64 protein-coding genes (1 of these 64 running past the window's edge) are annotated in these 57,671 nt (G+C 37.0%); 25 read left to right on the top strand and 39 right to left on the bottom strand.

Annotation, left to right across the window (positions count from 1 at the left end; all coding sequences use genetic code 11):
• From D0T53_RS11160 to glyA, 4 genes are all read left to right on the top strand, one after another.
• Window positions 1-622, top strand: the 3' portion of a protein-coding gene (locus D0T53_RS11160; protein ID WP_163267892.1) for a YggS family pyridoxal phosphate-dependent enzyme. Its footprint begins 41 nt before the window's first position; the window shows 622 of its 663 coding nt (coding positions 42-663); its start codon lies off the left edge, out of view; its stop codon occupies window positions 620-622.
• A gap of 22 nt (window positions 623-644) precedes the next feature.
• A complete protein-coding gene (locus D0T53_RS11155; protein ID WP_163267890.1) occupies window positions 645-1,589 on the top strand; it encodes a hydrogen peroxide-inducible genes activator in 945 nt (314 codons plus the stop codon).
• A 17-nt stretch (window positions 1,590-1,606) separates the two neighbouring features.
• Window positions 1,607-2,017, top strand: a complete 411-nt coding sequence (locus tag D0T53_RS11150; RefSeq protein ID WP_163267888.1) for a secondary thiamine-phosphate synthase enzyme YjbQ — start codon at window positions 1,607-1,609, stop codon at window positions 2,015-2,017.
• Between the two features lie 206 nt (window positions 2,018-2,223).
• Window positions 2,224-3,504: a serine hydroxymethyltransferase gene (gene glyA / locus D0T53_RS11145; protein ID WP_163267886.1), complete on the top strand. Its 1,281-nt coding sequence runs from the start codon at window positions 2,224-2,226 to the stop codon at window positions 3,502-3,504.
• Between the two features lie 58 nt (window positions 3,505-3,562).
• Here the strand turns inward: glyA and D0T53_RS11140 are convergent, their stop codons facing one another.
• Entirely contained in the window at window positions 3,563-4,432 is an 870-nt protein-coding gene (locus tag D0T53_RS11140; RefSeq protein ID WP_163267884.1) for a helix-turn-helix transcriptional regulator, read from the bottom strand.
• A gap of 155 nt (window positions 4,433-4,587) precedes the next feature.
• Here D0T53_RS11140 and D0T53_RS11135 point away from each other — a divergent pair, with 155 nt between their 5' ends.
• Window positions 4,588-7,332: an alpha-L-fucosidase gene (locus D0T53_RS11135; protein ID WP_163267882.1), complete on the top strand. Its 2,745-nt coding sequence runs from the start codon at window positions 4,588-4,590 to the stop codon at window positions 7,330-7,332.
• Between the two features lie 610 nt (window positions 7,333-7,942).
• On the opposite strand, the gene D0T53_RS11130 is transcribed toward D0T53_RS11135, so the two are convergent.
• A complete protein-coding gene (locus D0T53_RS11130; protein ID WP_163267880.1) occupies window positions 7,943-9,040 on the bottom strand; it encodes an N-acetylmuramoyl-L-alanine amidase in 1,098 nt (365 codons plus the stop codon).
• Between the two features lie 347 nt (window positions 9,041-9,387).
• On the opposite strand from D0T53_RS11130, the gene D0T53_RS11125 reads away from it, so the two are divergent.
• From D0T53_RS11125 to D0T53_RS11105, 5 genes are all read left to right on the top strand, one after another.
• A complete protein-coding gene (locus tag D0T53_RS11125) occupies window positions 9,388-10,758 on the top strand; it encodes a site-specific integrase (protein ID WP_163267921.1) in 1,371 nt (456 codons plus the stop codon).
• 7 nt (window positions 10,759-10,765) lie between these two features.
• On the top strand, window positions 10,766-11,764 hold the full coding sequence (locus D0T53_RS11120; protein WP_163267878.1) for a hypothetical protein: 999 nt from the start codon (window positions 10,766-10,768) through the stop codon (window positions 11,762-11,764).
• A gap of 218 nt (window positions 11,765-11,982) precedes the next feature.
• On the top strand, window positions 11,983-12,174 hold the full coding sequence (locus D0T53_RS11115) for a DUF3853 family protein (RefSeq protein WP_163267876.1): 192 nt from the start codon (window positions 11,983-11,985) through the stop codon (window positions 12,172-12,174).
• Window positions 12,171-13,358 (top strand): RHS repeat domain-containing protein, encoded by a 1,188-nt coding sequence (locus tag D0T53_RS11110; protein WP_163267874.1) that lies wholly within the window; start codon window positions 12,171-12,173, stop codon window positions 13,356-13,358. Before D0T53_RS11115 ends, D0T53_RS11110 begins: the two co-directional genes overlap by 4 nt.
• Window positions 13,348-13,782, top strand: a complete 435-nt coding sequence (locus D0T53_RS11105) for a hypothetical protein (RefSeq protein ID WP_163267872.1) — start codon at window positions 13,348-13,350, stop codon at window positions 13,780-13,782. Before D0T53_RS11110 ends, D0T53_RS11105 begins: the two co-directional genes overlap by 11 nt.
• A 498-nt stretch (window positions 13,783-14,280) precedes the next feature.
• Here the strand turns inward: D0T53_RS11105 and D0T53_RS11100 are convergent, their stop codons facing one another.
• The 30 genes from D0T53_RS11100 to D0T53_RS10960 all read right to left on the bottom strand — a co-directional run bounded on the left by D0T53_RS11100 (window position 14,281) and on the right by D0T53_RS10960 (window position 31,621).
• Window positions 14,281-14,637, bottom strand: coding sequence for a hypothetical protein (locus D0T53_RS11100; protein WP_163267870.1), 357 nt, complete (start codon window positions 14,635-14,637; stop codon window positions 14,281-14,283).
• Window positions 14,638-14,722: 85 nt separating this feature from the next.
• Window positions 14,723-15,274 carry a hypothetical protein gene (locus tag D0T53_RS11095; RefSeq protein WP_163267868.1) on the bottom strand — a complete coding sequence of 184 codons (552 nt, stop codon included), beginning with the start codon at window positions 15,272-15,274 and terminating at the stop codon, window positions 14,723-14,725.
• 10 nt (window positions 15,275-15,284) lie between these two features.
• Entirely contained in the window at window positions 15,285-15,641 is a 357-nt protein-coding gene (locus D0T53_RS11090) for a hypothetical protein (RefSeq protein ID WP_163267866.1), read from the bottom strand.
• Window positions 15,642-15,673: 32 nt separating this feature from the next.
• Complete coding sequence (locus D0T53_RS13645) at window positions 15,674-15,805, bottom strand: hypothetical protein (protein ID WP_255489440.1); 132 nt, start codon at window positions 15,803-15,805, stop codon at window positions 15,674-15,676.
• Between the two features lie 93 nt (window positions 15,806-15,898).
• The gene (locus D0T53_RS11085) at window positions 15,899-16,333 is read right to left on the bottom strand and encodes a hypothetical protein (protein WP_163267864.1); all 435 of its coding nucleotides are present in this window, start codon (window positions 16,331-16,333) and stop codon (window positions 15,899-15,901) included.
• Window positions 16,321-16,794: a hypothetical protein gene (locus D0T53_RS11080; RefSeq protein WP_163267862.1), complete on the bottom strand. Its 474-nt coding sequence runs from the start codon at window positions 16,792-16,794 to the stop codon at window positions 16,321-16,323. The genes D0T53_RS11085 and D0T53_RS11080 overlap by 13 nt, the downstream gene beginning before the upstream one ends.
• Before the next feature lie 65 nt (window positions 16,795-16,859).
• Window positions 16,860-17,597, bottom strand: a complete 738-nt coding sequence (locus D0T53_RS11075) for a hypothetical protein (RefSeq protein ID WP_163267860.1) — start codon at window positions 17,595-17,597, stop codon at window positions 16,860-16,862.
• Window positions 17,594-18,229 (bottom strand): hypothetical protein, encoded by a 636-nt coding sequence (locus D0T53_RS11070; RefSeq protein ID WP_163267858.1) that lies wholly within the window; start codon window positions 18,227-18,229, stop codon window positions 17,594-17,596. Before D0T53_RS11070 ends, D0T53_RS11075 begins: the two co-directional genes overlap by 4 nt.
• Before the next feature lie 8 nt (window positions 18,230-18,237).
• Entirely contained in the window at window positions 18,238-19,071 is an 834-nt protein-coding gene (locus D0T53_RS11065) for a hypothetical protein (RefSeq protein ID WP_163267856.1), read from the bottom strand.
• Window positions 19,068-19,262: a hypothetical protein gene (locus D0T53_RS11060; protein WP_163267854.1), complete on the bottom strand. Its 195-nt coding sequence runs from the start codon at window positions 19,260-19,262 to the stop codon at window positions 19,068-19,070. Before D0T53_RS11060 ends, D0T53_RS11065 begins: the two co-directional genes overlap by 4 nt.
• Window positions 19,259-19,438: a hypothetical protein gene (locus D0T53_RS11055; protein WP_163267852.1), complete on the bottom strand. Its 180-nt coding sequence runs from the start codon at window positions 19,436-19,438 to the stop codon at window positions 19,259-19,261. Before D0T53_RS11055 ends, D0T53_RS11060 begins: the two co-directional genes overlap by 4 nt.
• 11 nt (window positions 19,439-19,449) lie before the next feature.
• Window positions 19,450-21,483 (bottom strand): DNA cytosine methyltransferase, encoded by a 2,034-nt coding sequence (locus tag D0T53_RS11050; protein ID WP_163267850.1) that lies wholly within the window; start codon window positions 21,481-21,483, stop codon window positions 19,450-19,452.
• Window positions 21,484-21,667: 184 nt separating this feature from the next.
• Complete coding sequence (locus tag D0T53_RS11045; protein ID WP_163267848.1) at window positions 21,668-22,147, bottom strand: DNA N-6-adenine-methyltransferase; 480 nt, start codon at window positions 22,145-22,147, stop codon at window positions 21,668-21,670.
• A 1-nt stretch (window position 22,148) separates the two neighbouring features.
• A complete protein-coding gene (locus tag D0T53_RS11040) occupies window positions 22,149-22,739 on the bottom strand; it encodes an ATP-binding protein (RefSeq protein WP_163267919.1) in 591 nt (196 codons plus the stop codon).
• Between the two features lie 70 nt (window positions 22,740-22,809).
• Complete coding sequence (locus D0T53_RS11035; protein WP_163267846.1) at window positions 22,810-23,763, bottom strand: hypothetical protein; 954 nt, start codon at window positions 23,761-23,763, stop codon at window positions 22,810-22,812.
• A gap of 69 nt (window positions 23,764-23,832) precedes the next feature.
• A complete protein-coding gene (locus D0T53_RS11030) occupies window positions 23,833-24,585 on the bottom strand; it encodes a hypothetical protein (RefSeq protein ID WP_163267844.1) in 753 nt (250 codons plus the stop codon).
• A gap of 60 nt (window positions 24,586-24,645) precedes the next feature.
• Complete coding sequence (locus D0T53_RS11025; protein ID WP_163267842.1) at window positions 24,646-25,077, bottom strand: hypothetical protein; 432 nt, start codon at window positions 25,075-25,077, stop codon at window positions 24,646-24,648.
• 95 nt (window positions 25,078-25,172) lie between these two features.
• Window positions 25,173-25,646: a VRR-NUC domain-containing protein gene (locus D0T53_RS11020; RefSeq protein WP_163267840.1), complete on the bottom strand. Its 474-nt coding sequence runs from the start codon at window positions 25,644-25,646 to the stop codon at window positions 25,173-25,175.
• Window positions 25,647-25,648: 2 nt separating this feature from the next.
• Window positions 25,649-26,083: a DUF1367 family protein gene (locus tag D0T53_RS11015; protein WP_163267838.1), complete on the bottom strand. Its 435-nt coding sequence runs from the start codon at window positions 26,081-26,083 to the stop codon at window positions 25,649-25,651.
• 2 nt (window positions 26,084-26,085) lie between these two features.
• Window positions 26,086-26,499, bottom strand: coding sequence for a single-stranded DNA-binding protein (locus tag D0T53_RS11010; RefSeq protein WP_163267836.1), 414 nt, complete (start codon window positions 26,497-26,499; stop codon window positions 26,086-26,088).
• Between the two features lie 5 nt (window positions 26,500-26,504).
• Window positions 26,505-27,272, bottom strand: coding sequence for a Rad52/Rad22 family DNA repair protein (locus D0T53_RS13455; protein ID WP_185152997.1), 768 nt, complete (start codon window positions 27,270-27,272; stop codon window positions 26,505-26,507).
• Window positions 27,259-28,209 carry a hypothetical protein gene (locus D0T53_RS11000; RefSeq protein WP_163267834.1) on the bottom strand — a complete coding sequence of 317 codons (951 nt, stop codon included), beginning with the start codon at window positions 28,207-28,209 and terminating at the stop codon, window positions 27,259-27,261. The genes D0T53_RS13455 and D0T53_RS11000 overlap by 14 nt, the downstream gene beginning before the upstream one ends.
• 1 nt (window position 28,210) lies before the next feature.
• Window positions 28,211-28,591, bottom strand: coding sequence for a hypothetical protein (locus tag D0T53_RS10995; protein ID WP_163267832.1), 381 nt, complete (start codon window positions 28,589-28,591; stop codon window positions 28,211-28,213).
• A gap of 526 nt (window positions 28,592-29,117) precedes the next feature.
• Window positions 29,118-29,600: a hypothetical protein gene (locus tag D0T53_RS10990; RefSeq protein WP_163267830.1), complete on the bottom strand. Its 483-nt coding sequence runs from the start codon at window positions 29,598-29,600 to the stop codon at window positions 29,118-29,120.
• Between the two features lie 20 nt (window positions 29,601-29,620).
• Window positions 29,621-30,094, bottom strand: coding sequence for a hypothetical protein (locus tag D0T53_RS10985; protein ID WP_163267828.1), 474 nt, complete (start codon window positions 30,092-30,094; stop codon window positions 29,621-29,623).
• 24 nt (window positions 30,095-30,118) lie between these two features.
• Complete coding sequence (locus tag D0T53_RS10980) at window positions 30,119-30,424, bottom strand: winged helix-turn-helix domain-containing protein (RefSeq protein WP_163267826.1); 306 nt, start codon at window positions 30,422-30,424, stop codon at window positions 30,119-30,121.
• Window positions 30,425-30,449: 25 nt separating this feature from the next.
• Window positions 30,450-30,701 (bottom strand): hypothetical protein, encoded by a 252-nt coding sequence (locus D0T53_RS10975; RefSeq protein ID WP_163267824.1) that lies wholly within the window; start codon window positions 30,699-30,701, stop codon window positions 30,450-30,452.
• Between the two features lie 181 nt (window positions 30,702-30,882).
• Window positions 30,883-31,167 (bottom strand): hypothetical protein, encoded by a 285-nt coding sequence (locus D0T53_RS10970; protein ID WP_163267822.1) that lies wholly within the window; start codon window positions 31,165-31,167, stop codon window positions 30,883-30,885.
• Window positions 31,168-31,178: 11 nt separating this feature from the next.
• Window positions 31,179-31,397: an AlpA family transcriptional regulator gene (locus D0T53_RS10965; protein WP_163267820.1), complete on the bottom strand. Its 219-nt coding sequence runs from the start codon at window positions 31,395-31,397 to the stop codon at window positions 31,179-31,181.
• A 5-nt stretch (window positions 31,398-31,402) separates the two neighbouring features.
• Window positions 31,403-31,621 carry a hypothetical protein gene (locus tag D0T53_RS10960; protein ID WP_163267818.1) on the bottom strand — a complete coding sequence of 73 codons (219 nt, stop codon included), beginning with the start codon at window positions 31,619-31,621 and terminating at the stop codon, window positions 31,403-31,405.
• 160 nt (window positions 31,622-31,781) lie between these two features.
• Between D0T53_RS10960 and D0T53_RS10955 the strand changes: the two genes are divergently transcribed.
• The 3 genes from D0T53_RS10955 (at window position 31,782) to D0T53_RS10945 (ending at window position 33,372) form a co-directional block, all read left to right on the top strand.
• Complete coding sequence (locus D0T53_RS10955) at window positions 31,782-32,423, top strand: LexA family transcriptional regulator (protein ID WP_163267816.1); 642 nt, start codon at window positions 31,782-31,784, stop codon at window positions 32,421-32,423.
• A 6-nt stretch (window positions 32,424-32,429) separates the two neighbouring features.
• Window positions 32,430-32,918 (top strand): hypothetical protein, encoded by a 489-nt coding sequence (locus D0T53_RS10950; protein ID WP_163267814.1) that lies wholly within the window; start codon window positions 32,430-32,432, stop codon window positions 32,916-32,918.
• 193 nt (window positions 32,919-33,111) lie between these two features.
• Window positions 33,112-33,372 carry a hypothetical protein gene (locus tag D0T53_RS10945; protein ID WP_163267813.1) on the top strand — a complete coding sequence of 87 codons (261 nt, stop codon included), beginning with the start codon at window positions 33,112-33,114 and terminating at the stop codon, window positions 33,370-33,372.
• Between the two features lie 621 nt (window positions 33,373-33,993).
• Here the strand turns inward: D0T53_RS10945 and D0T53_RS10940 are convergent.
• The 5 genes from D0T53_RS10940 to D0T53_RS10920 are packed head-to-tail and all read right to left on the bottom strand — an operon-like array spanning window position 33,994 to window position 35,789.
• Window positions 33,994-34,296: a hypothetical protein gene (locus tag D0T53_RS10940; RefSeq protein WP_163267812.1), complete on the bottom strand. Its 303-nt coding sequence runs from the start codon at window positions 34,294-34,296 to the stop codon at window positions 33,994-33,996.
• Window positions 34,297-34,305: 9 nt separating this feature from the next.
• Window positions 34,306-34,695 (bottom strand): hypothetical protein, encoded by a 390-nt coding sequence (locus tag D0T53_RS10935; RefSeq protein WP_163267810.1) that lies wholly within the window; start codon window positions 34,693-34,695, stop codon window positions 34,306-34,308.
• Window positions 34,696-34,701: 6 nt separating this feature from the next.
• Window positions 34,702-35,112, bottom strand: a complete 411-nt coding sequence (locus D0T53_RS10930) for a hypothetical protein (protein WP_163267808.1) — start codon at window positions 35,110-35,112, stop codon at window positions 34,702-34,704.
• Window positions 35,113-35,121: 9 nt separating this feature from the next.
• Window positions 35,122-35,451, bottom strand: coding sequence for a hypothetical protein (locus D0T53_RS10925; protein WP_163267806.1), 330 nt, complete (start codon window positions 35,449-35,451; stop codon window positions 35,122-35,124).
• A 26-nt stretch (window positions 35,452-35,477) separates the two neighbouring features.
• Entirely contained in the window at window positions 35,478-35,789 is a 312-nt protein-coding gene (locus D0T53_RS10920; protein ID WP_163267804.1) for a hypothetical protein, read from the bottom strand.
• 183 nt (window positions 35,790-35,972) lie between these two features.
• Between D0T53_RS10920 and D0T53_RS10915 the strand changes: the two genes are divergently transcribed.
• The 7 genes from D0T53_RS10915 (at window position 35,973) to D0T53_RS10885 (ending at window position 51,528) form a co-directional block, all read left to right on the top strand.
• Window positions 35,973-36,551 (top strand): hypothetical protein, encoded by a 579-nt coding sequence (locus D0T53_RS10915; protein WP_163267802.1) that lies wholly within the window; start codon window positions 35,973-35,975, stop codon window positions 36,549-36,551.
• A gap of 11 nt (window positions 36,552-36,562) precedes the next feature.
• The gene (locus tag D0T53_RS10910) at window positions 36,563-37,858 is read left to right on the top strand and encodes a hypothetical protein (RefSeq protein WP_163267800.1); all 1,296 of its coding nucleotides are present in this window, start codon (window positions 36,563-36,565) and stop codon (window positions 37,856-37,858) included.
• Between the two features lie 17 nt (window positions 37,859-37,875).
• Window positions 37,876-48,165: an LPD38 domain-containing protein gene (locus tag D0T53_RS10905; RefSeq protein WP_163267798.1), complete on the top strand. Its 10,290-nt coding sequence runs from the start codon at window positions 37,876-37,878 to the stop codon at window positions 48,163-48,165.
• Between the two features lie 80 nt (window positions 48,166-48,245).
• Entirely contained in the window at window positions 48,246-50,255 is a 2,010-nt protein-coding gene (locus D0T53_RS10900; protein ID WP_163267796.1) for a hypothetical protein, read from the top strand.
• A gap of 1 nt (window position 50,256) precedes the next feature.
• On the top strand, window positions 50,257-50,772 hold the full coding sequence (locus D0T53_RS10895) for a hypothetical protein (RefSeq protein WP_163267795.1): 516 nt from the start codon (window positions 50,257-50,259) through the stop codon (window positions 50,770-50,772).
• Window positions 50,773-50,811: 39 nt separating this feature from the next.
• Entirely contained in the window at window positions 50,812-51,090 is a 279-nt protein-coding gene (locus D0T53_RS10890; protein WP_163267793.1) for a hypothetical protein, read from the top strand.
• A 141-nt stretch (window positions 51,091-51,231) separates the two neighbouring features.
• Window positions 51,232-51,528: a hypothetical protein gene (locus D0T53_RS10885; protein ID WP_163267791.1), complete on the top strand. Its 297-nt coding sequence runs from the start codon at window positions 51,232-51,234 to the stop codon at window positions 51,526-51,528.
• Here D0T53_RS10885 and D0T53_RS10880 read toward each other — a convergent pair.
• Both D0T53_RS10880 and D0T53_RS10875 read right to left on the bottom strand, forming a co-directional pair.
• Window positions 51,521-52,027, bottom strand: a complete 507-nt coding sequence (locus D0T53_RS10880; RefSeq protein ID WP_163267789.1) for a rhomboid family intramembrane serine protease — start codon at window positions 52,025-52,027, stop codon at window positions 51,521-51,523. The two genes, D0T53_RS10885 and D0T53_RS10880, sit on opposite strands and share 8 nt — an antisense overlap.
• On the bottom strand, window positions 52,024-52,419 hold the full coding sequence (locus tag D0T53_RS10875; protein WP_163267788.1) for a hypothetical protein: 396 nt from the start codon (window positions 52,417-52,419) through the stop codon (window positions 52,024-52,026). Before D0T53_RS10875 ends, D0T53_RS10880 begins: the two co-directional genes overlap by 4 nt.
• Before the next feature lie 176 nt (window positions 52,420-52,595).
• Here D0T53_RS10875 and D0T53_RS10870 point away from each other — a divergent pair, with 176 nt between their 5' ends.
• From D0T53_RS10870 to D0T53_RS10850, 5 genes are all read left to right on the top strand, one after another.
• Window positions 52,596-53,396 (top strand): hypothetical protein, encoded by an 801-nt coding sequence (locus tag D0T53_RS10870; RefSeq protein ID WP_163267786.1) that lies wholly within the window; start codon window positions 52,596-52,598, stop codon window positions 53,394-53,396.
• Between the two features lie 27 nt (window positions 53,397-53,423).
• Entirely contained in the window at window positions 53,424-54,809 is a 1,386-nt protein-coding gene (locus tag D0T53_RS10865) for a DUF5309 family protein (RefSeq protein WP_163267784.1), read from the top strand.
• 64 nt (window positions 54,810-54,873) lie between these two features.
• On the top strand, window positions 54,874-55,416 hold the full coding sequence (locus D0T53_RS10860) for a hypothetical protein (protein ID WP_163267782.1): 543 nt from the start codon (window positions 54,874-54,876) through the stop codon (window positions 55,414-55,416).
• A 79-nt stretch (window positions 55,417-55,495) separates the two neighbouring features.
• Window positions 55,496-56,161, top strand: coding sequence for a hypothetical protein (locus D0T53_RS10855; RefSeq protein WP_163267780.1), 666 nt, complete (start codon window positions 55,496-55,498; stop codon window positions 56,159-56,161).
• A 2-nt stretch (window positions 56,162-56,163) separates the two neighbouring features.
• A partial coding sequence (locus D0T53_RS10850) for a hypothetical protein (RefSeq protein ID WP_163267778.1) occupies window positions 56,164-57,671 on the top strand: 1,508 nt, incomplete at its 3' end.

Raw genomic sequence — 57,671 nt, 5'->3', positions numbered from 1 at the left:
ACCTGATGAGGTTAAGTTGGTAGCCGTATCAAAATTTCATCCAGTTCAATCTGTAATGGAAGCATACAATGCAGGACAACGAATTTTCGGCGAAAGCCGTATGCAGGAGGTAAATGTAAAACAAGCTCAATTACCCGAAGATATCGAATGGCACTTTATCGGACATTTGCAAACCAATAAAGTAAAAGCTATAATTCCGTACATACATACAATTCAGAGTGTCGATAGCTGGAGGTTGTTGTCCGAAATAGGGAAGCAGGCTTCGGCGGTCAACAGGCATGTTAACTGTTTGCTGGAGATACATATTGCAGAAGAAGAAAGCAAATTTGGATTAACACTTGATACCTGTTCCGAGATGCTTGAACAAAACAATTGGCAGGCATTAACCCATGTGCACATAACTGGCGTAATGGGCATGGCAACATATACCGATGATTTTAATCGGGTACGTGATGAATTCAAAAAGCTGAAGTTTATTTTTAATGAGTTGAAAAATAGATATTTCAGCAAAAATGAGTACTTTTCGGAAATATCGATGGGTATGTCTCACGATTACCCGATAGCTATAGAAGAAGGTTCGACCATGGTGCGGGTAGGGTCTGCAATATTCGGAGAAAGGTAATACAATATAAAAATCTGATAAAATGAATATACAACAGCTGGAATATATAATAGCTGTCGATAATCATCGGCACTTCGCAAAGGCAGCGGAAGCCTCTTTTGTTACTCAGCCAACATTGAGCATGATGATACAGAAGCTGGAAGACGAACTGGGAGTGAAAATATTCGATCGCAGCCAGTTGCCTGTGCAACCTACACCTATAGGCATACAAGTGATAAATCAGGCTCGTGTTATTGTTTCGCAGGTAAAGCAGGTAAAAGAAATTATACAGGAAGAACGAGGAATAATTCAGGGAGTATTCCGTTTAGGTATAATACCAACCATAGCGCCTTATTTGTTGCCGGGCTTGATGAAGGTTCACGAAGAAAATGGTTTCGATATAGAATTGGCTATTGAAGAAACAACCACCGGGCAGATTATAGAACGTTTGGGTAATGGAACGCTTGACGGGGCTATACTTGCTACACCGCTAAAGAACGAAAAAATACAGGAATACCCCATATATTACGAAAAGTTTTATGCCTACGTGTCTCCTCGCGAAACATCGTTGTATGCCAAACGCGAATTGGAAGAAGACGATTTGGATATAAGCCGTCTGTGGTTGCTCGAAGAGGTGCATTGTTTCCGCAGCCAGATTCTGAAGCTGTGTAATATGCGTAAGCGCAGAAAAAACGGGGCTCTGCCATTTACCTACGAAGCAGGAAGCATTAGCACCCTGATTAATATTGTTGACAATAATAGTGGTATTACCATTATTCCCGAAATGGCAATTGAAAATTTAACCGAAACCCAGAAGAGGAATATCCGTCAATTTAAAGGCGCTTCGCCGGTAAGGGAGATAAGTCTTATAACCCGTAAAGATTTTTTGAGGGAAAAGGTTATGAAAATTATAATCGGCGAAGTAAAAAAAGCTGTTCCGGCATCGCTGTTGGACGAAAAGCGTAAAGAATTTGTAGTAGACTTGTAATAATAAGATATAAACATATGGTTGTTCAGACTGAATTTTGTTTGAAACAAAAAGTAAGGGGGTTTCATTTGGTGACGAATGAAATCCTTGCTGCATTACCCGTCCTTCCTCAAACCGGATTGCTTAACCTGTTCATAAAGCATACTTCGGCAGCACTAACAATTAACGAGAATTGCGATCGGGATGTGCGTACCGATATGAACGCTATATTCAATCGTTTGATAAAGGAGCGTGAGCCTTATTATGAACATGTGCTCGAAGGCGATGACGATATGCCGGCGCATGCAAAATCTACGATTGTAGGTGTCAGCCTCACAATTCCGATATCAGACGGGCGTTTAAACATGGGTACGTGGCAGGGTATATACCTTTGCGAGTTTCGTAACCACGGGGGCAGTCGCAGAATTGTAGCTACTGTTATATCGTGAAAAAAGATTTAATATTGTTTTTCGCTGTTTGCTATCGACTATTTCACTTTATATGTTAAATAGGTAAATTATTATCGTTTTATCTATTTATGGAGGCAATAATATGCTTGTTTATTATTATTTTTCTAAATTTGTAAACATATTTTTTAGATAAAGAATACATTTGAAGTATTGTTACATTTATACAAATTAATATTAGCCAGATTATGAAAAGAGATTCTGCTATTTTCGACATCATCGAGAGAGAAAAGCAACGTCAGCTCAAAGGTATTGAGCTTATAGCGTCAGAAAACTTTGTCAGCCCTCAGGTTATGGAAGCCATGGGATCGGTTTTGACAAATAAATATGCCGAAGGATATCCGGGGAAGCGCTATTATGGGGGCTGCGAGATAGTAGACCTTAGCGAACAACTGGCTATCGATCGCCTGAAAGAAATATTTGGAGCAGAGTGGGCTAACGTACAGCCACATTCGGGTGCTCAGGCTAATGCCGCTGTATTTTTAGCATGCTTGCAAGCCGGAGATAAATTCTTAGGTCTTAATCTTTCGCACGGAGGACACCTTTCGCACGGATCGCCTGTAAACTTTTCGGGTTTAATGTTTCATGCTTTGGAATATAATGTGAAAGCCGATACCGAACAGGTTGACTACGACCAAATGGAGCAGGTGGCTTTAACCGAAAAACCAAAACTTATAATTGCAGGTGCATCGGCATACTCGCGCGATTGGGACTATGCCCGTATACGCCAGATAGCCGATAAAGTTGGTGCTTTATTTATGGTAGATATGGCTCATCCTGCCGGGCTGATTGCTGCCGGATTGTTAGCTAATCCGCTGCCTCATGCACATATTGTAACAACAACAACCCATAAAACATTGCGTGGGCCTCGTGGTGGAGCTATTATGTTGGGTAAGGATTTCGAAAATCCATGGGGCAAGAAAACGCCTAAGGGAGAAGTTAGGATGATGTCGGCATTGCTCGACTCGGCAGTGTTCCCCGGAATACAGGGAGGACCGCTGGAGCATGTTATTGCTGCAAAAGCCGTTTCGTTTGCCGAGGCACTCGATCCATCTTACAAAGTATATCAAACACAGGTGAAAAAGAATGCGGCTGTTATGGCTCAGGCTTTTATCGATAAAGGCTATAAAGTGGTTTCGGGAGGTACAGACAACCACAGTATGTTGATCGATCTTCGTACTAAATTTCCGGAACTTACAGGTAAACTTGCCGAAAGAGCATTGGTTGAGGCCGATATTACTACTAATAAAAATATGGTTCCGTTCGATAGCCGTAGCCCGTTCCTTACTTCGGGGCTTCGCTTCGGTACACCTGCTATTACTACCCGCGGGGTAAAAGAGGATGTGATGGGACAAATAGTAGAGATGATTGATACTGTATTAAGCCAGCCCGAAAACGAACAGGTAATAAAAGCCGTTCGCGAAAAAGTAAATGGCATAATGAAGGAATATCCATTATTTGCTTGGTAAAAAACTTATTCTATAATATAGCAAGAGGTTATCCTGTAAAGGGTAACCTCTTGTGTTTTTACAGATGTTCCATTTTGTTTTTACGGTAACTGCTGGGAGATATGCCGTTATATCGTTTAAATACGTACGAAAAATATGAAAGGCTTTTAAAATTAACAGCCTCTACTATTTCCTGAAGATTCATGTTGGTTGTAAGCAATAGTAGTTGCGAAGTCTGCAAGCGTTGACGTAAAATAAACTCACAAGGGCCTATTCCGATCACCGATTTGAAAGTTCGCGAAAAATGATCGGTCGATAAGTGAGACATTTCGGCTAACGAGCCAACTGAAATATCTTCGTTTATATTGTTCTTTATGTACGAGAATATTTGCTGAATATTAAACCTTATTTGTTTGTTGGAGGGTTTAGATTCAGGCTCGGCGATAAATCTCGATAACAACAGTTTCATTATTCCCGATGTTTCTAAATAATGCGCAAATCCGGTATAATTTAACTCTTTGTTCATCCATACTTTTTTTTCGTAAATATGTGGGTCGTGATGAGGTATATTTATATTCGGATTCAGTTCGATAATCCGTTTAAAAAGTATGTGGTCAATATCGGTCGAAGGCTTTTTATTTATAATACTAAACAGGTTGAACGGGCTGATGTCGTTTTCCAGAGTTAGGGCACAATGTATAAAATAGTGCGAAATTCCTTCCTGAAAGTTGTACGAGCAGGGTTCGAATCCCGGTATCAGGTAAATATATTCTTCCTCTAAAGCAATTTCTTTGTTGCCAAGAATAATCTCTCCTTTACCTTTTTCGATATAGTACAGGCGCGAAAATGTAGACACAATGTTAGAGTATTGTATGTTCTCGTCAAACCTGCCATGTCCGGCGTGCATCAAATCTATAGTTATCAGATTATTTAAGTATTCGGTATTCATATATTCTTGTTTTTCAGCCGATACAAATATAATAAAAGTGAGGTAATAACGGAATAATTAAAATATTCGCCTGAATTTTGATAATGATTATCGTTGGTTAAGGCTAAATTTGTTTTACGAAAATTACTTATTTATCTATATTAAAAAGCTCATCCATGAAAAATTCAATTTTACTTTTTTTTTCCAGAGCGTTTTTGCTCTTAATGTTCTTGTCATACTCCTCTTTTTGTATGGCTTTGGACGATGTTATTGCTATTCAGGATATAACAAGCGGCGATTCTTATGCTACGTCCTCTGTTTCGCCCCGCCATCTTATTAGTAACGAAGGCTTAGATCCGGCTGTACCCGTAGACTTAGAAAACACAACCTACCGAATGGTGGATTGGAACTGCTGGCATACATCGGGGAGCAACAATGCTGAGGCGTGGTTGCTTATCGATATTGGAAAGGAGTTGCCTGTATCTAAAATGTATGTTTGGAATATGAATCAGGCGGGTAATCCAAATAGGGATATTAAAAATGTAACAATTACATACTCTTCCGATTCGAGCAATGGGGTAGATGGTACATGGAGCAATCTGGGAGATTTTGTTATCCCTCAAACACCGGTAAATGGTAAGGCTTCGAAAGCCCAAAAAGTAATAGACTTTAATAAGTCGGCACGATTTATCAAAATACATGCCAAAAGTTCGTATGGAGATATTTATTGGGGATTGGGTAAGATTATGTTGGTACAAGATCATTCGCAAAACGACAATAAAGAACTTGTAGAGCTTAAAATTCAGCAAAAAATAGCAAAAGGATATCAGTTCTATAAATATACCGATGGCTCGTGGCAGTCGTTATCTTCGGCAATGAGCAAAGCTCAGGCTTTAATCGACAACGAGTCAGCCGATGCATTGGCTGTTAAAGCGTCAACAAAGGCGTTGCAGGATGCAATAGTGGCGCTGATAAGTAAAAGTAATATTATAGTTGGTTCAACTGTTTCGGGCAGTTCTTTTTATGGCGGCGGGTATGAAGCCCAGAATGTTGCCGACAACAAATTCGAAACCCGTTGGGCTACAAAAGAAAGCAAAAGTCATTGGCTGAAGGTTGATTTTGGTGCTAAAAAAACATTTAATCAGGCAACTATATTCGAAACATCCCAGTATTCAGGACGGATAGAAAACGTTGAAATATCGGTTTCGGACGATGGAAATAACTGGACGATATGGAGAAATAAAGCTTGGGCAAAAACCTATATAAGTGTAGTTGGAGAACCTGTTACTGCGCGTTACGTAAAATTAGACTTTCTCGAATGTAGCCCCAAAGGAATTAATGTAGACGAAGTTATGTTGTTTTTTGACGAAACAGCTGTAGAAACTCCAGATCCGGTTCCGCATCGCGAAATAGACCCAACATGGATAAAACAAGAGGTGGATACGAAGCCAAATGTATATCAGGTTAGAAAAGCTAATCTTAAATACGGTATGTTTATCCATTATGGAATTAATACGTTCCTGAATCAGGAATGGACTGACGGCTCTTATCCGGCATCGGATTATAATCCCGATTTATCGACTCTCGATCCTGAATCTTGGGTAAAGGAGGCTTACGAAGGAGGTATGAATTTTGTTGTATTGGTTGCAAAACATCACGAAGGCTTTGCCTTATGGAATACCAAAGTTGGCACATATAATATTAACTTCACAGGCCGAGAGGGCGACAAAAGGGATATAGTTAAGGAAGTGGCAGATGCGTGCAAAAAGTATGGCATTAAGCTAGGTTTGTATTACTCGGCATGGGACAGGCATTGGGATGCCAACAACACGCAGGAAAGCACCGGGCTCGACCGCAATGCCCTAAATCAGCTATATAACGATTTTGCTTTGGCTCAAATAACAGAACTGCTGGACGGACGCTACGGCGAAGTATCGGAATTCTGGATCGACGGTTCGTGGGAAAAGAAAAATGAAGACTGGGAGTTTTCCAGAATGTACAATACTATAAAAAAACTGCAACCTACCTGTCAGTTTGGTGTAAATTGCACTATTAAAGATGTTTACCCCGATCAGATGGTAGGCGGGGAAGAGATGGTGTTCTTTCCGAGCGATTTCAGGTTGTGGGATCCATTCTTTACACGAAAAGGAGCCGATGCCGACCCCAAAGTTTATTCGTACAAAGGCGATAGCTATTACTTACCTTTCGAGGCTACTATCTGTATAAATAATTCGTGGTTTTGGTCACCTGGTCAAAAAGCCGAAGATGTAAGGAGCGCAGAATATATAAGGGATTCGTATAATCATATGTCTGAACAAAATAATACCTTAGTTATGAACCTTGGTCCCAGCACAAAAGGTATATTTAACTCTTTCGACGTAGAAGGATTGTATGCAGGAGCACGCTTGTTAGGCATAGCGCGCGGCGAAGCCCGTAAGAATATCGATCCGAACGAGTGTAGGGTAGAAGTGCGTTATGTTACCGATAAAGGCTATATTGCTTATCCTACAAAATATATTTACGGAAAAGAAAATGATTCTTTCGAAGTCTTGTATCAAGATTTAAGAGAAGATGGGTATAAACTTGTTACCAGCCCCCAAAACAGTAAAGGCAAATTTACCAAGGAAAAAATTGTAGTAGAGTTTATCTATGAAGATATGGGAGAAGGCATTGGTACAGGATTGACAGAAACTTCGGGGTACATGGTTAATGAAGCGTATGTGAAAGATAATAAAATTGTATTGAAGTCTTCGCAGTCGTCGGTTGTTACAATTTATAATGCTACCGGAGGCAAAGTTCACGAATTATTTATGGAGAAGGGTACGGAGCTTATCGATTCGTCTAATTATAGAGGGGTGTATATTGTCAGCTTTTCAACTAAAAACAGAGCAATCGAAAATCTGAAAATATTTGTAAGTTAAGATATGTTATCAACTATAATTAATATTCGGAAGAAGGTGGCATTTAGCTGCCTTCTTTCTGTTTTATATTCAATATCTGGTTGAAACAAAATAAATGCAAAAGCTGTCAGGTGTGTCAGGTTTTACAGTTTATATGCTTTTTAACGCATTGTAGGCTGTATATAATTCTACATAAATAGGATAACGTTCTTTAAAATTATACTTACTGCCGCGCATTTTATTGATGCTTGCCTTCGTTCATTTACTGCGCGTGATCGAAGATCACTTGCATTCCTTTTGCCCCATGCCACAAAAGGAATCAAAAAGGCATTTTACGGCTGTACCTTCTTTGGGACAGCATTGCAGGCTTAAAGACTAAATTAAAAATAACTCGCAGCTAAAGCTGCTCAAACAGCTTTTAATTTTTAACGCCTTTGCCGCCTGCATGCCTTGTCCGTCGAAGCTAAGGCCGCCTTCAAAAAAAGCTTCGCAAAAGGGACTAACCTTGCACAGTAAGTATAATTTAAAAGAACAATAAAGTTGTCAGGTATGTCAGGTTTTCTCAAAAAGCTGCCTGTATGGGGTTGAGGTTGATACTTAATTCTATATAGCTAGAATAATGGTGCTGGCTTTATTTCTTGGCTTTCTTCGATGTCTTTTTCGATTTGGTTGTTGTTTTAGGAGTTGCAGCAGGTTTAGAGGTTTTGGCACTACTCTTCCAGTTCTCATAATCGGCAATGAATCCTCTGCACATCCAGTTAGCTAATGCCTGACGGTTGTCGGGCTGGATAAACCGACGCTGATCGGAGCTATTCTGTATATTTCCAAGTTCGGCAAAAATCCCGACAGGCGAAGTATTGTTCAGTACATATAAGCCTCGTGGTGTAACTGTTCCAGAGAAACCTCTGTTCGGTTGGTGTTTTGCGTAATGATCGTTGAAGGTTTTCTTCATTGTTAAAGCAAGTCTTTGGCCTTCTTTGCTTTTGGGTGCATGGTAGAAAAATACATCAAGCTGTTGTCTTTGCCCTCTGCTATCCAGATGAATGAATACCGATCGTTTATACTTCTCTTTCGATTTTGCGGCAAGCTGGTTTATCTTACGGCTTCTCTGAACTAAACGCTTTAGCTGATTAAGAGGGATTTTTTCGCCCATACAGGTTTCACGGCTACTGTATTTAAGGTATGGTTCATCTCGTATACCGTCTTTCGCGTCTTGTATAATCATGTGCACCGTCGCACCTTCTTCGCGCAGGTTTCGGGCTAAACGCAGAGTTATGTCATAGGCATATTCGTCCTCGTGTATAATCTTCCCGTTCACTTTGCCTACAGCACCGCAGTCGGGGCCTCCGTGTCCACTCGAAAGAAAAAAAACGGCTCCTTTCAGTTTATCCGACTTTATAGTATATTCTTCGTATTTCGGGCCAAAAAGCTTATCTCTCTTTTTTACACCGTTCGATGATGTTGCCTGAGGTGTACTTGCAGTGGTCTTTTTCGGGGTTAACGGAGGTAAGGTGTAATACACTCCCATTTTAAGGGAGTTTTGCTTTCCAAACTTGTTTGGGTTCAGCTCTAAAAACTGTTTGTAATGCTCTTTTTCCGTTCGCTTGTTTCTCTTTAAAAAAGAATGAATTCCTTCTCCGTTGCGAGGTTTATCTTTTTCTGCCCGAGCAAATAAGCCCAAAGTAGACAAAAGCAGCGTGAAAATAAAGATGATTCGAATATAACTCATATATTTGCCTTTATCGGGAACAAAGATAATGTTAATACTCTAATTTATCTTTATCTATACATGTAATATAACATGTTTTGATGTAAATGAACAAACCGGAGATTTGTTTTTGCAGCTTTTAATAGAACGAAAAAAGTCGCTATTTAAGCGACCTTTATATTGTTTTTGCGGAGAGGAAGACTCTATCTCCTATAATATTTTACAATATCAAATCATCACAATACATTGTTAATTAATAGATTGTTATAAATTAGATTTCGCATAAGATATCTCATTATATCATTGCATATCTCAATTTTAGTCCCTATTTTTACAAATTAGGGACTATTTTATTTTGAGTTATGAGCATTACTATTAAACGTAATTATCTATTTTTTATAGATAAAGAAAAAGACAAAAAAAGTCAGACGGGATATAAACCTGATGGGAAATTAAGACTTCGCATCCGTTATTCAGTTGGTAAAATTGATTTCAATGTTGGTTACCGTGTTTATATAGAAAAATGGAATAAAGAAAGCCAGCGTTGTACCGCAGGGACAACACATGGGAAGAAAAAAGTCTCTGCAACAGAAATCAACAAAGAAATACAACGATTAGCTAATATTGCTGATGATGTTTTTAAAACCTTTGAAGTTAAAGAACATATTCCAAGCCTTATAGAGTACAGAGAGGCTTTTAATGATACAAATGATAAGGAAACCAAAGGAGGTGCTGATAAGGCTTCGTTCTTTTATGTATTTGATTTATTTGTCAAAGATTGTGGAAAGCAAAATAATTGGACGGATGCAACATTTGAAAAATTTGCAGCAGTAAAAAATCATTTAGAAGGTTTTGATAAAAAAGTGACATTTAAATCACTAAACGAGTCCAGATTGATAGACTATATAGATTATCTTCGTGATACAAAAAATCTGAGGAATAGTACCATCGGTAAACAATTGGCTTTTTTGAAGTGGTTTCTTCGTTGGAGCTTAAACAAAGGATATAACAATAATAACGCTTTTCTTACCTTTAAACCCTCTTTCAAAACAGTTCCTAAGAAGGTCATATTTCTTACATGGAAAGAACTCATGCAACTGCAAGATTATAAAATACCTGAAACGAAGAAGTATTTAGAGCGAGTTCGAGACGTATTCTTATTCTCTTGTTTTACCTCATTGCGCTATTCTGATGTGTATAACCTTAAGTGGAGCAACATAAAAGAAGGTTATGTAGAAATTACAACTATAAAAACAATAGATAGTCTTCAAATTGATCTAAATGATTATAGTTCTGCTATATTGAATAAATACAAAGGTTATCATTTTGAGAATAATAAGGTTCTGCCTGTTATAACTAATCAGAAAATGAATGATTATTTAAAGGAACTTGGAGAATTAGCTGAAATAAATGAATCTATTACGGAAGTTTATTTTAAAGGAAATGAGCGCATAGAAAAAACATCTCCTAAATATTCACTATTGAGCACCCATGCTGGACGTAGGACTTTTATATGTATTTCTTTAGCATTGGGGATTCCTGCCCAAACTGTTATGAAATGGACAGGTCATAGCGATTATAAATCAATGAAACCCTATATTGACATTTCAGATGAAGCCAAAAGAGAAGCTATGAAAGCTTGGAATAAAAAAGATGATGATGAAGAAAAACTATTGGGACAATTAAAAGCTATTCCCAAAGAAAAACTTGCTGAATTATTAAAGAAACTTGAAATATAATAATACTATGACACAAATGAAGCATATATACGACATAGGGTATAAATTGTTAGCAATAAAAACATTATTTCAAAGATTTCAAGATATCGGACAAATGCCATCATTTATTTGCTATAAAAAACATTCTAAACACGATGATGAAGAGATATATTTTGACTTAAATAACACAATTGATTATGAAGAAGAAATAAGAAATCTCCTCTCTAATAAAGACCAAAAAGAGTCTGTTTCGAAAACATTAAAGAAGCATTTGATTTTAAGTCAAGAAATCTGTTCTCTTTATAAAAAGATTCCATCAAAAGACATCCAGGAAGAAGTTGTTGTTTATTTTACATATAGCAGGAGTAGTATATCTCCTCTCTCTGATTTGATTATTGTAAAACAAAATAAGGAAAAAGATCAACTTCTTTTTTATACTCCATTCGTTGCCGAAAGGAAAAAACAATTATGGAATCCTGGATATTATTCTGATATATATAGTTTATCCAAATATATTCCAGCAGATAATGTATTTGAGTTCAGACCTTTTTTTAGGACTGATGATCTTGAACAAATATTCCCTAATGAACTTATAATTTTACCTAATAGAATTATAAAAATAATTGAAGATTTAGGTGCTGAAAATTTAGAGACATCTGAAAAGGTAAACTTTGATATGGGCTTAATTTCTGTAATTCACAAAGAATGGAATGATAAACTATGGAAATCTATAAAAGAAAAACTCTTTTATGATGTTCTGCATGACCCATTAAGGCATACTAATACTATACAATCTAAACATGGAAATACAATAAAGTTCTATTACTTATTGTATCGATTAAAAAATACTCTTCCTGATTCATTACAAAAAGAATGGCTAACAGACATACTAAAATCAACGAATATTAACCCCGAAACCTATAATAAAAAATATACTGCAGTGAAGGGCATATCTGCAACATCAAATGATAAAAAATTTGTCGAGAAAGTAGAAAAGATATTCTTAGATTGGGGTTTCAAGATATAAAATAAAGACTCAAGTAATCTTACCTCCACGAATACACCACGATATTTAACATTCCACTTATTTGTAAAAAGTGCAATATCAACAAGTTGCATTTGTTTAATGTTGATATATAAGACTATGGACACCACAAACCCACGGTTTTACTTTGCCACTGTTAGCTAACAAAACTAACAGGTTTGTGCACAACCTTATTTTTAAATTTAATATTCCAAATGATTATGAATATTGAAGAATTAAGGTCAAAACCTTTATGGCAAATGACGGGTGAAGAATTTCTATTTTTACAGGAGCAAGGATGTTCCAAACAAGAACAAGCTGCAGAAACAAATGCAGTAGATGAAAAATTTGTATATGGTTATGCTGGATTGGCGAAAAGTTTAAAGGCTTCGGTATTACTTATAACGAGTTGAACTACCCCAAAAGAGTAACCGCTTCCAGCATACTGGGATCGATAGACTATGTGTATACGGCAATGGGTGAAAAACTCGAAGCCAAATACAAATGGCATTCAGGGCTGTCGTTATACCCTGCGCAGAATGCAGGCAAGCCTAGTTACACGGTTCCCAATAAGGAGTTAACCAAGCAATACATAGGCAATAAGATATACGAAAACGGACAGATGAAAAAGATTCTGATCGAAAACGGTTATATTGAAGGGGGAATTTACTATTTTTACCTGAAAGACCATTTGGGTAACAACTCAATGGTAGCCAATGCCGGCGGACAGGTGATACAAAGCACGTTATATTATCCCTTCGGATCACCTGTAACTAACGGTGAAAGTATGGGACAGGAGAAGCAGCCCTATAAGTTTGGCGAAAAGGAGTTCGACACCATGAACGGTTTGAATCTCTATGATTTCCATGCCCGTCAATACGATTCCGCTCTGGGTAGGTTTACAAGCATGGATCCTTTGGCGGAAAAGTATTATAGCACTAGTCCATATGCTTATTGCTTAAACAATCCGCTAAAGTATATTGATCCTACGGGGATGTGGATAAAAGATAAAGATGGAAATCTGGTTGCTGAAAATGGAGATAGTGATAAGACTTTAGCAAAGTATTTAAATACAACAGCAGAAATAGCTCAGAATATGATGCTTGAACAATTTTTAAACTTATCTGATAATAAGGATGAAAATAAAGAAGTAGATAAAGGTGATATATTTGAGATAGGTAATGATAGATATGGAGATAAAGTTGGCGGATTAGGGGGGGATATTCAATCTTACGCAGGTTCCCAATTTAGTAAAGATATGTTTTGGAACTATTGGCATGGTAAAGGAGATGTTAAGTTACGAGGTCAAAGATTTGCAAGTATACTCATGTATCTTAAAGAAAATGGAGTGGAAGTTCCCCAAAAAGCTGGAGGAAAAGTAGTTTCTTTTTATGAAAGTTCAGAATATGCAAGAGTATTTGGAAGAGCAACAGTATATTATAATGCCAGTGGGCAAGTGACAGGCTTTTATGACAACTATGATTTCGACTCGAAATCATGGGGTGAGAGAAGTTTCAAAAACGAATTTATTACAAGAACTGTAGACTTTTTTTCCACTAAAAAATCAAAACCATTCAAAATAACATATGGGCAATAAAAAAATGTTAGTAATACTAGGGTTAATGTCTATGTTGTCTTGTTGTAAAAAATATAACATAGATAGAATTAATACTTTTGTCGGAAGTGATATAGGAAATAAAATTAATTTCATAAAAAAATATGAACAATGGGATGATTTTCAGGGAGATGGTTGTTCTTTTCTTATTTTTTCAATAAAAGATGAATATAAAAAAGACATTACTGAAAATCTTGAAAATAGAAAATGGAATTCCTACGAGGCATCTTTAGATTATCCCTTGTTCAAATCAGAAATAAGTTTTAAAAAAAATGAAAAGGAAATTATAGAATATCTTAAAAACGGAAAAGGTTTTTATAAAAGAGAAGTAGACTGTAAAGAAGTTAATACTATTATAGTAGATACAGTAAACAATAAATTATTTTATTATTATATTTTTTTGTAGAATTGTACGGTTCTCAACATATTCCCGATAATCTCAAATCTGGACTTATTGGAAAAGATACTCTTGACGCAAAAACCAAATTGTTTATCAAACTTATAAACCAAGCATTATACATTTAACTAATCTCTCATTAGTTAATTCATTAATTATATAATTTGATTTAGATAGACAAATAACCTACCAAGAACCTCCCCCTATGCAAGAATATTTTTGAGGGACACCCCCATTAATAGAATCAAATTTTGTATATTTGAAAATACAATACTTTGATATTAGTGTTCTTTCCTTTATTTACTGCAAAAAATAAGGACTAAAAAAGGTTATAGTCCCCGTTTTAGTCCTTTGTTTTGTTAATTTGCTGATTGTTAGCTTTATTTGCGGAGAGGAAGAGATTCTTTTTTGTATTAATATTCAGTATATTAAATATACAAGTAGAACACAGGTAGAACTTGAGGCGTTTTAACATTATTTTTTGTTTCATAAAGATACGAAATTATTTTATGTATTTACATCTAATTCTTTTTCTGTTAAGTCGAAGAATATATTTTGAAACTGATGCAAGTATTGTAGCTGCTTTATCATATAGCTTTCACTTGCATTGTGCCAGTATCTATACCTCAAAGCATAAATGCTAAATAGATACTCAATATAATAGTGAGGCATATTCTCGTTTTTATATATATTATCATCCTTAACAAAACCACTATTCAGTATAATATCCTCAGTCAGAGTGATAGGCTTGATAAATTTTATAAACTGAGAGTATAAAGGTATCACTATATTTTCAAGTTCGTTTAATGATACAAGGTCTACAACATAAGTTATTTCATTCTCAAGTCCTCTCCTTTGAGACATACCAACAATCTTTAATGGGATATTCTTTAGTTTTGGATGATACTTAGGATTATCAACTGTAACTAAGTTTCCGATTCTTAATTCATTATTTTTCATATCTCCTATAATTAAAAACTTTTTTATTAATACCTTCTCTGCGAAATATAGAGTTGAATATATATCTTTCTGTCTCAATATTTGTTTCCTGTGGCTCAGCCAGTTTTATAATTTCGACCTTACCATCTTTTACATACAACAATCCCCATTTATCAGGGAGATCATTCTCTTTTATTACGCCTTCAGGACAACAATAGTATTTATAGTTCCCAACTGATCCATACCAATCAACCCTACATTTTTTATCTTTGTCTTTCAAAAAGTCTGATCGGGAAACCTTTATTTCAATCATTGTCGAATACTGACAATTCCAACCGAAAACATCTGTATTTTCCCATCCTTGTGTAACCAATTCAACAGTAGCATAATCAGCATAAGGTTTCGATTTACTCCATCTCCCTTGTAACCATTTAGCAGCTATACAACAAAGATTATGATGAGTAGTGTTGTCAATTTTACGTTTCACTTTTATAGGTTTCTGTTCCAATTCAGGCTCAGGATATTTATTCCTTACATTTGGTCGCTGTCCTCTCATTCCCATATCAATCTAATTAAAAAGGTAAATCATCATCATTGCAGGGCGTGTATGGTTGCAATGGTTTATATTCAGGTTTCTTTTTGAATTTCTCTCGAACCCTTCTTACTGGTATGGAATTTAATCTTCGGGTGAAGAGGTGATACAAATTGTTGATCCAGTATTTAGGATTGTACCATTTGAGATACCAACCTCTTCCAAGTTCAGTTCTATCATACAGGAGATACAGAATATCTTTAGCTAGTGATCCGTATTTAGTAGATTTATGTTCGATATATCCTTCTATCAATGGTGCATGAGGAATAGGATTCTTGAAAGGAACAGATTTATATGGCTGATGAAAAGTGTATTTGCCAAACTGATATTTCTTCAAGATAACATAGGTAGGCAAATGATACCATCCATCTATACAATATCTACAACAATCTTCATACCTTTTTGAATACCATGTATATCCAACATATATACCTGATCCTCCACAGCACCGGCATTTCTTTCCCTCCAAGAACTGAACATCATCGGAGAAGTATCTGCCATATTTTTCCAGTATCTTATTCTTGATAGCATAGAAACATTTACTACTTGAATATGTATTGGCGTGGAAGAGTAGCCATGAGAGTATTAGCTTTTTCATTGTTGTTCGTCTTTCCTTTGCCATACTTCACTTTCCAATACGTCAGCTATCTTTAGAAACAAAGTAAGTATCATGCTTGCTTGATTAATTGAATCTACATTATGTGGAGACAAGCTGACTTCTCCTTCATAAACGCCAAATCCATAACTTGTATCAATATCAAGACCACAGGCGTTACCAGGAACACTAATATGTTCGCAACCCCACTCACCCCATTTTACTCTTAGCCAAAATTTAGGATCTGTCTCAATATTACCATATCCATGATTTTTCAATATGTCAGCACCCATATTGTGAATGAGATTATCAATCTTTTCCTGATTCAATCCCGACTGAGAAACTGCATCTTTCCATTCCTGAGTGAGAACTATATTAAAAGAACATCCACTCATCTGATCCCTGACAGGATACCAACCTTTTATTTTGTACATAGTTCCTCTTTTATTTGGTTAATAAATACACTCCATGCTTCAACCCAAAAACGTTTGAACTGAGGTGTAACATCTTTGGTGCATGTAAAGTCGGCAGCATCGAAGAAAGAATATAGTTTGTCGCAATCATTCCATACTTTATGATGATACTCGTGAACCGATGAACAATCCTCTAGAGAATCTACTTCATCAAATAATTCTTTTGCATCTGCTTTTGATAAGCCCCATTCTTTTTGATGGTATTTTATTTGGCTTCTCATTGATTTTAGAGTTGCATCAAGGTCAAACCAATCATCAGCACCAAACTTTGTAGCCGTATATTCCATTTCCAATTTGGTTAGGAACACTTTAAAAGATGATCCGCAAGCACCCCAATAGTTTTGCCAACTGCCATAATCGGATGCAATCTGAATACGTCCAGTATTGCCTTCATAGGCCAATGTTATATCTGCCCAATACATTCCAGACTTGTGTCGGATCTTGTATAATTCACATTGACTTTTGCTTATTGTAAATTCTGATTTTTCTATACACATGGCTTTACTTTATTTGGATTATCAGTTAATTCGTAGTCATATACCCATACGAAAGGGTTGCTCTCCCATGTTCCCTTGCCATTAATCCTATTGATTAGATCGGCATAGGCTTCTACTGGTGTGTCGAATAGTTGTTCGGATAGGTCATTTAAGTATCGGAAACCTTTGGTGCTATCTTTTAGATCCATTTCTCGCCTTTCAATTCCTTCTTTGTAGCAATCCTCTTCGGATATATCTTGTAGATGTTCAGCCCGAACTCCTGTAATTCGGATGAATAATCGAGCAACTGATGAGTGAAGAAACAGCTTGTTAGTCCATCCTGATTTTGATTTTTGTAACTGAAGCATCAGACTATCAATAGTCTTTCGGGTGATGAAATTACTTTTGTTAGTGAAATCTACATATCTCTTGTAATGTTTCGAGGATATACTATACTTGTAATGCAGATGATAAGCATTGTCAGTAATCCTTTGGACTGAAACAGGTTCTTTCAAAAAAAGAATATCTCCTACTTTGTAGTTTGGCTTCGCAGCATCACTACTTAGATGTTTCCCATCTGTGAATAATAATTCTCCAATTCTTTTACATTCTTCGTCAGAATATAATGCAGTTATTCCGGGTAAAGTCTCTTTATATTTTTGAGGAACTTCTACGATTCTCCTTGTTTGGGTTTTTACCCTGTCTGATGTTCTCCTGTGTAGCGGAGGTATAAAACATATTCCTTTCATTGTTCCTGAATTTTAGAGGTGAGATAATTGAACTTGTCTATGAATGCTTTGTAGGCATCATCGGTAGTGAGATATTTGACGAAGTGATCCTCATAATGTTTTTTACGTCCAATATCCATAGTATCGTAGAACACACCTGCCTCAATATCCTGTACTTTATTATCAAAGAATTTCACTTCTTGTCCATTTTTATGAGGATCTATGCCATACTTTCGATAAATTGCTTTCTGTATTTTCTTTTCGATAAGTACAAAATTTGGAAGTAGATTCTTTATCGGTTTTATCATGTCGCCAGTATAGGCTTCGGAGGCATCGTGTAGCAATGCTTCAAGTCTTAGCTTATAACACGATTCACCATGATAACTTCTTGTATATTCTTCCACCAACAGACTGTGTTCGGCAATGGAAAAGAACTTTGGGGAGAAACCTGAGAAATGAGGTTTATATGCCAGTCCTTTTGCTATATCTACAATGTCTATCATATCGGATGTCGGGTTGAGAATATTGAATTTCTTTCGGGTGAAAGTTCTGAAGCATCCATCGGTTTTAATTCCGGCTTTGTGCGTTACTTTGGCTAGTTTGACTGATATATTCAGTAGCCATATACATAATTTGTTTCTTAATTTTTCCATTGGTTTTATTATTTGAATATGTTATAATCTCGTGTTACACATACTGAAGGCAAATTCTCTCTCTTGATACCTGCTTGTTCCAGTAAGCCATCTTTGAAATAGACCTTTGAATTTCTGTCTGATGTATAGGATATTACATTGTTAATGAAGTTTTGAGCATCAGTAACAGAATACTTCTTATTGCTCATTAATCCAATTTTATATAAATCACATATTCCTCCTGTTTGAAATATCATTTTCCAACTACTGTCAAAGTCGATGATAGGCTCAATGGATGCGAAAGTTTTATACCCTGATCTGTGTAAACTAGCCATTGTTTCAATACGTTCCTTATTAGTAGATGCACTCTGTTCAAGCTCATCATGTCCTGTAATAGTAAATCCAAATGCAATCAGATCTTTTTTATGAATACTGTTTCCATAAGCGTTGAATACTCTATTATGCAAATTCGAATAATCTCCACGAGTAGCACACTTTGATAGAATTTTTACAGGGACATCGTGATTAAGACAGATTCCAACTGCATAACTTGTCATAATAGTTACCATACCACTTAGCATAGGATCTGTTGTAAACGAAAAGAATAATCCATGTTCCCGAAGTTCGGATAGGTTTTGTTTTAGTTCCTTCTCAAATAGTTCCAAAGCATGATCCTCATTTCGGAAACAACTTTTTAGTTTCGGTTCTGTACTCCATACTGAACTCATTACACCTCGTTTGCAATAACAGTAGCTACAATCATTCGAGCATCCTATATATAAGTTACACGCCCATTGACTATATTCTCCGGCTTTGCCTGAAGGATTATATATCGCTTTTCCTTTGAATTGTTTTGCTGTCATAGTTCCAGTTTTTCTACTACGTCCTCAAATTCAGGACAGTTTTTCAACTCTGTATGCCCTTGAGATAGACAATACTTAATAAATACTCTAGCTTCTGCATCATTTAATGTTTTTCCTTTGTTGGTAACAATTAAATTTCCTAAACTCCTGTTCTTATGGAAATCCAACATACCCTGTAAATCTGCATTCATAATTTTTCTATTTGTTCTGTTGTATAATCTATCAGTCGTTTAACTCCTGCTGCTTTTTCCGCTATATGTTTCCAATCCTTATTTTGGCTCATCAGAATAATACAATCACTTTCCAGTTTGTTGTATTGCTGTTGATAGTCTGCAAACTGCATTTGCATTAGTTCCTTCATTCTCATATCCATATATTTTATGCTGCTTGTTGTTTAAGTTCAAGAAGTTTGTCGGCAAGGGATTCGCACATAACACGAGCCATATTGACTTCAACTGCATTGCCTATGAACTTCTTTTGATCTGCCTGAGTGCCTACCAATACATAATCCTTTGGAAAGCCCATTATCATCTTGAGTTCAGGAATATTGAGCATACGCATCTTGATGTCTATAATGCCATACAAAGCCATGAACTCTTTTATCTCTTTGGTTTTCGGTGAGTCGGTATCGTATATCTCATAAATGATAGTATCACCAACTATCTTGATGAATGATGGTATTGTCCGGGTATCATCGGTTGCTTCGATCAGGTATGGAGGCATCTTATCCATTCGTGCTATAAGTGTGAAGCATGGTGCATCGACACTACCACCTTTGCTCTTAAACTGAGGATTCATTAGATAGTGCCATTTTCTGTTCGCTGTGATAACAGGTGAAGGATCTTCGAGCGATGAGCCAACGTTTCCAAAATTGGTATTCATCAACCACTTATCGCATTGTACCAACTGATGTTTCGGATTGGTAGTAACTGTTGCAGCAGGTTCATTGATATTGGTAGGTGTACCATTTCCGTACTGCATATCCATAAAGTACAAAGGTTTTACTGCTGAGAAACGATACTTTGTCAGTAATGTAGGACATGGAGAGTTTATATCCTTCGGTTCGTCCTTATAGTTGTATGAGCAGAGGAACAGAGGATTAACCAATGCACAGGTATCTTTGGTACGGATTACAGGTGATGGGCATTCTACCGAGTGAACGTGTCCATTGCCATAGTAAGCAGAGAGGAAACTTTGTGCTGAGATCAAAGCCTGACTATCTTTTGTACGGATAGTGTGGGCAGGTTCGTCCACGCTGTAATTCTTCGTATCGGGTTTTCCTGAATAATACTTCGATATGAAATTTGTATTTACAACATAATGGTGACCCTTAGTCGTTATTGTTCCGGCAGGTTGATCCAACGATACATTTTTACTATCGGGATGCCCACTAAAGAACTTAGACAGGAAAGTAGTCTGTACAAGTCCTATCCTGTTCTGTGTGGCTACTGTCGGGCATGGTTCATCTACACTTGGAGGATTATGTTTGCCTGTATTTCCGTTCACAGAATTATATTTCATCAGCCATTTGTCTTTTCCTCCGGCAACGAATTTCACTAATCCTGACAGAATGCGATCAAGAGAGTTTTCTACCAAGTCCTTCGGTCTGTCGAATATACTTTTTCCTTCGTCTGAGAAATCCAAACATTCTTTTACAGGCTTCCACTTGAGAAGAGAGTCAAACATATTGTTAGATCCACCTTTGCAATGGGTAGGCTTAGGGAAAACGATAGGTAGTCCATCCTTAGCAAATATTCCAAAGAAACGTTTGCGACTGGTATATGCTCCAAAGTCAGCAGAGTTCAATATTCGATGATCGAAATCGTATCCGTAGGCTTTTACATTCGATACCCATTTCTGATAATGGATTCCGTTTGTTTTGGAGATCGGTTTTCCTTTCTCGTCCAAGTCGCCCCACGACATAAACTCTTCTACGTTCTCAATCTGTATGTAATCAGGTTTGAGAGCATCAATATATCTGAACAGATGTTCGGCAAGTGTTCGGCTATCAGCGTCTCGTGCCATGCCTCCTTTGGCTTTACTAAAGTTGGTGCATTCAAGACTAGCCCACAAGACAAGTTTTGCATTGGGATACTTTATACGCATAGCTTCTACATGGGCAATAAGCCTATCGAGTACCAACGTGCGTATATCTTCGGTAAAGTGAAGTGCCTCCGGGTGATTGGCTGCATGAGAAGCAATGGCATTGGAATCGTGGTTTACACATCCGATAACCTTTGCACACTTGATACCATTGGCTTTTCTGTATGCTATCTGTTCCTCGATAACACGATTGGACTTCTTTCTGTCGGAATAGGTCAATGATTTTGCATCTTCTACTCCTGTACTCGTTCCTCCTGCACCACAGAAGAGATCGACATAAATGAATTGTATTGTTGGATCTATTTTCATTTCAGCATATTATTTATTCGGATTATATAAGAAGTTGCAAAGTGGTCTGTACCAATTCCTGATATACGTTTCAATTCAGGTACAGTAAGCATTCTTATACTAGATTCAGGGTGATTGACTTGATGTTGTCTGATGGCTTCGAGATTATGATTTATTCGAGCCAATGTTTTATTGCTTAATTTTTTCATAGTTTAATTTGTTTGATACTTTTAGGTAATATGATGTTACTATTGTATATGGCTAAACAAGAAGAGAAAGGAGCAGTAAACTCCGCACCAACAAATCTTATTCTACCTTCATAATATTTTACATCAGCTTTTCCAATTACATATTTATGCCACCATTTAGCCGAAGATGATACTGGAATTAGTGCGACAACAGTAGAGCCTTTTAAACTCTCTAAGTAGCATTTTTCCATCCATAAGTCTATGTTTCCTCTGCTATATGGAGGATTACAATAAACTATATCATTACTCCAATCTTGTTCTAAACCATTCTCTTGTTCTGTAAAGAACTTTTCACATAATGCTGATTCAATCTCACTACATGGATCAAGGGTAAAATTGAACAGATCGAAATAATTATCAGGATATTGTTTCAATATCACTAAATCATCAGCTTTGTAGGCTGTTATTTTTCCAAATATTTCAGGTTGTATAATCATTTTATTTTCTTCTTGATTCTCCTGATAGAGTTAATACATTGAAACTTTTGAATCTATCTACCAATCGGTTTCCGAAACGTTCTTTGAACTCATCTACTGTGAGGTTCGATGTCATGTGATACTTGATATGATGTTGTTGGTATATCTCGTATCGGGCGTATAAGAACTCGTCAATAACTAATTCTAAGTCTGTTCCGTAGTGCTTTTGATTCTCCACCTCAAGTCCGATGTCATTGAGGCAAACATTGAATGGGTTTCCTTCTATCGATCCGCTTCCAGTAGATTCATTGTAAGTGTACCTATCGATATGTCCATTCATTTTGTAGTAGTTCATCATCTGAGTTACAGACAGGTTATGAAAATGATTGCTGTTACCTGTGAGTTTCAAATAATCCGAGAATACTTGCATATCGATTGTTTTTCCTGTTCCGGGTTCTCCTATCAGTAAAAGGTTTTTATGTATCTTGTAATCCTCGCCATCCTCTTTAAATACATCCTCTGCCAGTTTACTGTTGTTGAAATAGTACAGGAGAAAGCGAAATATCTTTTTGTTATGTTCATCAAATTCAAACTCCCGAAATTCTCTGCTCATGTAATTATTTCCTAGCATCCCGATGAATTGTGCGTGCCTCTCGTACTCTGCCTGATCGGACAGGTCGAACTCAGAAACGCTTTTTATAGTCCTTAGATGCCTCTTCTGAAGATTGAGAGACTGATCCATTGTCAATATTTTGCTCTGACGTTCCATAATTTCCTCCTTTCTGTTTTCTTCTTTCTTGTTCTTCTGCTTTGGCACGAGCCACGATTTCATTGAATTGACTGAAAAGGATGGAAACACTTAGTTTCTTTTTAATCCATTCGTCCTTTACAGCTATGTTGATGAACATGGATAAGGCAGCCAGTATGTCGGTATTGCTCTCGTTGGATAATCCTTTTTCGGTACGTTGATGTTTCAGGGCATTGATAATATTTGTCATGTTGCCCCCATCTTTTCCTGTCCAATAATATTTTTCACGAGTTTCCCGGAGATAGCGAGCCTCGAATATTTTTCTTGCTTCGCTGTTGAGTTGGGTATCCTTATCCGATGGTTCAGTTTTTTTCTTCCTAGTAGATTTCTTTTTTGGTTTTTCTTCAACAACTATTTTTTCTTCAGGAGGACAATCGTTAGATTGTAAAGAATTATTATTTACATTCTTATCATTATTACATTCTATACATTCTTTAGGTGTGTTCAGTTGTTGTTCAGTTGTTGTTCGCTCGTTGTTCAGTTGTTGTCCAATTTCCTGTTCGCTTAGTTGAAATTCTGCCCAATTAGTTATTGTTATTAAGCGATTTACGTTTGATTTTTGTTGTTCGATTTGTTGTTCGGTTTTCTCGAAATATGTTAAGATTCTTTCAATTTTACTTTCATTAATTCCAGTCTCTTCAGCGAGTTGTTTTCGTCCAGTTGTAAATTGTCCGGGCTTGCAGAAAACAGGTTTTCCTCCAAACATTTCCTCTTTTCCAGTATGTGCAGCACTAATAAGCAAGTGTATCCACAAGTGTACTCTCTCTGAGTCTTTCTTGTAGTATGCTTTAGCTGCGATACTTCGATACAATTTTATCCAACCTTCCATGTATAAATAATAATATTAATATTAGCCCTGCTTCTATACAGGGGTAGGGCTAATAAGTGATGAGAATGATTATTTTTCGATGATTACAATTTCGGGAGCAATCTTTCTGATACTATCCAGTACCTCGTCAATGCGGTTATCCCTTTCATTGTCGATAAATTCTTTAGCAGCCGGAGATATAAGAGATAGTGATACCTCATTACCCGATACATGGGCTACAACTTCGACCTCCACAACCTGACGTGGGCTTCCTTTGAAGATCGGAAGATTCAAGTCGAATGCTTCAGGCAGATTGGATGTAACTTCTTGTTGGAATACATCTGATTTTGAGCCGCTCTGTTCCAGTTTCTTCTCAATATTGGAGTTCACCTTCGCTACGAAGTTTTTGAATGTGGAAACCAACGTCATATTGACTGAGCGTTCAGGGAAAAATGCACGATTCATCTTGAAGAACTCACCGAGTCTGATCGGATTCCATGTCTTGTTCGTATTGATACCGAACTCGGAGAAGATAGGATCTATTTCGAGTGTACCGGCAATTCGTGATCCTTCCTGATTGTTTTCGTCCGTAATGAGGATGATAGAGAATTGATCCCGATTGACAAGGATGTGGCATTTCTTCTGATTGATCTGATCTGTTTCGGATACACGTTTTTCGAGCCAACGAAGCGGTGAATCAATAGTACCATTGATATTTGTTACCACAGGATCTTTCGGATCGAGAGCCACAGGTGCTTCTCCATGACGAATTACAATCTCTACCGGCTCACCTTTATAACCTTCAGGAAGGTGTACATTTACTCCATTTTCAATTTCTGACATAATTGTTTACTTGTTAAAATGATTAATAAAAAACTTGATTAAATACTTGAGTATGGTTTATTATCCATGTGTACCTGTCATTCTGACTTCCATGTGTACTGTTTTCTGTAACTCATCGACAGTCAACGGACGGGAATAGATGAGCAGACCTTCACCATTGTAGAATCCGATCATTTTCGATTCTTCGTCAATAAAAGCGTAACAATTCTCTTCTACTTGTACTGTACGTTCTTTGAGTTCCTGAACAGTTTTCTTGTGGATATCTTCGAGAGGTTTCATCTCTATTTTGTAGGCATCATCGTAATCTTTTTTTTGCTGCCTCAAGTCGGCGATATTGATACTTACAGTTTCGAGTTGCAGACGTTTGTCTGATAGTTCCTGAGAAGAAAATTGTTTGTTGTATTTCTTCATTTCCACTTTGTCGCAGTTATCCCGGAGGAACTGTGGTCTTTTGTCCAATGGTACATCTGTACCTAACATTTGATCTAACATAATTTTGAAATTTTAAAATGAATTAATCTGTTTATTTACAGTCTCACATCTGAGACATATTTTCCACAATGTTTTACTTCAGTTGTTTCCATAATTCATCTGTAATTTGTTGTTAATAAATAATCTTTAAGAATTTCTATTGCTTGTGCTGCTGAGTAGCATACGACATATTTGTTTCCGGCAGCTTCTACTTGCTTTTGGAACTCAATCTGTTCGTCTGTCTGAGTATTCTTTCCTGCTTTGAACTCTATGTATAGTGAGTGATATTGATGATTAGCTATTGCCAAATGAACATCTGCTACTCCCGACTTTATACCGATGCGTTTTGCACGTTTAGGATCTCGCTTGCCTTCGTTACAGGCATGGTACAATAGTTTATCGAGTTTCGGGAAAAGGATGGCTGCGTTGAAAAAGAACTCAGCTTGTATATCATCCTCTTCATGCCCCATGATCCGTTTGGCTTTTGTTCCTTTCTCCTGATCCAGTTTTGCCGAGTAGCATTGTAGGCAAAGGTCAGATCCACGAACAAGGGCTGTCGATTTGCATTTGGGAGTAGCACAGGTTTTCATAACTAAAAATCCATTAAATGTTTTTCAAATTCTTCTTGCGATACATGGCTCAGGAAATGTTTGTAGAGAACATCCTTAACCTTTTCATATAAATCCCTGAACTCAAATTCATCCATTTTGTCGAACGAGATAGATTTTGCTTGTTCAATCCACTCCCTACGCTCTATGGAATATGCGATTTCGCAATGTCCAGCTGCTATTTCTAGCGTTTTTCGGAATATATCCATATCGTTTTTGAAGTGTTCAACAGATCGTTCCAACTGAAACTCCCACGCACATTTTATCAGAGCAAAATACTTTTTGTGTAACTCGTAGTTACGAGGAAGCCTTATTGTAACTTTATATACTTTCCCGATTGTCAGTTTAAGTTTATTGTCATAATCGGAATCATCCATCGGAACTAATCCACGCATTGTATTTTTGCAGTATATGTCCATAATCAGAATGGTAAATCATCACCCGGATGCGGTGGGGTACTTTGCTGATTTGATGAAGTATTTGTATTGTCATTGCTCTCAGGCTTACGTCCAAGCAATTCCAAATTATCTGCGTATATCTCAGTTACATATCGTTTGATACCATTGTTATCATCATAGGTTCTACTTCTGATTTTACCTTCGATATATACCTGCCCTCCTTTTCTCACAAACTGTTCAGCGACTTTAGCCAGTCCTCGCCAACAAACTATATTATGCCATTCGGTACGATCAGGTATTTGAGTGCCATTGGTTGCTGTATATCCTCTTTCTGTTGTTGCTATGGAAAATGTGGCAACCGAATTTCCATTGTCAAAATATTTTACGTCAGGATCTTTACCTACATTTCCGATAAGAATTACTTTGTTTACTGCCATGATTTTTATTTTTTAGGGTTTAATGCTGCACCAAGTATATCAGCAGCTTTGTTATTATCATCTTCTGTCTTTTTAGCCAGTAGTTCAGATTTTTTGTTGTCTTTTTTCAGGATAATGAGATCGTGAGTTTGTAATGAACGATACATACTCCAAATACCTTTGAGTTCTTCTATCGATTCACACTTGTCAATTTTTTCAGAACATTCCTGAATTAACTCTGTTTCTGTTTTCGGTTGATTCTCTTTATTATCAGGACTTTCATTTCCAACGACTTTAGGAAATCGATAACGTTCTTTTCCAAATGAGTCTGAGATTACCAGTTTTGAAATCTTATCTTCCTCATATTCGACTTCAGAAACAGAAAAATCAGTTTTGCAGTAATATTTCCCATTCTTTTCATTGATCTCATTTGCCTCAAGGTTCACCCAAATAAAAGGTGCTGTGTATAGTTCACGCCCGATACCCCAATTCACACAGGCTCTCTTGAAACTATCCGAAGCATGACCTTTCTCTTTTTCAGTATTACTCTCTTTTCCTGCATCTTGCTTACTGATCCATTGCTTTTTTGTATTGTCCCAAATGGATACTGAACAGAATAGGTTTCCATTGACCTCCTGATGGGAACGTTGCCAACCATCCGTGCCATAGGTTTCGTCAAGAATACGCTGATCGCAACGAGCATCTTTGTATATCAGCAATACACATCCGTTTTGTCTTACAGTCTGAGTTCGCACTTCGATTTCATGTGCAAATAATGTTCTAGGCTTTTCCATCTGTTTTATCTTTTATTCTGATGTTTATATATGCTTTCCTTTTCTCTGTACGAGCAAACTTTTTGTAAAGTCGTGGATGGCTTTTCTTAAACTGTGGTGTATTGAATTTCAATGATTCTCCGGAAGATACATAGGAAATATCCATATCTGGAAGAGAGATTTTGTTGATATTGTTTTCCTGCATTGCTTGTAACAGGTTTTGTTTGAATGACTCAACATCCTGTTCTGCTTTCTTTATTGATAATATCTTAGCATGGATCTGACTGATAGCCTCGTTCAATTCTTCAGGTAAATTTTCAGCCTGAATTATTGTTCCGGCTTCGTATTGAAACCTGTCCAGTTCTTTTTCGACAACATCTATCCCTTTTTGTATATCATCATAGATGGATTCATCAAATGTTATAGATTGCAGAGTAAGTTGTTTGGGATTAAATTCACTATGCTTATCTTTTGTGTGATAGTGAGCCAAGAATAATTCGACAGTAACATCCTGATTCCTGTAAATGTGCTTGAGTATCCACCAATGCCAACACAGTTGAGCCTCGTATTTTTTGATGGTTTTCTGTAAATCATCATTAACAGCTTTCACTTCAAACCATATTATTCTATGAGGCTGTTTGATTTCAATATCGATATGATTAAAGCATTTGAAACGATATGGAAGATCATCTACCTGATAGTATGGATTACTTATTACCTCATATTCGGGGTAAGTATTTTTTACTGTCTCGTATATGGCATTTTCTATATAATCTCCATACTTAGTCGATTTTGTACTAAACTCTTTTTGTTCAGCCTGTCCTAGCATTACAGCAATACGTTTTTCTGCTGTTTTATTCAGCTTGCCATTTCTCCCTACCGATAGTAATGTTGCTGCATCGGAAGATCCGAAACCTATACTGCGAGAGTTTATAATATCTGATTTATAATTTTCCATATTAATAGTGTGTATATATGCCCATTCCAAACTGAGTCAGACTTTGATCTTCTTTTATCTGTTCCTGTTGTATTCTTCGTTCTTTAGCATATTTGGTGAATACCGGCATGATTGTATCTTCGAGAGTGCATTTGAGTGCAAAAGAGTCTCTGTCCATAGAGTAGTGATGTATCCGATCCTGTACTGTAACTTCTTTGACATATAGTGTTTCGCCATGACCTGCAAAATCAACATATACAGGAAAACCAAGAACAGTATCATCAAAATCCCAATCTTCGGATATAGGGTTATACAGATGTTTTTCGACAGCTTCAACTATCGCTTGCATTTCTTCTCTTGTCGTATCACAGTTTATAATATGCTGCATTGCTAATACTTTCATGATCTTTACTTTTTATTCGATGTTATAATCACAAGCAGGATTATTATTTGAGTTTGATTCAGTTTCTTTATTGACATGGCTTTTGTTATGTGAAATAGAATGTTTTACCACTACCTGATCCGAATTTCTGTTGCTTGATTGTTGTTGCAAAAGGGAAATCCTCTTTTGGTATCTTATCCAATGCTTCTTTTATCGGAGCAGCATTCGTGAAAAATTTGTATTCAACACCATCGTGTTTGCCTTTGCTTTTCTAATCGGAGTTTTTGGTTTCCCTACTAGCACCTTTTGATTTGTTATTTTCCACCGAGAGGTGAGGTTTTTGCCTTTCAATTTCATTAGTTGTTTCTCACGACTCGGCATATTAGAAGTAAAAAATTCTCTTCTTCTCTCGCTGTTTGAAACATTGTTATATTCTGAGCATAGGTGAGAACTGCTACCTGCATTCGCATTCGAGTTATCGTAATTCGAATCATTGAAGGTGAAAGCTGAAGGAGAGCAATCTCAAAGGCAAACAACCTATATTATTTTATCTGAGTTGAATATCTTTCCAAATGTCCAAGAACTGTTTTGCACAGTATATTGCTAATGCTTCGCTTTTAAAGCAAAGGCGAGAACCGCTACCCGCAAGCGCATCCGAGTCATCGTAACACGAATCATAGAAGGCGAAAGCCGAAGGAGACATAATGAACCATGCTATCCACTTTCTTTCATTACCATTATCCCAATCGGGAGTCCACCCTTCGTTAAGTGCTTCTGCTATAACTGACATCTTGTATTGAGCCACGAAATATGCTCTCATATCTTCTGGTACATCTGAGAAGTCCGGCACATTTGGTCTTCCTGTTTCTGTTAAGGCATCCTCGAATGTTTTAATGCGATCTCTCACATCCTGATTTTGGAATACTTCTTTTCCGTAAAGGTTTTCAAGTAATAACTTCCCATCTTTGTCTGCACTTCTATGTGCTTTGAGTGCATTTACTTTGCTGACTTTTAGTTCTGTTATACACATACGTTTTATGATTGATTTGATTAGACAATAAATTCTCTCCATAGGTCAAGGAATTGTTTTCCTGCATAGTCAGCCAGTTCGCTTGATTTAAAGCAAAGGCGAGAACCGCTACCAGCAGCCGCATACGAGCGATCGTAAGACGAACCATCGAAGGCGAAAGCCGAAGGACTTTCATTGTGATAGAACCACGGATACCATCTATCTTCATTGTCATAAACTTTGGCTACCCATCCCTCATTCAATGCTCTTACTACTTGAGTGAGTTTCAGATAGGCAATGTCATTCTTATTCATGCCTAGTTTCTTACAGGCAACTTCATCTACCGGACTTTCACCTAGTTCGGCACAAACATCCTCATAGGTTTTAATTCTGTCAATTACTGATTGTGAGAAAAAGTCTTTTCCGAAGTTTTCTGCCAATAATTCTTTCATTTCATTAGAGCCAGTCTTATACAGGCTTCTAGCTTTTTGATCTGATAATTGTAATGTTCTCATATTTTTATATTTAAAAAGTGATTGTTATTTAGTGGATATGACTAGCCTATGTCCTTCGCCATGTACATTGATTATCGAAACATTTTCGATAGGCTTTAAATGCTTTCTTAGTTTTGTTATGTACACATCCATTGACCTAGAATTGAAATAGTCGTTGTTTTTCCAAATTTTGAGCAATACATCTTCACGTTTAGATATTGTATTTACGTTATCGCTCAGAAAATCGAATAGTTGTGATTCCTTTGTCGTTAGTTTGATTTCGTTTCCGTTTACTATAAGTTTTTGAGTAAGTGTATTGAACGATAGATTTTTGCATAGATTCTTTACCATAATTGTATTTTTTAATGATTAGTATTTACTTGGCATTAGCAAGTTCTTCGGCTTTGCGTATTTTGTTTTCGATCTGTTTGCCTGACAGTTCAGGGAACTTCTCTTTGAAAAAGGCTACCTGTGCTTTGTGGATATTATCACGACTGATATAGTTTCCAAGATCGAACCTCATTTGGTGTCGATCTGCACCTGTATCCCTGTCCATTTGGATATTGCCATAACTTCCTAGATAGAAGTATGTGGCGTTGTTGATCCGGCGTGGCATTCTAAAATCCATATCAATCTATTTTTGAGGTTCTTCGATTTTGTTTGCCAGTCTCACAGCATTGCCTAAATTGAGCAGAGTAAAAGTATAGTAGGAAAACATAGTGATAAATGAATCTCCTGTGTACTCAGCACAGCATAGTATCAAGCTGATAATGAAGTATAATCCGATTAGTAGTTCTTTCTTTTTCATCTTAGATTTCTATTAAGCTGTTTAACAATCCTTTGTCTTTACATTTATTCATTGCTTCGATGAAATAATAGGGAGCGTTATGTAATGCGGTTTGCCCACTATATCCTTGCTTCCAAAACTCTGAAATCCAATCTTCGACAGTCATATTTTTATCTATCTGATACTGATCGAATACTTTGTTTATCTCGGCACATTCTTCATACAGTTCGTTTATCTCGAATACGTTTCGTACACAGAGAAGGACATATCCACCATAGCTGAGTAATATCTGTTCAAAGAGATTCATAGAGCATGGTTTTAGAGGTTTGCTTCTACCTGACTCTCAAAGTATTTCTCTACGGCATCCTTTCGATACAGGCGTTTGCCTCGAAAGCGTATAGTTTCACCATCTTCGGTAAAATTGCCCTCTTGGACAATCCTGTGAAGTGTACTACTGGATATGCCTAGCTTGTCCATCGTTTCCTGACGAGTGAAGTAACCTTCGGGGGCATTCCTTGTTTTTGTTTTCTTGTCCATGAGAATTATTTTAACCGGGTTACTTTAACTTCATCGACTAGACCTTTTTCAGAGGTTTCAAACAGATAGGCTTCATTGTTTAATCGAGATACTGCTGCTCGTATTCTATTTGCACTTATATCACGAGTTTTAATGATTACCGAACTGCCTAGAGATATAGCAAGCAATGTTGCTCGAACATCGACTGTTTTCTTTAGTGTCGCTTTTTTTGTTTGGGTATTCATAATTTTTACTACTTTAGCTTTATTGTTGAAAAAAGCACGTTTGTAATTACTGTTATAATTATCATAATGCAATATTAGCACGAATATGCTAAACAAACAACCTTTAAATGTTAAAAGTTAGCATAATTATGCTATTTAGAATCGTTCTAAATTATTAATTATGGAAAATAATATTATCACTCGGATTAAAGAAGTATGCAATGATAAGCTGCTTAGTGTAAATGAACTATCAAAGCAAATCGGTGTAGCACAAAGGACAACGAATAGTTATCTGAATGAAGGTCGAATGCCTAGTGTTGAGTTTATACTAAAGTTATCTAGCATATTTAAGCTAAACGCAAACTGGCTTTTGAGTGGAGAAGGCGAAATGTATATGGACAATACTCCTATTTTACTTGATGAAAAAGTAAAAGGGGCTATTCCTTACTATGCAGATCTACCAGTATCAGCAGGTCAAGCAGGGTTATCTCAAATTGCAAATGAGGAAAAGCCAACCGGTTATATGTCTATCCCAAATGTATCAGCAGAAAGGATATTCCCTGTTATTGGATGTTCTATGCTTCCTCGAATAAAAGCAGGGGATGTGATCGGTGTGAACAGGGTTAATAGATGGGAAAGGGTAGAACCCGATAAGATATACATGATTATCACAAACGAAGAACGGATGTTGAAACGTTTGAGAATAGATAATGAGGATAATGATATTCTGTGGTGTGTGTCAGATAACTATCAGGAGTTTAAGATATATAAAAGTGAAATAATTAATATATTCCATGTAGTCTATCATGGGGAAATGTTGTAGATGATTATGAAAATAATAGTTTTTGCTTCATTATTATTGATGATCTCCTCTTGTGTTGATAAAAGCCAAAACAATAAGCAAATTCCATCAAATAATATATCAGATAAACGCCATGCTGTCACCGAGTATATAAACAAGACCTACAAATTAGACAATGACACTATCTATACTGATTTAGATGGGGAAAACTTTACACTTAATCTCAATAAATACTATCTTATATCAATATTAGATCTGATTGTTGGTGCATCTGGAAACTTAGAAAAGATAAAAAGTGGAAAATTTGATTTTTATATAGATGGAAATATTGTATCAGTTTCAATGAGTAAGGATATATCTTCTATTACGCTAGATAATAATGAATTGCATTATTTATTATTTCAAATTACGAATATTGACAAAAAAGAAGATAAGTATTTGGACTTATACAATATAGAAGCTAAAGGGATTGATTTTATAAGCGAAAATTATTTTTATGAAAAGGCAAAATATTAAATACACATTACTCTCTTTATTAGTAATATATTTATGCGTAATACTCTATTTGTTAGCCCTAAATGGCAGGTATGATAGATTGGCAAATGAAGTCGTATTGGACAAATGGAAAAAGGAAGTAATAAGAATAGGTTCAGATGAGTTACCATTAAAATATAATGGAGAAACTATTAAACAGAAATGATCTTTCCTCATGCAAATAAGTGAAGCTGTATATTTAGCCTTTGATACAATACTGGATGATGAAGTCTCTGTGGCAGATATTTCGTGCCATATAAAAACATTTATACCTGATTATGAGGATGTGGATATTGAAGTTATCAGCAAAAGAGTAAGTTCTTATCTCTCAAGGAATATAAACTCAAAAAGTCCTCTTTATAAAAGAGAGAAGCAGGGAATCTATAAAAGGAGAAAAAGTTTCCGGCATCTACAAAATAAAAATGCCCTACTGTGAAGTAAGGCATAGTCAATTCATAGAATGAATGTGGCATCATCGTATTAAAAACAATCTAATCTTTCTGTCAATATCTTCAAATAGCTAGTCATATATCCTAGTTATTGAATCATACGTATCTGTTCTTGCCTATCTATTGAAGCAAACTTTTCAGAGTTTATAAATGGCTTTAGCTTATCTATTTTCTGGGCTAATTCTGACGCTTCATCAAAGACTCTTTGTTGGTAGTCTGGAATTTCAACATCTGACGTGATAAAGTCTATTCTTACAGAGATAAGCTCTCCATTAGCCTGATCTTTATATTCAATACCTTTTACTTTGTATAGGTTAATCCCTAGATGATTTGGTATTGCTGAAATAAAATTGTCATTTTCTTTAATTAGCTGTTCTGTTGTCTTAAATGTAGTTCTCGTATTCTATTCTATTTTTATGTGATTATAATTTCTAGGTATTCCGCATCCCATCTTCCAATTATCACAGACTCTATCTGTGAGTAGAATGTCTTTTCCTGTACGTTTACATCTATGCCGATAATTTCTTGATTCTTCACCATTCTTTTTCAAAGGATGATAATAACCGCAATAGATACAGTCTTTGCACTTAGCAGGTCTTGATGGGTATTCAATTATTGCCATGATTATGATATTTGTTAATCTCTGAATTTACGAATAATAAATACTCTTTGTGCTTATCGATCATTTCCTGAAACTTATCTTCAATCCTGTAAGAAAACTCATAAGATCCGGCAGGAAGAGGAAGTATTTTACTCTGATGTTTCTTCCATTCTTCTACAAAAACATTTATATCAGGTACGCTCGCTGTATCTACAATAAGAACAGGCATTCTGAACATTGTTTCTAAATCGGCAATCGTTTTTACTAGATTGTCTTTTAGTTTTTCGAGGTGATGTAATGTACTATCCATAGTTGATTATTATCGAATTATATTTCCTGCGTTATAATCATAAGAAAGATAGCTTTGGTCTACTCTGAGTAAACCTTTCTCACTTGTAATCTTAATCAAGTTCTCAAAGTTATTTCCCTTATAAGCCACACATCTATTGATGACAATAGTAGACAATATAAGTAAATCCCGGTCGAATTTGACTGTATGCTTTTTCCTATCTATGTATTGATAGCTTGGATTTTCTATATTGAACTCAACAAATCCGTCTTTTCCTGCGTCTATGATTGCATTCTCAATGACACGCATTAAATCGTATTCAGTACCGCCAAATATTACCTTTGTGTTTACAGGTATATATCCAGTAAAGTCTATTGCTCCTTTAATTTGAATTTGAAAATATTCTACAGTATCGTCCATTGTCTTTTATTTATAATAATTATATGGTAATTCTTTATTATGAAATGTAGTGTATCCGAGTTCTATACCTGTGGATGGCATATCTTCCATAAGAAGGAATTGTTTCTGTTTTAATTTATCGACCAGAATATATTGATGTATCCCTGCCGGTTCAAAGTAAAGGTTACGTAACTCGAAGCGTTCATGTCGTACACGATCATCAATCACCTGTTCGGGGAGATAGCCACAGGATATAATTGCATCACGTAATTTTTGTTCTTTTAGCTTCCTTATCTTCTCATCAAATGCAGATTGTACGCACGGAATAGGAGCATCTATCTTCGACATAGATAAGTATTTAGAGCCTAATTGTTGCATACACTCTTCAGCAGTTACTTGCTTGTTGTAAAAGTTGATGAAAGATTGATCGTTTGTCATAAGTTTATCCTATTTAAGTTGCTCTCTAACATATTCGTCAAAGTCTTTTTGAGATATTTTATTCTCTATGTGAGAGATGACTTCCTCTGACATATATATTGTTGCGTGAGCATAGTGCTTAATAAAATCACATATTTCTCCAATAGACCTAAAGCAATATTGCTCTTCAATATTTCTAATATAATCTCTCTCTTTATGATAAGGGCGGGAAGTTTTTGCGATAGTATACATATGATACATATTTGATGATGTATTTATCTCAGTAATTACTCCCTGTACTGGAATCACAGTATTAATAATTACCCATATCTTATCTCCAATATTAAATTTTGTTTCCATTTCCATTAGCGTTTTATATTGAATTGTTATTCTTCTTTTGGTTTACCGAATAAATGAGCCAGTCCACCCATTAATATATTGGCATTATCTTGTTCTTCATCACTGACTGGTTTAGGAACTACCAGTTTTGATGCTTCAACATATAACTTACCTCTCAGGTATATTGGAGTTTTCTCATCTTTTAAAGCATTTTCCAAAATACTTACATTACCATCTAATACATCTGTGATCTTTACTTTAAGTTCAGCAGATACTTTATTTTTACTGCCCTTTTTTCTCCCTGCTTTATTATTTGTTTGTCCGGGTTTTAATCCTGACTTTCCTTTTGCTCCTGCCATAATCTGTTTTTGTAAAATATTCGTATCAACAAAAATAAGATTGATAGTTATCGTATTGAAAAACACAGGCAAATACTTTTCTATACACTCACTTGTATGTCTCATTAAGGTCATGTAAAAGACTCCCTAAATATTTTATTTGTGGCTCAACAGTAATCGAATAGAAATAAAACAGATATAGATATGATTGGTGCAGCAATAGGAGCAGGAGCAGGATTAGCTACTTCGATATTTGGAGGAAGTAAGGCAGCAAAACAGCGTAGGAAAATGGATCGCTACCTTAATCAACAGGATGCCGAAAATAAAGCATGGTATAATGCTAATGCTTTATCTGACTATACACAGCGAGCCGATACACAAAACCTGATGAAACAGTTGAGGGATACAATGGGTAAGCAGAATAAGATAGCTGCTAACACGGCAGTTGTTACAGGTGCTACTCCCGAACAGCAAGCAGTACAGAAGGAACAATCGAACAAAGTAATATCCGACACATTTGCAAATATAGGTGCTATGGGGCAGCAATGGAAGGATAATGTCACCGATAAATATTTGACAAGGAAAGATAATATTGCTCAACAACGTATGGGTATGATGGGACAAAAGGCTCAGTCATACGAGAACCTGATGAACTCAGGATTAAATATGATGAGTGGTTCGTTGGGTGGATTGTTAGGAAGTGGTACAGGTGCTACGGCAGGATCTTCGGGAGTAAGTGGATCGCTTGGCGGTTTAGGTGGATTATTGGGAGGAATTATTTAAAAGAGGGTGTTATGACAATATTAGAAGATATAGTAAATAAATATAACCAAAAGAAGGGCGCAAACTCTTTTCTTCCCATCAATGAACAGGACTTGGATACACAGGCTGATGTCTCTCCTATTGCTCCTGAGATAAAGAACGAACAGACTGCTCAGGAAAACAAGGAGGCTGAATCATCGAACGCTATGCCTACTGTGAAGTATCCGAATAAACCTGAGTCGATGAGCGATGGTGATTATGAGCACTTGATGAGTGTAGGTTTCTCTCCTGAAGCTATATCAAGTTATACAAAGCCTTATGATCCTTCAACCAATGGAAACTATCTACAACGAATATTTGAGGATTCCGTTCCCAAACCGACTGCACCTGATGAGAAGAAAATGAGAGGTGCTAGAATCGTTAGTGGTATTGGTGATGCTTTGGGCTTAATCTCTCAGATGGTGAGTGCCGGGAAAGGTGCATATATGAAAGAACGTGACTACAATAGCTCAGCCCTTGCACAGACAGCAGCAAAAGAGAAAGAACTATCCAACATCTATCTGCAACAACAGAACAAATATAACGAAGGATTCCATAACGCTCGGTTAAAAGACTTCCTGATGGGGCTTGAGAATCATAATAGAGAGAGAAAAGAACTTCAAGATATATTGACTAATAAGCATAAAATTTATGAAGCAAAACGTCAGTTTAACGAAAAAATGGAATACAATAAATCAGAGCAAGATAGAAAACAAACGAATGCTGACAGAGACTTTGATCTTAAAAGACAAAACACAGAAAGTCAAATAGATCAACGTAAGGCATCAGTTGCACAAGGGTGGGCACGTGTAGCGGATGCTAGGAATCGTACTTCTGCTTATGTAAAGAAAATGTCTTCGGGTAGTGGTGCTAATAGTAGCTATCAGATGATAATAGAAGCCAATCCGCAGGACAATCAGGCACAGACAGATGAACAACTAGGGGGCAAATTCCGAATGTTTGAAATGAACAAAGGTGAAGTGGATTACAACTCAAGAGCAGCGCTATTAGATACTGAGTTCTTAAAAGAGTATCCTCAATTTGACCGTAAACCCGGAATATTAGGTGAAGCCCCTAAAGCATTTACAGAAAAAGAGAGAACTGATATATCTGCTGCATATATAAAATATAGGTACGATAAACAGTTTGAAAATGCTTCACAATATCAATATCCTGTATATAACCCAACACCTCAATGGGGTAATAATTATGATTTTCTTCAACCTGATTATGATTCTGATAATGTAGAGGATGATGAATGGGGGCAATTTGAAATAAGTGGTTTCTAACAAAAAGTAAATAAGTCATGCCAATATACGAAAGTAACGGAAAGAAATATAATATACCCGATGACAGAGTTAACGACTTTCTTTCTACAAGGAAAGATGCAAGGTTAATAGATTCTCCTTCAGAATTATCTAATATTGAAAGTAAAATTGCTGACAATCGTTCGTCAACTCATCGAGAGTCGAATATTCAGAACGATCAATACAGTTCTACAACTATAAACTCTGCAAATACTGGTTTAGGAGGTATAAATCCATCTTTTACACAGAATCAGTTCAATTTTAATACGCCAAACCATGCTGAAAACTTTGGAGAAAACAGAACACAATTAAATATTGGTTCGGGTAAACCGTTACAGGAATCTATTTCAGGTGCAATAAATAAAGCTGCAGTCGAACGCAGTAATGAATCGGACTATATAGTAGGATCTGCTATTGATGAATACCAATCGTATAAAAACTGGATTGACAGTGTAAACAATGACACTACAATATCACAAAAAGTAAAGGATGATTTAAACAGTTGGTATAATCAAAATTTTAGAGACACCAACAATCCGACTGATGATATACGTATACCAAACCTAGTAAGAGAATACTTGGATAAGAATAAGCAGGATATTATAGAAAAAAGATGGATACCTGCAAACAGACAACTGGGAGAGTCGGGTTATTGGCAGGAATACACAACACAAGGTAACAGCCCCGAACAATTAGCTATGATTGCTGATTTTCTTGTTAACTCTCCAAAAGGACGTTTGGTTGTTGAGGATGAAAATAAATACCTTGAGACTTTAGAGAATAGTATTGATGAACTTGAAAAAGCAATAAGTGAAGAAAGAAGCAATAGGAGAAGTAACACATCACGTAATATACCACTATATGATTATTTAAAATTATCGGCAAAAGAAAAAGAAGAGTATAACCGACAAAAAGAACTTGAAAGTCAAGGTTTGGAAGACGTATATCCGTTTGCTGATCCTTTTGCTGCAAAAACTCAATTAAACGAATTAAAGAAGCTTCGTGCTGCTTATAAAGATGGAGATAAGGGTGCTATTCGACAAATGCTAAATGAGTTTGGAAGACGTTTACCGTATGATTTAGCCAATGCCGGAAGTTTAGGAGGAATAGGACTGGCAGATGAATCAGACTTAGCTCGTACTTTAGAAGATCCAAATAATAAATTAGCTAGAGAAGCCTATAATTTAGTTGGCGAATATCAGCAAGCACACCAGTTAGATAGGTCAATTGCTCAAGATATAGCGCAAAGTACTTCTTATATGCTACCTTTTGTCGCTCAATTTGTATCAAGCGAAGGTATTGTTTCTGCTGCTACACGTCTGCCACAGGTTGTTGGTGCAGGAAAGGGTGTAAACTTTGCTCTTCGTGCATCAGAGACATTACAACGTCCGCTTGTTAGAATGGCTGTTACACCGCAGTTATTAACGGAAGCATACAGGAACAATATAGAGAATCCCGGTAGTTTTTTAGATGCGCTTGCTACTGCTATTCCATCTACATACGTTGAGTTCTTTACAGAGGATTTAGGAAGATATATTCCTGAGCCAAAACCAAAGAACCGTACTATCCGTAAAATAATGGAACGATCAGGAGTTCAGGGTGCAATTGGAGAAATGGCAGAGGAAGAAATAGGAATGCTGCTTCAACCTCTTGCAGATGGCACATTTGATTGGTCTGAATTTGTTAATCCGAGAACGCAGGCTGTAACAGCAGGTACTATTGCTATGATGCAATTACCTTATGCTTCTATTGCTGCCGGTGGATATGCAGCAGGCAAAGCAAGGAATGTAAAACAGAAACGGTCTATACGCAAAGGATATGATTCTAACCTTACAAACATGAATAATGTTTTCGGCAATGAAAGTCCTGAACTTATTCAAACTATAAACAACATTATCGATTCAGACAATACAGGCGGAGAGAATATAAACAATCTGCTTGAAGGTATTGTAAATGATAATGAACTAACCGATAAAGAAAAGGATGCAACGTTTAAGTATTCCCTTTCTTATATTGCGATGGGTTCTCTTGATAAAGCGAAACAAGAGCAAGTGGAGGAAGCTATTCAGGAAATACCGACTATAATAGAAGAGAATGCTAATCATGAAATGGGTGCTGTTGTATCGGCTACTATTGCCGGAATGGATACGCCTGTACAAATTACAGGAGGAAACATCGTGCAGAATGAAGATGGCACAATCAACAGGGAGCAATCGGATCAGGAGATATACTATACTGATGCAGAAGGCAAACGTCAGGTTACATCTATCAATTATGTAGAGAACATCACCGAGAATGTTCCTACTCAGGATGCCATTGCTCAGGTTACGGAACAAGTGGCTGCTCCTATCATTGCCCAACAACAGAATGAAGAGGTACGCCCATATCAGGAAGGTGAGACAGTACGTTTTTCTCCCGTTGGTAATACCTCGTTGATCGGACAGATTGAAGGGCAGGATCAGGCTACCGGGAATTATCTTCTTTCGGTAGAGACTCCGAACGGAATACAACAGATGCAGGTGCAGCCTCGCCAGATAATCAATGAGGATAATATTGAAGGTGTTGAGAACGGAAGCCCTGTTATTTATACCAATCAAAACGGAGAACAGGTACAGGATGTTGTGGCTACTACTCCCGACCTATATGCTCAGGGATTGATCGGTTTCGAGAATGGAGATGTAGTCAAGATCGATAATGTTATAGGATTGGCACAAGTAAACGAGCAAGATAATATATCAAATAGTCAAGAATCAACACAAGAAACACAACAAAATGAGCAAAGTGTTACATCACCTCCGAGTGAACAAAACATTTTGTTAGTAAATGAGCCACGAGTATTTGAAATAGAAGAAGGACTGTCTGCTGTAGAAAACTCAGATGGTACTTATTCTCTAGATAAACAGTTTGCAAAGTCGGAACTAAAGAAAGCTGATAGCCTTGTGAAAAGATTAAATGAGGACTATTCGGATAACGGACTTTTATTTGAGACTGTGCAACTTCCACGAAAAGATGCAAGCAATCCATTTGAGAAGCCATTGTGGGGAGTTGTTGCAAGAATGCAATCTGAGACAGTCAGTAATCCACAACAGACAGTAAACGAAAATGTGCCAGTTCAACCATTGGAGCGTAAACTGGAGAAGTCTGTAAAAAAAGATACACGTCCTAAGAAACTAACTCCATTCCAAAGAAGGTTGCAAGCAGTAGAGCCAAATGTATCTTCTGTGAGAGATCGTATTCTTTATGGTATTGCTTCGGGTGCTTACAAGTTCAGATGGAAGGATCAGGGCGTGAGTATGGGATTGGCTAGAGAGTTAGGACTAACAGGTTCGGAAACTGAGAGAAGATCGAGAATCAGCTTGTTATCCAACAATGGCTATACATCTTCGACATTGGCTCATCGTATATGGGAAGATATAGGATCAACATTAAACGACAATGATATTCGTAGCGAAGTTATTGAAGTGTTATCCTCTATATCTTCTCCGAAACAGGCATTGGAAACTTTGGAATCTTCATTGAGCATGAATGAGGATACCTACTATCAGGAACAACAGGATGCTGCCGAATTTGAGCAGGAACAAATACGTAAGGCTCAGGATTTTCAACTTGAAATTTCTGAGCAGTTGGCTGCTATGGATATTGATAATTTGCTTACCTTAGCAAAAGAATTAGGGCTTTCTCCTGAAGAGATTGATAATATCCATACAGCTTATGAATTAGCTGAGCAGATTGAACAATTAGAACAGATACAAAATGAAGAAACGGAATTACAGTCAGGAAGAGACAGAACAAATGAGGAAACGGATAGCGTTGCTAGTCGGCCAGGATCTTCATCTGAAACAACTGAACGAACAGTTGGCGAACGAAACCGATCCTCAGAAGAGACAGGAGATAGAATATCAGATAGATATAGCCAAAATGACTACTCAGATCTAACAGCCGAAGAGCGAAGGATAGTTGATGAGACTAATGCCCTGATAGATGCTGAGGTAAATGATGTATCTACCCAATTACAACAAAAGAAAAGCGAACTCAACGCTGCCAAGAAACGTATAGGTAATGCCTATGCGGAAGATAATCAGACAAACTTATTCGGACAAGAACAAACATCGGATACTCTTTTCGATGTTCCTCGTGATTTCAGCCAGTCGAATGTAGCCAGTATCATTGAGCCTATACAGCAGGAAGTAAATGCCCTTATAGGCAAACTCAATGATTTGAATAACTCCCGAAACGAGAGAGTAAATGAAACCCTTGAAAATTTCAGAAGTCAGGGAACTATTGACTTTGAAAGGGAACAGTATAATGTTGCTATTCCTGAATATAATGGGAATATTGTAGAGTATATCAAAGCTGTCGGGAAAAATTTTGAGGTATCAAAGGCAGAATCCGCAACCAATACTAATCCTACCGATGCACAGAAAGAAGCAGGTAACTACAAGAAAGGTAAGGTTACCATACAGGGGTTAGATATATCCATAGAACAACCTCGTGGATCGGAACGTACAGGCACAGATGAAAGTGGTAAGCAGTGGAGCGTTACCATGAACAATGCCTATGGATATATTCGTAAGACTAAAGGTAAGGATGGCGACCATATAGATGTGTTCTTGGGTGCTAACCCTGAAAGTAAAACTGTATTCGTAGTGGATCAGGTGAATCAGGATAGCAGCTTTGATGAGCATAAAGTGATGTTAGGCTTTGACTCTATCGAACAAGCGAGGGAGGCTTACCTGTCGAACTATGAGCAAGGATGGCAAGGTTTGGGTAATATCACTCAGACAGATATTGATACATTCAAGAAATGGGCTAATAGTAATACCCGAAAGATTAAACCTTTTGCGGAGTATAAAGAGATACAGGAGAAAGCGAATGATGGGGATTACATTCCTTTTCAGTCGATGACTAATGAGCAGATAGAAAATGTTAATTCTCAATTTAATGATGAACTACAACAACAAATATCAGGAACATTAAAGAAAGGTCATACTTATGAGTTGGGTACTCCTTCTGCTGTTTTACAATCGGCAGGTATTCCGAACTTACCTATTCAATTACAGGCTTCGAGGTTATCAGATAAGTCTATGCAAGACAATCATCCTTTTGATTTATCGGAAGTAATGGATTTGCCGAAGGCTGTTCAGAATCCTTTGGCTGTGTTCCGTAGTGCAACTCATATAGGCAGCTATGTGATAATGACAGAACTGGAACATCAGGGTAAAAACTATGTTGTAGCCTTACAAACCAATAAGAGAAAAGGTAAGATAGAGATCAACGATATTCGCAGTATCCACTATCGTAACTCAAATGCTCACATGGCTAACTGGATAGAGGAAGGTTTGTTGGAATATGTGGATAAAAAAAGAATGGTTGAATGGCTTTCCAAACAGCGGTACAATTCCGCTGAGGTTAGAAAACTATTCAACCACGCTTCAAAGATAGTGAATGATTTTGAAAATCCAAAACTACATAGGACAAATAATCACTTTAAACCTATTAGTGAACAGCGATTTAACACATTAGTTGACCGATTAAAACAAACAGGTCTTGCTAATGATGTTGTTACCGACAAAGTTGCTTTTGATGCAAAACTGGATGAGGTTATCAATGACAATGCTACTATTAAACAAACGTTATTCGGAATGCAGGTGTTAGAGGATAGTAAAGGGAATACAATAGGTGATGGAAGCTATAATGTGGAACCGTCAATCTTTGACTTTAATAATGAATATCCGCAGATAACAACGAGTATTTCTTATAGTAATACAACAGAAAGTACTTATGTTACTTACAAAAACAAAGACAATGATAAATCAATTACAGTAAGATTTTCGAATCATGAAAATAATGCAGTAAAATTTGGGGACCAGCTAAATGGTTATCTTGCTACTAGTGATGAAATATTATTTCATCTAGGATTGAAACAAAGACAATTCATACCGAAAACATATCTATCTATATGGAAAAGGTCAGTATCTAAAAAAGATCTAGCGAAAGGCACATATGAATTTGCAGATAAAACAATACAAGAAATGTATTCGATGGGCGAAAATGCTGACCTATCTAAATACAAAGGAAAGATAGCAAAAGATAGCAATTATTTAATATTAGGAGATAAAGTAGAACTAGTTGAAGATAAAGGTAGTGATGATTTCGGAAATGCTACTACGATAGGATCGTTTGTTTATTTTATGCGTACTAATGTGGGTGATATATATGGCTTCGTTACTCCTGATGGAACTGTTTACATTGATAGTACCCGGATGAATGCCAATACTCCTATCCATGAGTTCGGACACTTGTGGAACTCTTTTACAAAGGAGAACAATGCGGAACTGTATAATCGTGGAGCTGAACTGGTAAAAGAATCGGAATACTGGCAGCGTGTCAATGATAATCCTTCTTATCGTGATCTGTCTGATGATGCTAAGGTGGATGAGGCACTTGCAATGGCTATCGGTGATAAGGGTGAAGCAATAGTAAATGAAAAAGGCATTGGGTTAAAACTTAAAAGATGGATAAGAGAGGTATGGAATTGGATTGGAGATCAATTAGGTATTCGAAATTTGTCTTCGGAACAAATACAGAATCTTACATTAGAACAGTTTATTGATGGTGCTGTTGCGGATATTCTGAATGGTAAGAAGATAAAACAATCAGAAGCAAAAAGAATAGTACAAGAGTCGCTTGACAATGGTGTATCTCAGGTAATTTCCGAATTAGATATTTCGGACAAGGCTTATTCTGATGCCATAGAAAAAGGTGACACAGAAACGGCACAAGCTATTGTAGATGCGTTTGCTCTCTCGAACGGATATATTACAGAATCAGAACACAGAATGAACCATCGTGCTCCAAGTGCTGATAATACACCATCAGAAGAAAAGGTAGAAGAGGGTGGAGACTTTAGTCTATTAGAGATTGCACAAGGCTACTCTTCTCAGCCTTCTGATTATTTTGATGACCCAAGAGGATATATGTATGATGATGTGAGTGGCATGGAGTCGAGGGCATCATTAATGTCGGCTATGAGATCAATACAATTACAGGGAGACAATATATCTGAAATGCCTACTGTAACTGTATATCGTGCAGTTCCAAAATCACTAAAAGAAGGATTGATAAGGAATGGTGATTGGGTTACACCTTCATTGTCTTACGCAAACACACACGGAAATAATGCTCTTAATGGATATTATAAAATAATATCAGAAGAAATACCTGCAAATAATCTGTGGTGGGATGGAAATGATATTCGAGAATGGGGTGTAGATGATAATGTAAATTATGCTTACAAGGATACTAAAAACAGTCGCAAACTTATTGATGTTGTAACGTATGATAACAATGGAGATATTATTCTACCGTCTAAGAGGTTTAATAGTGATATAAATGACATCCGCTTTCAATCGGTGAATGATGTGGCTGATGCTGCCGACTCTACCATGACAGAGGATATGCGAAATGAACTGGACAAGAGAATAAAAAACTTTCGTTTCAGAATCAGGGAAGCGTATGAGGACAGGCATCTTGCCGTTCAGAAATTCCTTGATGTACTTCGTGAGAATGGAACAGAAGTAGCCGAACATAATGATTTCTATAAGAAAGCCACTCATATCAATGGTGCTATCGATGCCCAACTGGAACAATACAACAATAAGTATCAGAAGCCTCTTAACAAAGCTATATCTGAACTGGAAAAAGCAGGGTTCGACTATCGTGATATAGAGAACTATGCCATACTGAAACATGGTTTGGAACGTAATGCGTGGATGAAACAAGATTCCATCAATCAGTATATGGCAAATAATCCCGAAGCTACTCCTGAACAAATTGCTCGTTTTGAACAAAAATTGCCGGATGATTTCTCAGGTATCACAGCCGTAGAGAAAGAAGTGGGTAAACACGCTGAATGGTTTATCAACGACTTTGAAGAAAAAGCCGGAAAGGATCTGATCGACAACCTGTGGAAACGAGTGAAGGATGCAACTTCATATTCTTTAAACAAGCAACTTGAAGGGCAACTGATAGATAAAAAAACTATTGAGGATCTGAAAAGCAGGTATGATTACTATGTTCCTCTTCGTGGGCATGATGCAGAAGTGGCAGAGGACAGGTGGGATTACAGCCCCGACATGGGTACATACTTTGTTGCTCCATTACTGAAAGCCAAAGGACGTAAGACAAGATCGGAAAGCCCATTCGCTTATATTGCATCTATGGCTCAGAGTGCTATCAACTCAGCGAACAGGAATATACTGAATCAGACTATCCTTCGCCTTGCAAGAAAGGATAAGACTGGAATGCTCAATGTAGATAAGGCATGGTATGAAAAGACAGGTGAGCGTGATGGTAAGCCTGTATATGAAGTGCGTAGCCCTGAGTACAATGAAGATCCTGAAATATACAGGAAAAACATCGAAGAGTTCGAGGAACGTATGGCAAAACTGGCAGAGGCAGGTTTAGCGGTTCAGAGTGGAAAGAAACTGGACATTGGTGGACTGTTTATCAAACGTAAGCAAGCCGATCAGCATGAAGTTCATGTATTCCAAAACGGAACTGAGTATGTCGTTTATATCAATGCTAATCCGGCAGTTGCTCGTGCCATAAACGGATCAAACGCTAAAGATTTGCATAAGGACTTACGCTTCTTTGCAAGGGTATCGAGACAGATGGCTGCCAACTTTACGACTCGTAACCCGATATTCGTATTGTCGAACTTCTCAAGAGACTATATTTTCTCTTCATCTATATTGCCAGTAAAAGAGAATGCGAAATATTTTGTACAGTTTCAACGCAATATGTTCCCTTCAGCAGATGCCTTGCAACGATATGTGAGAGGCAAAGCTGATCTGAATAAACAACAGGACATATACCTGAACGAATATATCCTTAACGGAGCAAAAACAGGATTCTCTCATATACTGGAATTACAGAAGGTACAGAAACAAATAGAACGAGACATCAAAAAAGGTGAAGGACGAAATGTATTCCGTTACCTGTTGGATGGACTGGAAGGGATGAATGAGTTTGCCGAGAACTTATCCCGATTGTCTGTGTATATCACTAGCAGGGAACAAGGACGAAGCATTACCCAATCGGTATCGGATGCTAAGGAGGTAACTGTGAACTTCAACAGAAGCGGTGCAGGTGGGCTCGGTGCAGCTTGGTTCAGAAGTTTATACTTATTCGTGAATGCAGGTATTCAAGCATTGTCGAACTTCGCTAAGGTAGCACAGAAGAATAAGGCTAAGACTTCCATGCTTATCTCATCATACGCCATGAGTGGATTCCTTATGCCGATGCTTACAGCATTGATAGGAGGTGATGATGGACTAGATGATTATATGAAGTTGAGCGATTGGGAGCGTCAGAACAATCTTTGTATTTATACCGGCAATGGATTCATTAAAATACCTCTTCCACACGAGTTGCGTGTATTTCACAAAATGGGTGATGAGATATATCAATCTATCTTCGGCAAAAAAGATATTACTCAATCGTTACTGGATACCGCATTAGGATTCAGCGACCTGATACCTGCTAATCCGATGGGTGCTGTGGATGGTAGTTGGGCAGATATTATGCCTGATGCTACAAAACCATTCTTCCAACTGGCAGCTAACAGGAATTTCACAGGTAGCCGTATCACTAACGAATGGACAGATCCGAACAAGCCCGGATACTTACGAGTGAGAACAAATAAGAAAAGTGAACCGTTTGCACCTGCCTTCCTTGTGAAACTTGCCGAGATATTGGATAATGCGACAGGAGGTGATGGTGTGGAGAAAGGGCTTATCAGCTTCAACCCTGATGTAGTAAATCATCTTATGAGAGGATATTTTGGGGGATTGTACAACATGGGTATGCAAGGGCTTGATGCAGCATCAAAAACTTATGACTGGACTAAGACAGGAGAGTTAAAACTGAAAGTGCGTGAGACTCCATTAAAAACATTCTATACTTCGGAAAGTGATCTGCAAACTTCGGGTAGCGGACTGAATACAAAATACTTCAAAGTGGTGGATGATACTCAGGAAGCTATACGGAAAGTAAAAGGGTATAAAGATCAGGTAGGCGAAGGCAAATTAAGTGTTACTGATTTTTACAAGAAGATCGAAAATTTAAATGTTCCGAAAGCAAATGAGTTGTACGGCCGTATTAAAAAGATCAAGAAATACGAGAGCGCATTGAAGGAACTGGATGGACAGGATCAGAAAGATCTCGAAAAGATTATTTCTGACCTAAAGAAAGAAGTGATTGAGGTAAATAACAAATTGAGCGAATGATGATTTTCCCATCAAGGTACTCAGTTCCTACTATCAATTAGCATATTTGCCGATACAGAATAAGAAAAAAAGCATCATATATGAATACAACAATAAGAAAAGCGAATCCGAAATTAGCTGCCAAGTTCTTCCCGAATAAAGAAAGGGAAAATATTGACACAATACAGAAGCGTTCTACTTTCGATAGAAATGAAAATGTGCTGATGGATGCCTTTCTTGCATGGACAGGATTAGACAGCTTCCGGAAAATGTGTGATAGAAATGAAATGTATACGTTTGTCGACCAATGGAGTGATAAGGTATTAGATCCGAAATCTTGTAAATGGATCACCGAGCGTCAGCATATTCTCAATCAGGGTAACATCCCATTACAGAATAACCGACTAAGAGGTATAGTCCGTTCTGTTTCGGGTGTATTCCAATCGACACAAACCGAGCCTGTATGTGTATCGAGAGATAGAGATAAACAGGCAAAAGGTGAAATGATGTCAGCTACAATTCAGTATGTTTATCAACTGAACAAACTGTGGGGATTAGATGCAGCTTGCTTCACCAATTTCCTTGTTACAGGTGTGGGTATGTTCCGAAGCACATTCGGATGGCGAAATGGAAAAATGGATGTGTGGACAGACCTTGTAAACCACAGACGTATTTTCTTTGATAACCACATGGAAGATCCCCGACATTGGGATTGTCATTTAGTAGGTGAAATACATGATGTAGGATTATATGATGTGATGTCTCAGTTTGCTGATGGCTCACCCGAAAAAGCGGAAGAGATACGCAGGATTTACAGTTATTGCGACAGAGACAGAACAATATCACGAGTTGAGAATCTTGTGAAAGATGCCCGAAGATTTCAAAACTTCTTTATCCCGGATGATGAAACCCGATGCCGGGTTATCGAGGTTTGGAAAAAGGAAAGTAAAGAACGCCTATTAGTACATGATAAACTTACAGGTGAGTTCTACAAGACAGAGGTAGAGGATCAGTTGCAGCTTATTCGGGAGAATGACAAACGGAAAGCTGAACAGTCAGCAGAAGGTATCGAAGTAAAAGATATGAAGCTGATCGAGTATCAATGGTTTATAGATAACTATTGGTATTACTACTATATGTCGCCTCAAGGTGATATACTGAAAGAAGGTGAGACTCCATTTTGGCATGAGTCGCATCCATATTCATTCAAGATATATCCGTTCTTTAACGGCAGAGTATATCCATTTGTAGGTGACTTCATTGATCAGCAACGTTATATCAACCGACTTATCACCATGCAGGATTTTGTAACACGTGCTTCTGCAAAAGGTGTACTGGCTATTCATCAAGACTCTATACCAGATGGTATGACAGCAAAAGACTTTGCTGATGAGTGGGCTGTATTCAATGGGGTTATTGTATATAAGGGTAAACCCGGAATAGAAATGCCAAAACAGATTGTAAACAATACAACTCAGTTGGGATTGACAGATATGTTGCAGATACAGTTGAAGCTACTGGAAGATATATCGGGAGTACAGGGAGCATTGCAAGGACAAGCACCGAAGTCCGGCACTCCTGCTGCTTTATACCTACAACAGACACAGAACTCAGCTACTTCATTGACAGAACTATTCGAGGCATTCAGGGAACTAAGAGAAGAAAGGGATATGAAGAATATGAAACTGATACAACAGTTTTATTCCGAACCTAGATATATCAATATAAATGGTAATAATGCCCGACCTGATACAATGGTGTATGATCCGAAAACTGTTCAAAATGCAGAGTTCGATCTATCGATAACAGAAAGTACATCCACTCCTGCATACAGACTTGTAATGAATGACTTTTTAATGCAGCTATTCTCGGCACAGCAAATTACATTGGAAGAATTGCTGCAAAACGGAGCATTCCCATTTGCAGATAAATTACTTCAGTCTATCAATGCCCGGAAAGAAGAGGCTATGGCAGCACAGCAAGCGATGATGAATGGAGGTCAGGTACAACCAATGCAGCAAGGTATCGTGCCACAGGATATACAACAACAGATGAATCAGAATACTAACCCACTTGTACAGCAAATGTTGGCAGGTAATAATGCAGCTTGATATGCCACTACTCACTTTCATATATTCACATGATGATATGTTCGATGCCGTAAAGCAGGAATCATCATTGTACTCAATAAGGCAAACGGATAAAGATGGAAACCCCATGTTCGAGACACTTGTGTTTGATGAAGCCTACCTGCCTAAATTCAGGGAATTATTTTTCAATGCTCAGGCACAAATAATCCCTACTTTGTCAGCATATCAGAAAAATATACCTATAGAACCTGAATATTTTGAACGAAAAGACTTCAGTAAGAAAAGGGATTATATCTGTTACTTGAATATGCCTGATGATTTTATGATGTCGATGGCACAGCCTATTGAAGATTATATATTCAGTTTTCTGAAAGACTGGATCATGTATAAATGGCTTGAGACAAAGATGTCGAATATAGCTTCTGTGTTTTTAGCAAACTGTATTGGCGTGGATGGTAGCGGAGGTTATAAGAGTGATATAAAAGGTGCATTGGAAAAAAGAACACAACCTATACGAAGATGGCATGGTTACTGGTAATTATGCTTATATTTGGAGATATAAATAAAGCATATAGATATGAAAAATAAAGATGTACCTATTTATTATCTCGAAAAAATAGAAAGCGTAGTATTCAACTTTAACACTAGAGATAGATTTTTATTTACAAAGTCGGATAGTAATATCATCGAAGTTAGAGAAAGAGATTCAGAATTTTATTTTAGAATAGTTAAATATAATTTTACAGGAGGAAATCATTTGATAACAGTATCTCAATATCCCAACTCTTCAGTGATAAACAAAGAGGATACCTATCAAATCGATGTTGGGATATTAGATGCAAAACTTAAAGGATAGATTGATATTCTGAACCGTTATGATAAAATTAGTATAAATATTGATGATGTTATTATTAAATCATTTACAGATGATTATTTTATTGATATTGATACGGCGGATGAAGATGCAGACACAAACCCTTTTCATGTAAAACAAATATTGCTGATAGATGCATATCTTACCGAATTACAAAAAGCCTTGCCTCAATATTTTGAAGATGAGAGTGTAGTGGAAGAGTTGACAGATGATATTAATAATTTAAGAAACTCATTAACCACTAAAACAAAAAGATATGTCATAAAAAGCATTTGCTACTTATGGGGTAAGGCTTCAAAATATAGTTTGAAATTTATTCAAGATTTACATCAAGAAGGTCGAAAAGAGGCAATTAAGGCAATTGTAAAATCGGCGGCTAAGTTGCTAAAAGACAATATAGACACAATATTAACTATCTAGTTTTATGAATAGAAAAAACTACTGATACAATAAATCCAAATATCAGAGAATAGATATGTATAAGGAAATTACTGTTATGTATAAATGCACTAATTAATAAACATAATGCAAGTCCACAAATGAATAGCAGATACCTACGGGTGTTTGCTATTTTTATTTCCTTACAAAGCAATGTCATACCAATATCTATTCCTACCATAGCATATATCATAGATGAAGCACCGACAGTAGGTATATCGTACATGGATAGAAACGATGCAGCAAAGCCACAGACAAATATAGAAGCTATAATGATCCATATATTCAATAGCTTCTGTAAATTATGGAACATTACAATAAAAGCGATAGAGTTGATTGCAAGATGTATAATACTCAAATGCTGAAACATATATGTAATATGGGTATAAAACATTGATGTAGCTGTGTATCCTAATTCCAAACCGAACAGACAGTAAACAACTATAAATAACAGAACGAAAATATATTTTACTGCATTCATTTTACCCTTACCTCCTTTATCATTTTATAATAAATCTCTTTAGCTGTCTTTTCAGAGATATAAAATCGTGGAGCATCCTGATCGGAAATTATTTTGGCAATTTCATAAGGTTTTAGTTCGGGATTTTCTTCTGATAACTGGAAGTATCTTCTGCCAATCTCTTTATGCAGTTCTATTTTGGATTCATGCTTTAGATTAATAGTCTCATGATTAATAGCTTTGTTTATAATCTTCATGCACTCTTTGGGAAGCAGGTAGAACGATTCGGCAGGGGTATTGATAGCCAGTCTTGTTGTTTCGCTAACAGATAAATAAACACCCTTGTATTTATCTCTGACTCTCTCACAAGCCTTGTAAAAATCTAAATTCCTTTCGTACAAATAAAAAAGCATACCTATTTATATTTTCCTATAAAGGTATTCTCATATAAATATTTATGCTAAGTAACTGTAGTATAGTTTTCTATACATAGAAAACCTTATCCCATTAAGGGAACAAGGCTACCTATTTAATTCATTTTTTTGTCCTGAAACATGAAACAGCCAATAAAAACAATAAATAAAGAAATATGGCAACAGAAGTAGATAAAACAGTTGTAGAAACACCTCAAGGAGAAACAGCTTTAACACAGGTAGAAACTCCGAGAGGACGTGCAGGTGTTCTCGCAAAATTCCAACAGGCAAACCCTGACTTTCAGGGAGAGCCATCGGATGATGATCTGTGGGGATATGCAGGTCAGGACTATGATGATGTGAAAGGTAAATACAAGGAAATGAGTGGAGCAAACGCCCGATTAGCAGAACTTGTGGCTCAAGATCCACGATTGGGAGCAGTACTGTCTATGATAGCCGGAGATAGCCCAAAATCACTTCCTTATGCGATGGGTAATGTGTATGGAAAGGATTGGCTTGATAGTGATCCTGAAGAATTTGAAAAAGGTTATCAGGAGAGTTTAACACGACTTGCAGAGAGCAGAGCAGAACAAGAACAAGCTGCTAAAAACATACAACAATATCAGGCAAACTTAGAGCAATTCAAAACTGATAATGGACTAGATGATGCTCAAATAGCAGAACTAAATAATGCAATATTCTCAGATGCAGAGAACTTCCTTATGGGGAATATATCACCTGAATACATTGACTATAAATGGAAAGGAATGAACTATGATAAAGATGTACAGGAAGCAGCCGTAACAGGAGAAGTAGAAGGAAGAAACCAAGCCATTGAAGTGAAAAAGAAAAAAATAACCGGTGATGCTCCGCTTCCTGATCTTGCTAATGGAACTGGTGCAGGAAAAAACAGAACAATTCCTAACAAACGTAAGAAGAAAAGTGCTTACGATGATATGGAGGAAATTACAATATAACATTAACAGTCAAATATTTATTCAACAATGAAACAGAAATTATTAAAAATTAAAGATAGCGGACTATTCTTAGTCGTAGTTATGCTATTATGCTCCATTTTTGGGGTATTTGATGGTGCTGCCATGACAGCAGATGCCATGCCACTTGAGAAAGGAGGATCTGCGGACACCAATGCCATGACCTCAGTAACCGAAACTCGTGAAAGATCTGAAAATCTTATACTGGATGATCTTGATGAGCGAGTAACCAAAATCAGGCCGCATGACGTTCCATTGGAAACTATTGCCCGAAGTATTGACGATCAGCGTGTAGTAGGTGATGGAGAGAAAGATGCAAGCGGACAGGTTGTAAGGCATTATGCTATCAGTACGATTGAACTTGTAGCCACTACAACTACAGCTATCGCAGATGGAGGAAATACTCAGGAGGTATTGCAAACTTCTGATAAAGACATTTTCGCTTGCGATCAGACAATTCTTGTAGAAGGTGTTCAAGGATATAGACCTGATGGTTCTGTCGATCCTCTACGCCAGTTAATGCTTTATGTGATTCAAAAAGACACTTCGGGACATCCAATTGTTGTCGCTGTAAATGGTAAACCATCAGTAGGAGGTGGATTGACTACTGTTCCTGCCATTGCATCAGGCACAAAAGTAACGAGAGCCGGACGTGCCGGAGCAGAAAGCCAAATACAAACAGATGCTTATAGTGCTGTTCCTACCGACTTTGAACAATACCTGCAAAAATTCATGGCTCAGGTGGAGGTTACAAGTCTGTTCGAGAGAGCCAAGAAAGAAGTAAAATGGACATTTACGGATCAGGAAGAGGAAGCTGTTTTTGATATGAGACGTACAATGAACGTTTCGTTTTGGAGAGGTGTAAAATGGAAGATCAAAATTAAGAATGCCCATACTAAGAAAGCCGAAGATATTTACTTCACAGAAGGTATATGGACACAAGCAGGTAAGGAATTTAGCTTCAATGGTGTAGCTGTAACAGCGGATAGTATCGTTGCCCTGATGAAACACGCCTTTACTGGTAATAACTCAGGTAAACGTAAAACATTCATTGTAGGTAGCGACTTGTTGGAAGCACTCGAAAAAGTTGAATACACTAAGGTTGTAAACGTAGGCTCTAGACTACAAGCACATGGTATCGAATATACTACTATCATATCTAAATTCGGCACATTACTTATCGCACACGATCAGACACTTGACGATCAAGGAATGGCAGATAAAGGATTTATTCTTGACGCAGACTTCCTACGCAAATGGACTCATGGTTGGGATGTGCAAGATTTTGATTTCAGGAAAGCAGGTATATCTGATTCTGATGGACGTGCTTTGATAGAAATATGTGGACTCGTTCTTCGTAACCCGGATGCCCACTCACGAGTATCATTGTCGTAAACATAAATAAGCATGGAGGGGTATATTTCCCTCCTGTATTTAATAATAAAAATAATAGATCATAATGGCAGCAAAAAGATATATATCTAAGACTGGTGTAAAATATTCATTTCTCGTAGAAGTTAATGGAAAAGTAAAATCGATTTCATTCAAAGGAAACGAGAAAGATTGTATTGTGAATGATCCTGCAACTCAGAAAGCCGTAGAAGAATCCAAGTTCTTCAAAAGTGGATGGATTGGTGTTGCTCCCGGAACTACTGCCGGAGGATTCGATGAAGACGTAGAAGGGATAGGAGGAAAACCTGAAGGTACTGAAGAAAAATTGAATGTACCTCGTGCCAATTCCAAAACAAAAGCTGAATTGGAAGCCGAAGCAGCAAAAGGACAATCGGGAGAAAATGCAGCAACAGCCGGAGGCGAAGCTACTGGTGAAGGTGTAGATGGTGAAGCAACTCCTTATACTGAAGTTACAGACATCAATGGTGCTGTGGCAATACTGAAAGGTGATCCATATAAGGTGCATCACATGAAGCTGAAAGATCCCGCATCGGTAATGGAGCAGGCAAAATTAAACAGTGTATCGTTTCCTAACTGGAATATACAGTAAGTAATTTACTCATAAGTCAAAATAAATTAAAAGGCTGTTAGTGCTAGAATACTGGCAGCCTTTCTTCTTAAAAGATAAAATGATGAAAGCAGAATTTATATCCCGTGTGATGCAGATAATGAATGAACTCGGATGGAATGATATCGAGTCTGATGCTTTTGTCGGTTCTGATACATCAAAAGTAAAAGGACATATCGAAAGTGTATTTGTGGATGCGTGGCGTAAAGCTGTCAATATATTCCCAAAAACATATTTTACAATCAAAGATTTTTCGGATCAGAAATTAGTTTCCGATATACCACATGGAACAGGCTATATCGTATTGCCTGAAGATTTTTACAGCCTAGTCTCTTTCAAGATGAAAGGTTGGCAGGTAGTAGGGGAAACATTGATACCTAGTTCAGATCCTATCGCTAGAATACAAGCAAATGAATATACAAGAGGGAATTTTGTTCGCCCGGTATGCGTACTCAGTAACAAAGGAATAAAAGAGCGAGTAGATGATAGTTATATATATCCGCAAAAGGATGTATTGGAATATTACTCTGTACCAGTAGGTAGCAAACAGGAAATAGAAGAGGCTTTATATATTCCTCTTATCAGTCCATTAAGCGACAATACAAAATTAAACGAAAAACTATTTGTACCACTTGCATATCTGTGTGCGAGTATGGTATTCTACATATTTGAAAAGCCTGATATAGCACAGGTATTAGAAAATAAAGCAACCGAAATAATTAAATAGTTATGAATAACTGTCAAGATAATAGACCAACTTTCCTTTCTGAAACTGTTTGGAGGGCTTTGATGAATCTCCCTGCATTAAGGTATATGAAAGCACCTGTCGATACAGTTGCTCAATTATACGAAAAATATCCTATTGGAAATGAAAAGGGAACATTTGCATTCGTACATGATAAAAATACATTCTACACTTATCATCCGAGAGGTTGGCATCGTGGAGAATGGAAACCTATATCATCCGATAGTTTATCTTCATTCTTCGAGATAGATACAGAGTTTTTGCAAGAAGGAGATATACTTGTATATGATAGTAACAAAAAAAAGTTTGTTGTTAAGTCTGGTAATGTTTGGAATAAGTTACCGACCGGTATAAATGGTGTTCTCTCGCAGGTTACCAAGTTTCTAAACCAAACAGAAGCGATACCCTCCACTACAAGCGATTCTGGAGTTTATTTTGTAAATAATGATGCATTAGCGGGATTGTATATTGTTTTGGGTAATACTGTTATCAAGATATTTAACACTTCGGATTGGTATAAAAAAGAAATCGTACAGCAAAAGATTGACGATACTTATACTTATATAGATGGTCAAGTAAACAATCTTGATCAACAGATACAGAATAAAGAAAATGTTGGTATTTTAAAAACATATGCAACTTATGCAGCAATGCTGGCTGATATAAACTCGCCTATTGGGGATAATGGACAACCGATACTTAACGGGCAATTAGTATCGGTAAATAATACTGAAGATGATACTCAAAATGGAATATACGCATATACTATAAAAGGTAATAATAAAAGCTGGATTAAAAGAAGTGACATAATTATACCTGATGATATGGCACGAACCGGCGGCTCCATCCTCACCATGCAGGATATGGACGACAAGGTCAAAGGTGTTAAAGAAATCATATTCCCTTTTGTTTCGGAGATAGACAGCGACCCCGAATATACGCCTATCGTAGTCGATAATTTAGGGCAAATTATTTTCGCTCGCAAAAAAGACGGTACACCCATTATTCCACGCTTGAATGAAAGCATGGATAATTACCTTTTTCGATTTTATCAGGACAAAGAATGGGTAATCGCTGTAATGGACAACAACAAACAAGTATGGTGGGGTGTCCGTAACGATGGGAGTGTATTTCAGAACAATCAAATCGAAAAGGAACTTTCGGATAGACTATTAACTGTTATTAGTGACAGAGAATGGGAATTTGCGGTTGTCGATAAACTTAATCAGGTGTGGTTTGGCGTGCGCTATGACAGTTCGATATATCCCTTTGATTTTTTGATGAATAATATTGAGGACATAATCAATAGTTCGTCAAATGTCGGACATGGCAACCATACAAAAGAAACCTCTTTGCAATTGCCGTTTCCCCGTTCTTTGGCTCGTGTCGATTTTGTCGGTGATTTAACGGGTATCGGCAAGGATGATGCCGTAAACGTAATGTTGAAATTCAACGACATGCAGGGCAATTACTTCGAAAAACCTATCGAATT

The sequence above is a fragment of the Dysgonomonas sp. 216 genome (assembly GCF_010501065.1).
Lineage (GTDB): Bacteria > Bacteroidota > Bacteroidia > Bacteroidales > Dysgonomonadaceae > QVMM01.
This window is presented reverse-complemented; position numbering and strand designations above follow the sequence as displayed.

Coding starts and splice junctions, on each gene's coding strand:
- D0T53_RS10940 (WP_163267812.1), bottom strand. CDS start 34,296: ATGGATAGTACATTACATCACCTCGAAAAACTAAAAGACAATCTAGTA.
- D0T53_RS10905 (WP_163267798.1), top strand. CDS start 37,876: ATGCCAATATACGAAAGTAACGGAAAGAAATATAATATACCCGATGAC.
- D0T53_RS10895 (WP_163267795.1), top strand. CDS start 50,257: ATGCCACTACTCACTTTCATATATTCACATGATGATATGTTCGATGCC.
- D0T53_RS11085 (WP_163267864.1), bottom strand. CDS start 16,333: ATGTACAAAATAAAAGGTTGGTATCCTGTCAGGGATCAGATGAGTGGA.
- D0T53_RS11020 (WP_163267840.1), bottom strand. CDS start 25,646: ATGAAAACCTGTGCTACTCCCAAATGCAAATCGACAGCCCTTGTTCGT.
- D0T53_RS10860 (WP_163267782.1), top strand. CDS start 54,874: ATGGCAGCAAAAAGATATATATCTAAGACTGGTGTAAAATATTCATTT.
- D0T53_RS10935 (WP_163267810.1), bottom strand. CDS start 34,695: ATGGACGATACTGTAGAATATTTTCAAATTCAAATTAAAGGAGCAATA.
- D0T53_RS10950 (WP_163267814.1), top strand. CDS start 32,430: ATGAAAATAATAGTTTTTGCTTCATTATTATTGATGATCTCCTCTTGT.
- D0T53_RS11120 (WP_163267878.1), top strand. CDS start 10,766: ATGACACAAATGAAGCATATATACGACATAGGGTATAAATTGTTAGCA.
- D0T53_RS10995 (WP_163267832.1), bottom strand. CDS start 28,591: ATGAAAGTATTAGCAATGCAGCATATTATAAACTGTGATACGACAAGA.
- D0T53_RS10945 (WP_163267813.1), top strand. CDS start 33,112: ATGCAAATAAGTGAAGCTGTATATTTAGCCTTTGATACAATACTGGAT.
- D0T53_RS10960 (WP_163267818.1), bottom strand. CDS start 31,621: ATGAATACCCAAACAAAAAAAGCGACACTAAAGAAAACAGTCGATGTT.
- D0T53_RS11045 (WP_163267848.1), bottom strand. CDS start 22,147: ATGATTATACAACCTGAAATATTTGGAAAAATAACAGCCTACAAAGCT.
- D0T53_RS11065 (WP_163267856.1), bottom strand. CDS start 19,071: ATGACAGCAAAACAATTCAAAGGAAAAGCGATATATAATCCTTCAGGC.
- D0T53_RS10920 (WP_163267804.1), bottom strand. CDS start 35,789: ATGGCAGGAGCAAAAGGAAAGTCAGGATTAAAACCCGGACAAACAAAT.
- D0T53_RS10870 (WP_163267786.1), top strand. CDS start 52,596: ATGGCAACAGAAGTAGATAAAACAGTTGTAGAAACACCTCAAGGAGAA.
- D0T53_RS11030 (WP_163267844.1), bottom strand. CDS start 24,585: ATGTCAGAAATTGAAAATGGAGTAAATGTACACCTTCCTGAAGGTTAT.
- D0T53_RS13645 (WP_255489440.1), bottom strand. CDS start 15,805: ATGGCAGATACTTCTCCGATGATGTTCAGTTCTTGGAGGGAAAGAAAT.
- D0T53_RS11100 (WP_163267870.1), bottom strand. CDS start 14,637: ATGTCTCAAAGGAGAGGACTTGAGAATGAAATAACTTATGTTGTAGAC.
- D0T53_RS11130 (WP_163267880.1), bottom strand. CDS start 9,040: ATGAGTTATATTCGAATCATCTTTATTTTCACGCTGCTTTTGTCTACT.
- D0T53_RS11015 (WP_163267838.1), bottom strand. CDS start 26,083: ATGGACATATACTGCAAAAATACAATGCGTGGATTAGTTCCGATGGAT.
- D0T53_RS11095 (WP_163267868.1), bottom strand. CDS start 15,274: ATGGGAATGAGAGGACAGCGACCAAATGTAAGGAATAAATATCCTGAG.
- D0T53_RS11155 (WP_163267890.1), top strand. CDS start 645: ATGAATATACAACAGCTGGAATATATAATAGCTGTCGATAATCATCGG.
- glyA (WP_163267886.1), top strand. CDS start 2,224: ATGAAAAGAGATTCTGCTATTTTCGACATCATCGAGAGAGAAAAGCAA.
- D0T53_RS11055 (WP_163267852.1), bottom strand. CDS start 19,438: ATGAGAATGAAGGAACTAATGCAAATGCAGTTTGCAGACTATCAACAG.
- D0T53_RS10925 (WP_163267806.1), bottom strand. CDS start 35,451: ATGGAAACAAAATTTAATATTGGAGATAAGATATGGGTAATTATTAAT.
- D0T53_RS10985 (WP_163267828.1), bottom strand. CDS start 30,094: ATGAGAACATTACAATTATCAGATCAAAAAGCTAGAAGCCTGTATAAG.
- D0T53_RS10965 (WP_163267820.1), bottom strand. CDS start 31,397: ATGGACAAGAAAACAAAAACAAGGAATGCCCCCGAAGGTTACTTCACT.
- D0T53_RS10955 (WP_163267816.1), top strand. CDS start 31,782: ATGGAAAATAATATTATCACTCGGATTAAAGAAGTATGCAATGATAAG.
- D0T53_RS10980 (WP_163267826.1), bottom strand. CDS start 30,424: ATGGTAAAGAATCTATGCAAAAATCTATCGTTCAATACACTTACTCAA.
- D0T53_RS11075 (WP_163267860.1), bottom strand. CDS start 17,597: ATGAAAGGAATATGTTTTATACCTCCGCTACACAGGAGAACATCAGAC.
- D0T53_RS11115 (WP_163267876.1), top strand. CDS start 11,983: ATGAATATTGAAGAATTAAGGTCAAAACCTTTATGGCAAATGACGGGT.
- D0T53_RS11105 (WP_163267872.1), top strand. CDS start 13,348: ATGGGCAATAAAAAAATGTTAGTAATACTAGGGTTAATGTCTATGTTG.
- D0T53_RS11000 (WP_163267834.1), bottom strand. CDS start 28,209: ATGGAAAATTATAAATCAGATATTATAAACTCTCGCAGTATAGGTTTC.
- D0T53_RS11040 (WP_163267919.1), bottom strand. CDS start 22,739: ATGAGCAGAGAATTTCGGGAGTTTGAATTTGATGAACATAACAAAAAG.
- D0T53_RS11010 (WP_163267836.1), bottom strand. CDS start 26,499: ATGGCAGTAAACAAAGTAATTCTTATCGGAAATGTAGGTAAAGATCCT.
- D0T53_RS10970 (WP_163267822.1), bottom strand. CDS start 31,167: ATGAATCTCTTTGAACAGATATTACTCAGCTATGGTGGATATGTCCTT.
- D0T53_RS11060 (WP_163267854.1), bottom strand. CDS start 19,262: ATGAATGCAGATTTACAGGGTATGTTGGATTTCCATAAGAACAGGAGT.
- D0T53_RS10875 (WP_163267788.1), bottom strand. CDS start 52,419: ATGCTTTTTTATTTGTACGAAAGGAATTTAGATTTTTACAAGGCTTGT.
- D0T53_RS11070 (WP_163267858.1), bottom strand. CDS start 18,229: ATGGAAAAATTAAGAAACAAATTATGTATATGGCTACTGAATATATCA.
- D0T53_RS10990 (WP_163267830.1), bottom strand. CDS start 29,600: ATGTGTATAACAGAACTAAAAGTCAGCAAAGTAAATGCACTCAAAGCA.
- D0T53_RS11150 (WP_163267888.1), top strand. CDS start 1,607: ATGGTTGTTCAGACTGAATTTTGTTTGAAACAAAAAGTAAGGGGGTTT.
- D0T53_RS10900 (WP_163267796.1), top strand. CDS start 48,246: ATGAATACAACAATAAGAAAAGCGAATCCGAAATTAGCTGCCAAGTTC.
- D0T53_RS10890 (WP_163267793.1), top strand. CDS start 50,812: ATGAAAAATAAAGATGTACCTATTTATTATCTCGAAAAAATAGAAAGC.
- D0T53_RS10915 (WP_163267802.1), top strand. CDS start 35,973: ATGATTGGTGCAGCAATAGGAGCAGGAGCAGGATTAGCTACTTCGATA.
- D0T53_RS13455 (WP_185152997.1), bottom strand. CDS start 27,272: ATGGAAAAGCCTAGAACATTATTTGCACATGAAATCGAAGTGCGAACT.
- D0T53_RS10865 (WP_163267784.1), top strand. CDS start 53,424: ATGAAACAGAAATTATTAAAAATTAAAGATAGCGGACTATTCTTAGTC.
- D0T53_RS11050 (WP_163267850.1), bottom strand. CDS start 21,483: ATGAAAATAGATCCAACAATACAATTCATTTATGTCGATCTCTTCTGT.
- D0T53_RS10930 (WP_163267808.1), bottom strand. CDS start 35,112: ATGACAAACGATCAATCTTTCATCAACTTTTACAACAAGCAAGTAACT.
- D0T53_RS11135 (WP_163267882.1), top strand. CDS start 4,588: ATGAAAAATTCAATTTTACTTTTTTTTTCCAGAGCGTTTTTGCTCTTA.
- D0T53_RS11025 (WP_163267842.1), bottom strand. CDS start 25,077: ATGTTAGATCAAATGTTAGGTACAGATGTACCATTGGACAAAAGACCA.
- D0T53_RS10975 (WP_163267824.1), bottom strand. CDS start 30,701: ATGGATTTTAGAATGCCACGCCGGATCAACAACGCCACATACTTCTAT.
- D0T53_RS11080 (WP_163267862.1), bottom strand. CDS start 16,794: ATGTATTGGGCAGATATAACATTGGCCTATGAAGGCAATACTGGACGT.
- D0T53_RS10880 (WP_163267789.1), bottom strand. CDS start 52,027: ATGAATGCAGTAAAATATATTTTCGTTCTGTTATTTATAGTTGTTTAC.
- D0T53_RS11140 (WP_163267884.1), bottom strand. CDS start 4,432: ATGAATACCGAATACTTAAATAATCTGATAACTATAGATTTGATGCAC.
- D0T53_RS11035 (WP_163267846.1), bottom strand. CDS start 23,763: ATGGAAGGTTGGATAAAATTGTATCGAAGTATCGCAGCTAAAGCATAC.
- D0T53_RS10910 (WP_163267800.1), top strand. CDS start 36,563: ATGACAATATTAGAAGATATAGTAAATAAATATAACCAAAAGAAGGGC.
- D0T53_RS10855 (WP_163267780.1), top strand. CDS start 55,496: ATGATGAAAGCAGAATTTATATCCCGTGTGATGCAGATAATGAATGAA.